This window comes from Sphingomonas sp. Leaf231 (assembly GCF_001421995.1).
GTDB lineage: Bacteria > Pseudomonadota > Alphaproteobacteria > Sphingomonadales > Sphingomonadaceae > Sphingomonas.
In genome coordinates this window covers 1022298-1077447 of sequence record NZ_LMLS01000002.1, presented here as the reverse complement: position 1 = coordinate 1077447, position 55150 = coordinate 1022298, and the positions used below count along the sequence as shown (strand labels likewise).

Sequence of the window (55150 nt, the reverse complement as noted above, 5' to 3'; positions counted from 1 at the left end):
GGTCGGCTACCACCAGCTACACCTTCATGGGCGCACATATACGCTGGCGGTCGCGCCGCGGCGCTGCGCCACGCCGGCGCGTGGATGGGGCGTTGCAGTGCAGGTGCCCGGCTTGCGCGGCAGCGTCGAAAGCGCGTTCGGCGATGCCGGGGCGCTGGCCGAGGCGGCGGCGGCATTCGGGCGGGTCGGCGCGCAGGCGCTGGCGATCAGTCCGACCCACGCATTGTTCCCCGCCGATCCGACGCGATTCAGCCCCTATTCGCCATCGACGCGGCTGTTCCACAATGTCCTGCTCGCCGATCCCGGGCTGATCGGCCTGCCTTCCTCCCCCGCGCACGGCGACGCGTTGATCGACTGGCCAGAGGCGGCGCGCGCGCGCATGGCGAAGCTGCGCGCCGCTTTCGACGCGGCCGACGACGGCGCGCTGGTGGCGGCCAACACCTATCGCCGGCAACGCGGGGCGGCGCTGGAGGCGCACGCCCGCTTCGATGCGCTGCATGCGGCGCTGGGCGAGCATGGCTGGCAGGATTGGCCCGCCGCCTATCGCGATCCCCACGGCGAGGCGGTGATCCGCTTCGCCGCGGAACACGAGCGGGAGGTGGCGTTCCATGCGTTCCTGCAATGGCTGACCGACCTTGGCCTCGCCACCGCGCAACGTGCCGCGAAGGAGCGGATGGCGACCGGGATCATCGCCGACCTGGCGGTGGGGATGGACGGCGGCGGCAGCCATGCGTGGAGTGCGCCGGGCGAGTTGCTGACGGGGTTGACGGTCGGTGCGCCGCCCGACCCGCTCGGCCCCGACGGGCAGAATTGGGGCATCACCGCGCTCGATCCGTTCGCGCTGCGGCGCAGCGGCTTCGGCGCGTTCATCGAGACGTTGCGGGTCGCGCTGGCGCATGCCGGCGGCATCCGCATCGATCATGCGCTGGGGCTGGAACGGCTGTGGGTGATCCCGGCGGGCGAAGGCGCCGGTCGCGGGGCGTACCTGCGGATGCCGGGCGATCACCTGCGCCGCATCGTCGCGATCGAGGCGCATCGTGCCGAGGCGCTGGTGATCGCCGAGGATCTGGGCACGGTGCCCGCCGGTTTCCGCGACACGCTGTCGCAGCGGTCGATGCTGGGCATGCGCGTGCTGCCGTTCGAGCGGGACAGGCAGGGCGGGTTCGTCGCGCCGGCCGAATGGGACGAGGCGGCGGTGGCGATGACCGGGACGCACGATACCCCGACGCTGGCCGGCTGGTGGAGCGGGCGCGATATCGACTGGGCGGAGCAACTGGGCCGCAGCGGCGCGGACCGCGTCAACCGCGCGCGGGAGCGCACCGCTTTGTGGCAGGCGATGACGGCGTCCGGGAACGGCGCGGGCGATCCGCCGGTCGCGCCGCCGGTCGACGCGATGATCGCGCACGTCGCGGGCGCGCCCTGCCCGCTGGCGATCGTGCCGTTCGAGGATCTGCTCGCGCTGGAGGAACAGCCCAACCTGCCCGGCACGATCGACGAACATCCCAATTGGCGGCGGCGCATGGATGCGCCCACCGCCACCCTGCTCGCACGCGGCGACGTCGCGCGCCGCACCGCCCTGCTCAACGCGGAGAGACACGCATGACGCCGCCCCGCGCCACCTATCGCTTCCAGTTCCACAAGGACTTCACCTTCGCCGATGCGGAGGCGCTGGTCCCGTATCTCGACGAACTCGGCATCAGCCACCTCTACGCCTCGCCCGTGACCACCGCCACGCCGGGTTCGACCCACGGCTATGACGTGACCGATCCCACGGCGATCAATCCGGAGCTGGGCGGCGAGGCCGGGTTCCGCGCACTGGTCGCCGCGCTGCGCGCACGGGGCATGGGGATCGTGATCGACATCGTGCCCAACCACATGGGCGTCGCGGGCGACGGCAACGCATGGTGGCGCGACGTGCTGACGCACGGACCGGACGGCGAACATGCCACGGTGTTCGACATCGACTGGCGCGTGCCGGTGGTGCTGCCGGTGCTCGGCGCGCCCCTGTCCAAAGCGCTGGCGGACGGCGACCTCGCGCTGGAGAAGCAGGACGACCGCTGGACGATCGTCGCGTATGGCGAGCATCGCTTTCCTGTGCGCGATGCGGACCAGACGAGCGCCGACACCCTGCCGCTGGCCGATCTGCTGGCGCGCCAGCACTACCGCCTCGCCTTCTGGCGGGTCGCCAACGACGAGCTGAACTGGCGACGCTTCTTCTCGATCAACGAACTGGCCGGCGTGCGGATCGAGGATCCCGCGGTGTTCGAGAAGACGCACGCGCTATATTTCCGGCTGCACGACGAAGGGCTGATCGACGGCGTGCGCATCGACCATGTCGACGGGCTGACCGATCCGATCGGCTATACCCGGCGGCTGCGCGAGCGGCTTGGCCCCGATGCGTGGATCGTGATCGAGAAGATCCTTGCCGCGGGCGAGCCGCAGCCGCTGGGCTGGGGCGTCGACGGGACCAGCGGGTACGATTTCATGGAGCAGGTCGCCGCATTGCTCCATGATCCCGCCGGGGCCGAGCCGCTGGGCGCGCTGTGGGAAGAGATCAGCGGACGCAGCGCGACGTTCGAGCCCGAGGAATTCCAGGCGCGACAGGACCTGCTGGCGTGGCAGTTTTCCGGACAGCTCGACGCCTGCGTGGCGGCGTTCGCGGCGGTCGCCCCGGATGGCGTCACCGACGCGATGCTGCGCCGCGCGATCAAGCGGCTGTTGTGGGTGTTCCCGGTCTACCGCACCTATGGCCCCGATGCGCCGGCCAGTGATGACGCGATCCGCGCGCTGGCCCGCACGCGGGTCGCCGAACTGATTCCGCCCGGCGAGGCGCATGTCGCCGATCTGATCCTGTCGTGGCTGGGGGGCGAAGGCGGGGCGACCACCGCCGACGCGGTACGGCGCTTCCAGCAATTGTCGGCGCCGATCGCGGCCAAGGCGGTGGAGGACACCGGCTTCTACCGCTATGGACGGTTGCTGTCGCGCAACGACGTCGGCTTCGACGCCGATCGCATGGCGACGACTCCGGCCGAGTTCCACGCGTTGATGATGGCGCGCGCGCGTGACGTGCCGCGCGCGATGCTGACCACCGCCACCCACGACCACAAGCGTGGCGAGGATACGCGCGCGCGACTCGCCGCGATCAGCGCGCAGACAGCGGCGTGGCGGGAGGCGGCGCTCAAGTGGCTGGACCGCGACGACAATGGGGTCGACGATGCCGACCGCTACATGCTGTTCCAGACGTTGATCGGCGCATGGTCGAACGACGGCGCGAACGCGGATTTCGTCGAGCGGATCAAGGCGTGGCAGCAGAAGGCGCTGCGCGAGGCCAAGCTGCGGTCGTCATGGGAGGCGCCCGACGAAACATATGAGCAGGCGGCGGCCGCGTTGGTGGAGGCGCTGCCCGGTGACCCGGCGGCGATCGCGTTGATCGAGGGCTTGGTCGCGACGCTGGATGCCGCCGCGCAGGCGAATACGCTGGCGCAGGTCGTGCTGCGTTATACCCTGCCCGGCGTTCCGGACCTGTACCAGGGCACCGAGTTCGCCGACCTCAGCCTGGTCGATCCCGACAATCGCCGTCCGGTGGACTATCCGGCGCGGCAGGCGGCGCTGGCCGCCGGCACATCGCCCAAGTTGCGGTTGATCGCGGACCTGCTGCGGCTGCGCCGTGAAGACCCGGGATTGTTCGCGGACGGCGATTATGTTCCGGCGACGGTCGACGGCGGCGGCGAAGGCGGCGACACGCACGTGATCGCGTTCGAGCGACGCCATGGCGATCGTGGGTTGCGCGTCGCGGTGGCGCTGCACGGACGCCGCCCGGCGAAGGGCACGCGCATCGCCTTCGCCTCCGGCGGAACGGTGGACGCCACGACGCTGTTCGACGCCGGTTCAATCTGGTACGAGCGAAGCTGAGCCGGTCGTGAACGCCGTCCCGCGATGGGACGGCGACGCGCGGCGCAGGAGACGGAAGGTGCCGTTCGGCACGCGAGTCACGCAAATGTCTTACATGACGTGCACGGGATCGTCTGACATGGCGGCCCGCCCTGGTTCAGGGCTGGCCAGCTTGTTCTCATAATTCGTTCGGGATGGAGTTCGATGTTCGCTTGGTTCCAGCGGCTGCTGCCGAAGACCGGAAATTTCTTCGAGCAGTTCGAAGGACATGCCGCCATCGGCCTGACCGCCGCACGCGCCACCGCCCGGTTGCTGGAAGGTGGCCCGGACCGTGCGGCGCTCTTCACCGAGATCAACGCGCGCGAGAGTGAGGCGGACGAGATCACGCGCGACGTGCTGAAAAGCGTGCGCGCCACGTTCCTGACGCCGTTCGATCGCGGATCGATCACCGCGCTGATCGGCGCGCTCGACGATACGATCGACGAGATGTACGCCGCCGCCTCCGCGATCGACCTGTACGGGGTGACCGATTTCGCACCGGAAATGCACGAGATGGCGAAGGTCGCGGTCGAGGCCGCCGGGCTGGCGGTGGAGGCGATGCCGCTGCTGCGCGACATCAACCGCAACGGCGCGCGGCTGCACGAACTGACCGAGGAACTGATCCGCATCGAGGGTGTCGCCGACGATTTCCACGCCGCCGGGCTACGCCGCTCGCTCCAGCAATACGGGCAGAGCGACACGCTGCGTTTTGTCGTCGATCGCGAGATCTACAAGCATCTCGAACGTATCCTGGACGCGTTCGAGGACGTCGCCGACGAGATCGACGGCATCGTCATCGACCACGCCTGACGCTGGTCCCGCATCCATGCATGAACTCGCTTTTCCGCTGCTGGTCGGCCTGATCGGCGTCGCGCTGGCGTTCGATTATCTGAACGGCCTGCATGACGCCGCCAATTCGATCGCCACCGTCGTCGCGACGCGGCTGCTGTCGCCGGTGCAGGCGGTGCTGTTCGCCGCCTTCTTCAACTTCGCCGCCTATTTCCTGACGCTGGCCGTGCCCAGCCTCCACGCCGTCGCCGAGACGATCGGCAAGGGGCTGATCGATCAGGACGTGGTGACGCCGGCGGTGATCTTCGGCGCGCTGGGCGGGGCGATGACGTGGAACGTCGTCACCTGGCTCAAGGGCATTCCTTCGTCGAGCAGCCACGCGCTGGTCGGCGGGCTGGTCGGCGCGGGCGTGGCGCATGCCGGGCTGACCGGTGTGAAATGGGCCGGGCTGAACAAGACGCTGCTGGCGATCGTGCTGTCGCCGATGATCGGCATGTTCCTGGCGATGGGCGTCATGCTGCTGTCCAGCTGGGCGCTGCGCCGCTCCACCGCGCCGCAGGCGGAACGCAGCTTCCGCACGCTGCATCTGGTATCGTCGGCCGCCTATTCGCTGAGCCACGGGCTGAACGATGCGCAGAAGACGATGGGCATCATCACGGTGCTGCTCTATTCGACCGGCTATCTGAGCGGGCCGTTCGAGGTGCCGCACTGGGTGGCGATCAGCTGCTATATCGCGATCGCGCTGGGCACGATGACCGGTGGCTGGCGGATCATCGAAACGATGGGATCGCGGATCACCCGCCTGTCGCAGCATCAGGGCTTCAGCGCGTCCGCCGCCGGATCGATCGTGGTGTTCACCGCATCGACGCTGGGCATTCCGGTATCGACCACCCACACCATCACCGGTTCGATCATCGGCGCGGGCGTGTCGCGCCGCGCGTCGGCGGTGCGGTGGGGCGTGGCCAAGAGCGTGGTGATCGCCTGGGTCATCACCATCCCGGCCTCGGCAGCGGTCGGGGCGCTGGTCTATTCGACCACATTGTTGTTCTGACGCCGCAGCGCCACGGATCGAAACCAGCCGTTACGGATTGGTAACATCACCGACGGGGTGATGGAGATCAAGTTGCGGCGCATGTTCCCGGTGATGGCGTTGCTGGCGGCGGGGTGTTCCCGCCATGATCCCGCCCCGGCACCACCGCGCGTCGAAAGCGCGATCGCGCCCTTCCCGGATCAGACGTCCACGATCGTCGTGCCGGTGACCGCGGAGTTGCGGATGCTGGAGCGCGGGCTCGACCGGCGCACCCCGCGCGTGCTGTGGACCATCGACGAGCGTCGCGAGAAATGCGTCGCGGGCAAGCGCGTCGATCTGGGCATCGGGCGCGTGAAGGTGACGCCCGATCTGGGATGCCGCATCGTCGGGCAAGTGACCCGCGGCACCATCAGCGTAGCGGGCGCGGGAGAAAAGCTGACGATTACCATGCCGGTTTCGGCGCTGATCCGGGTTCGCGACATCGGTGGCGTGCTGGGCGAAACCGTGACCGCGCGCGCGACTGTCCGCGCGACCGGTCGGCTGGGGATCGGCGGCGACTGGCAACCGCGCGCGACGCTTGATCTGGCCTACGACTGGCGCGAACCGCCGGGGATCGACATCGCCGGGCAGCGGGTCACCTTCGCCAGCCGCGCCGACGAGAAGCTGAAGCGCGTCGTCGCCAAGCTGGAGCGCGACCTGCCCACGGAGGTCGCGAAGCTCGACCTGCGCACACAGCTGGACGGCGCGTGGCGGCACGGCTTCACCGTGATCGAACTCAGCAGGCGCAATCCCCCCGCGTGGATGCGCATCGCACCGCGGACGCTGGGCTTTGGCGGTTACCGGATCGAGGGGCGGCAGCTGCGCATGACGCTGGCGGCCGAGGCGTTGACCCAGACGTTCGTCGGCCCGCGCCCCGCCGATCCCGCGCCCATCCCGCTGCCCCCGCCCTCGCGGGTCGCGGGGCAGCCGGGCTTGCGCTTCTTCATCCCGGTGCTCGCCGATTATGCGCAGCTGGAGCCGATCGTGCTGCGCACGCTGCGCAAACTGGCGGCGCGCGGAATTACGCTGACCGGCGTCGGCCCGGTCGACGTCGATTTCGGCAAGGTCACCGTCTACGCCACCACCGACAACCGGCTGGCGGTGGGCGTCACCGCAAAGGTGGCGCCGCGCGATCGTGACTTCCCGGCGACCACCGGACAGGCGTGGCTGACCGCGCAACCCTATAATGAGGAGGATTCGCAGCTGGTGCGCGCGCGCGACGTACAGCTGGCGGCGGACACCGATTCGGACGCGGTCGACCTGATCGTCAGCCTGCTCGACGCCGCCCAGGTCCAGCAAGCGGTAGCACTGGCGCTCCAGCACGATTTCGCGCCGGATTACCGTCGCATCCTGGGCAAGGCGCAGGCGGCGATCGGTGCGCGGCAGGAGGGCGACTTCTTCCTGTCGACCGACATGGCGCGGGTCGTCACCGGTCGCCTGCAAGTGACCGGTGCGGGGCTGTTCCTGCCGGTGCGGGCGGAGGGTCGTGCGCAGATCGCCTATCGTCCGCGCTGATCCGCTCCACCCGGCTTTACCGGCTTGAAAACGCCAGCCGATCGACAAGGTCGCGACCGGCCAGATCTTCACCTTGTCCACGTCGTCCTGCGCCGAGCGCCGCTCTCTTTCCAGCGCGGCCCGGAACTCGGCTGCGCTCCAAGCGGCCGGGCGGCGATCTGATCGAGCGCGTCGCGCCGATCGTCGCCGACGCACTGGCGCCGGGTCAGGTCATGATGACAATTCCGCACCCGCCGCGCGGGGTGGACAGCGCCGTCGCGCTGCTCGCTGCGGAAAGCGAGCTGACCGCGGCCGAGCGGGACGTTCGGGGCATGCTGGCCCATGGCGGCGACGCCCGCGCGATCACGACCGCGCGCGACACCACGCCGGATACCGCGCACGCAGATCAGGGCGGTGCTGTTGAAGAACGGCTGCCGGCACCAGGTGGACCTGTTGCTGAAACTGCGGGCTTATCGAGCGATCAGAAGCCCGCGTAATCGCTGAACCGCGTGATCGTGGGATCGAACTTCAGCACGACCTTGCCCGTGGCGCCGTGGCGCTGTTTGGCGACGATCAGTTCAGCGAGGCCATAGACGCGTTCCATGTCGGCGGCCCAGCGGGCGTGATCCTCGAACACGCGCGCCTCGTCGCCCTCCATCGGGCGCTTGGGTTCGCGCTGCGCGGTGTAGTAATCCTCGCGGAAGACGAACCACACCATGTCGGCGTCCTGCTCGATCGAGCCCGATTCGCGCAGATCCGACAGCATCGGGCGCTTGTCCTCGCGGCTTTCCACCGCACGGCTCAGCTGCGACAGCGCCAGCACCGGGACGTTCATGTCCTTGGCCAACGTCTTCAGCCCGCGCGAGATTTCGGAGATTTCCTGCACGCGATTGCCGTCGCCCTTGCCCGACCCGGTCAGCAGCTGGAGGTAATCGACCACCACCAGCCCGATCTCGTTGTTGTGGCGCCGTTGGAGCCGCCGGACACGGGTGTGGAGCGAGGCGATCGTCAGGCCGCCGGTATCGTCGATGAAGAACGGCAGGTTTTCCAGCTCGGCCGCCGCCGCCGCCAGCTGTTCGAACTCGGCCTTGCTGATCTTGCCCATGCGCAGCGCCTCGGAACTGATCCGCGACTGTTCGGCCAGGATACGGGTCGCCAGCTGGTCGGCGCTCATTTCCAGGCTGAAGAACGCGACCTTCGCGCCGACAGACTTGGCCGGCGGGATGCCGTCGCGCATGTCGCGCATCCAGCGCTGCGCGGCGTTGAACGCGATGTTGGTGGCCAGCGAGGTCTTGCCCATGCCGGGACGACCGGCGAGGATCATCAGATCCGAATGGTGCATGCCGCCGATCTTCGAGTTGATCGAATCGAGCCCGGTGGTGACGCCGCTGAGGTTCCCGCCCCAGTTCAGCGCCTTCTCCGCCATCTTCACGGCCGCGGTACTGGCCTGCGCGAAGCTCTTGACGCTGTTCTCGGCACCGCCGTCCGCGGCGACGCGGTACAGCTCCTCCTCGGCGGCCTCGATCTGGGCGCGCGGGTTCACTTCCTCGCTGGTGTCCATCGCGCGATCGACCATCGAGTGACCGACCGACACCAGCGTGCGCAGCATCGCAAGGTCGTAGATCTGCGTCGCGAATTGTCGCGCGCCGATCAGCCCCGCGCCCGAGCCGGTCAGGCTGGCGAGATAGGCGACCCCGCCCAGTTCCTTGATCCCCTCGTCGGCCTCGAACATCGGGCGCAGCGTCACCGGGGTGGCCAGCATGTCCTGTCCGCGCAACGTCTTGATCGCGGCGAACACGCGGCCGTGCACCGGTTCGTAGAAATGCATCGGTTCCAGCCGGTCGACGATGTCGTCGGCCAGCCGGTTGTCGATCATCATCGCGCCCAGCATCGCGGCCTCGGCCTCGACGTTGCGCGGCAGGTGGACGGGTTCGGCCGCGGCCGCATGAGGGAATGCCAGAGTCGCCATCCGCCAGCCTATAGCCGCCCCGCCCGCGCGCCGAAACGCGCTTGCGATGAAGCGGCCTGTGGAAATCGTGGTTGATCGGCCGTATCGGCAGCGGATGGCCGATCCGCGGATCATCGATATCGAACTGGACGAGCGCACGATCCTGTGGCGCTCGGCCGATATCGAGCAGGAACGGCGGATCGCCATCTTCGACCTGATCGAGGCGAATCATTTCGCCCCGCAGCGCGTGCACGACGATGGCTATGCCGGGCCGTACCGGGTGAGGCTGGGCGTCGAGGAAGGGCGGCTGGCCGTCGCGATCGCGCGCGAGGACGGGTCGCCGCTGGAGACGCTGGTGCTGGGGCTGGCGCGGTTCCGCCGGCCGATCCGTGACTATTTCGCGATCTGCGATAGTTATTTTCAGGCGATCCGCCAATCGACGCCCGCACAGATCGAGACGGTCGACATGGCGCGGCGCGGCATCCACAACGAAGCGGCCGAGTTGCTGCGTGAGCGACTGGACGGCAAGATTCACATCGATTTCGACACGGCGCGGCGGTTGTTCACACTGATCTGCGTCCTGCACATCAAGGCTTGAGTTTCGATTATGTGGGGTTTGGGACGGCTCGTGCTGGTTCTGGCCGCGTTCGCGCTGGCCGGTGTCGCGGGATGGCGGCTGGCGATGCGCTGGTCGCCGCCGCTGGAGCGCTATCCGGTGCAGGGGGTCGACGTGTCGGAGACGACGGGGACGATCGTGTGGCCGGTGCTGAAAGGCGCGGGCGCGCAATTCGGCTATGCGGTGGCGACGGTCGGCGCGACGACGCGTGACCGAAATTTCCAGGCGAACTGGGATGCGATGGCGCGCATCGGGATGAAGCGCGGCGCGATGCACGTCTTCTCCTTCTGCCAGTCGCCCCGCGTGCAGGGCGACGTGTTCAACACCGTCGTGCCGCGCGACCTGCGCGCGCTGCCCGCCGCGATCGCGTTCGACTATGACGCGCAATGCCCCGACCGGCCGCAACGCGCGGCGCTGGTCGCCGGCGTGCGGGCGATGATCGAGCGAATCGAGGCGCATACCGGCACGCCGGTGATCCTGCGCATCGCCGCGGACGTGGAGGACGATTATCGGCTGACCGAGGCGTTCGACCGGCGCTGGTGGGCGGCGGGGAAGTTCCTCAAGCCCGCTTACGGTTCGCGCCCCTGGGCGATATGGCGCGCCAGCGACATGCGTCACATCGACGGGGTGCAAGGACCGGTGAACTGGAACGTGGCCGTACAAGGAGCCTTTGCGCAATGAACGACGAAGCGACCCGGCTGATCGCCGCCGCCCGCGACGCGGCGCGCCACGCGCACGCGCCTTATTCCCGATTCGCGGTCGGCGCGGCGGTATTGCTGACCGACGGCAGCTTGGTGACCGGCGCGAATTTCGAGAACGCCAGCTACGGCCTGTCGCTGTGCGCGGAGACGGTGGCGATCGCGACGGTGGCGTCGCAGGGGCGGCTGCGCGAGGTCGTGGCGGTCGGGGTGATCGGCGGCGCGATGGATGCCGCCGGCCAAGCCACCGGCGATACGCCGGTGCGGCCGTGCGGACGGTGCCGGCAGGTGCTGAACGAGGCCGCGCAACTGGGCGGTCGCGATCTGACGGTGCATTGCGCCGGGGCGGAGGGAAGTGCCGTCGCCAGTTATCGACTGAGCGAGTTGTTGCCCGATGCGTTCGGGCCGGCGGACCTGGGAATCGCCTGACGGGCGGACCGTACCGGCGGCCGACGCGACGCTCGGGATAACGACATTCGACCCGCACGGGGGTGGGTGGTGCGGGCGGTCGGACTCGAACCGACATGTATCGCTACGGCAGATTTTGAGTCTGCTGCGTCTACCATTTCGCCACGCCCGCACAGGCACCGCGGGGCGCCTATACGGCAGAGATATGCCGATGGCTAGGGTGTCCGCCGACCTGGAACGCTCACCGACTTGACCCGCCGCCCGCTTCCGCGTCATCGCGTGCCCGCATAGGAGATACGCATGAGCGATACCGTGTACCCCGCCCGCGACGGCACCGGCGACAGCATCGATCGCGCGACGGCCGATGCCGCATGGCAGCGGTCGGTCGACGACCCCGAAGGTTTCTGGCGGGATGAAGCGGCGCGAATCGACTGGATCACGCCGTTCACTCAGGTAAAGGACACATCATTCGACGAGGCGGATTTCCGCATCCGCTGGTTCGCGGACGGCGAACTGAACGTGTCGGTCAATTGCGTCGACCGGCACCTCGACAGTCGCGGCGATCAGCCGGCGATCGTGTGGGAGGGCGACGAACCCGGCGAGACGCGGACGCTGACCTATCGCGAACTGCACCTCGACATGTGCCGGTTCGCGAACGTCCTGAAAAAGCTGGGCGTGAAGAAGGGCGACCGCGTCACCCTGTACCTGCCGATGATCGCGGAGGCGGCGGCGGCGATGCTGGCGTGCACGCGGATCGGCGCGATCCACTCGATCGTGTTCGGCGGCTTTTCTCCCGACAGCCTCGCCAACCGTATCCGGGATTGCGATTCGACCGTGGTCATCTGCGCCGACGAAGGCTGCCGCGGGGGCAAGCGCATCCCGCTGAAGGCCAATGTCGACAAGGCGCTGGCGCATTGCCCGGGCGTGGAAAACGTGTTGGTGATCCGTCGCACCGGCGGTGACGTCGCGATGACCGGAGGACGCGACCTGTGGCTGCACGACGCGTTGGCCGACGTCGACGACGAGTGCGCGCCCGAGCCGATGAACGCGGAGGACCCGCTGTTCATCCTCTACACCTCCGGTTCGACCGGGCAGCCCAAGGGTGTGCTGCACACCACCGGCGGTTACCTGTTGTGGGTGACCAAGACGTTCCGGGACGTGTTCGATTACCGCGACGGCGAATTGTTCTGGTGCACCGCCGATATCGGCTGGGTCACCGGGCACAGCTATGTCGTCTATGGCCCGCTGGCCAATGGCGCGACGACGGTGATGTTTGACGGCGTCCCCCATTATCCCGATCATGGGCGATTGTGGGAGACGATCGACCGGCTGGGCGTCAACATCCTCTACACCGCGCCCACCGCGATCCGCGCGCTGATGCGCGAGGGCGACGATTGGGTGACGAAGCACGATCGCGGTTCGCTGCGCCTGCTCGGCACGGTCGGGGAACCGATCAACCCGGAGGCGTGGAACTGGTACCACCGCGTCGTCGGCGGCGGTCGCTGCCCGGTGGTCGACACATGGTGGCAGACCGAGACCGGTGGCATCCTGATCTCGCCCCTGCCCTATGCCACCGACCTGAAGCCGGGATCGGCGACGAAGCCGCTACCCGGCGTGCAACCGCAGCTCGTCGATGCCGACGGCAAGGTGCTGGACGGCGCGACGCAGGGCAATCTGTGCCTGACCGACAGCTGGCCGGGGCAGATGCGCACGGTGTGGGGCGATCACGACCGGTTCTTCCAGACGTATTTCAGCACCTACCCCGGCAAGTATTTCACCGGAGACGGGTGTCGCCGCGATGACGACGGCTATTACTGGATCACCGGTCGCGTCGACGATGTCATCAACGTGTCCGGACATCGCATGGGCACTGCCGAGGTCGAGTCGGCGCTCGTCTCCCACACCAAGGTCGCGGAGGCCGCGGTGGTGGGCATGCCGCATGACGTGAAGGGACAAGGCATCTACGCCTTTGTCACGCTGAACGCCGGGGTCGAGCCGTCCGACGCGCTGCGCGACGAATTGCGCCAGTGGGTGCGCGGCGAGATCGGGCCGATCGCCAGCCCTGACGCGCTGCAATTCGCGCCCGGCCTGCCCAAAACCCGATCGGGCAAGATCATGCGCCGCATCCTGCGCAAGATCGCCGAGAACGACACCGCCAACCTGGGCGATACCTCGACGCTCGCCGATCCATCGGTGGTCGAGACGCTGGTCGCCGAACGCGTGACGTAACATGCGGCACGCCCGTCATCCCGGACCCGATCCGGCATGACGGGCGCGTCACGCTCACCCGGCGGGATCGTCGCCGTAGAACATCTCGCCGATGCGAATCTCCTCCCGCCCCTGCGACACGCGATGCGCGTTGGTATCGCGCAGCGAATAGACGCAGCCGCAATATTCCTGCTGGTAGAAATGCTCGCGCTTGGAGATCTCGATCATCCGCGCCGCGCCACCACCCTTGCGCCAGTTGAACGTCCAGTAACCGACGCCCGGATAGTGCGCCGCCGCACGTTCGCCGCAATCGTTGATCTGCGCCATGTTCTTCCAGCGCGAGATGCCCAGCGAAGAGGTGATGACCGGGAAACCATGCTCGTGCGCGTACAGCGCCGTCCGCTCGAACCGCATGTCGAAGCACATCGTGCACCGTGCGCCGCGTTCCGGCTCCATCTCCATACCGCGCGCGCGCCTGAACCAGTTGACGGTGTCGTAATCGGCATCGACGAACGGCACGTCGTGCTGCTCGGCGAAGCGGATATTCTCCTCCTTGCGCAGGATATATTCCTCCTTGGGGTGGATGTTCGGATTGTAGAAGAAGATGGTATAGTCGATCCCGCTGGCGGTCATCGCCTCCATCACCTCACCCGAACACGGCGCGCAGCACGAATGCAGCAGCACCTTCTTGTGGCCGTCGGGCGGGGTCAGCAGCGGGCGGTCGTATTCGGTCGTCATGCGCGCGCCCCTAGCGGAAAAGACGCGCAAAGTCACCGCCGCCTCGCCGCGATCGCGACGAGGAGGGCGGCCACGGCGGCCTCAGCGTCGCATCAGGCCGCCCAGCACCCCGCGCATCACCTGCCCCAGCAATCCGCCGCTGCGCGCGCCACGGCGCGACGACCCGAATACCGCGCGCGTCACCTCGTTGGCGACGGCACGCCCGACCGCCGACGATGCCGATCGCGTCGCCGAGGTCATCGCCCTGCCCCACGGGTCGCTCGCCGCCTCGCGCTCGGCGGCGCGGCGGGTCCGCTCGGCTTCGCGCGCAATGCGGGCGTCTTCCCTGGCCTGCATGACCGCCGCCTTTTCCGCGTCGCCCGACGCGCGCGTCGCAGCGGCGGCCGCGGCAGATTCCTGCGTCTTCGCGGCGAGCATCTCCTCGGCCGATTCGCGATCGACCCGCACGTCGTACTTCGCGCCGATCGCGTCGGTATCGATCAGCACGCGGCGCTCCTCCGGCGTGACCGGGCCGACGCGACTGGCCGGCGGACGGATCAGCGTTCGCTGCACCGGCGAGGGCGCACCGTCGATCTGGAGCAGCGAGACCAGCGCCTCACCGGTCCGCAATTCGGTGATCGCGGTCACCACATCGACGCCGGGGCTGGCGCGGAACGTGTCGGCGGCAGCCTGCACCGCCTTGCGATCGCGCGGGGTGAAGGCGTTCAGCTTGTGCTGGATGCGGTTGCCGAGTTGCCCGCCGACCCCTTCAGGCACGTCGATCGGGTTTTGGGTGATGAAGTAAACGCCGACGCCTTTGGAGCGGATCAGCCGCACGACCTGCTCGACCCGGTCCAGCAGCGCCGCCGGCGCTTCGTCGAACAGCAGATGCGCCTCGTCGAAGAAAAAGCACAGCTTGGGTTTGTCGATGTCGCCGACCTCCGGCAAATGCTCGAACAACTCGCCGAGCAGCCACAGCAGGAACGTCGCATATAGCTGCGGCGAGGCCATCAACTTGTCGGCGGCGAGGATGTTGACCAGCCCACGCCCTCGATCATCGGTGCCGAACAGATCGTCCAGCTCCAGCGCCGGTTCGCCGAAGAAATGCTCCGCCCCCTGCGCACGTAATTGCAGCAGCGCGCGTTGAATCGCCCCCACCGACTGTTTGGAGACGTTCCCGTAGCGGGTCGTCAATTCCTCGGCGCGTCCGGCGCAATGCGCGAGCATCGCCTGCAGGTCGTCGAGGTCGAGCAACAGCAGCCCCTCCTCGTCCGCAAGGTGGAAGGCGATCGTCAGCACGCCCTCCTGCACCGCGTTCAGCCCCAACAGCCGTGCGAGCAGCAATGGCCCCATTTCGGTGATCGTGGTGCGGACCGGATGACCCTGCTCACCGAACAGGTCCCAGAATTGCACGGGCATATCCCCGTAATGCCAGTCGCTCGCGCCGATCTCCGCCGCGCGCGCGGCGAAGGCGGCATGGCTTTTGGCGGTCGCCGATCCCGGCATCGCCAATCCCGACAGATCGCCCTTCACGTCGGCGAGGAAACAGGAGACGCCCGCGTTCGAGAACCCCTCGACGATACCCTGGAGGGTGACCGTCTTGCCGGTGCCGGTCGCGCCCGCGATCAGGCCGTGCCGATTGGCGCGCGCCAGTTCGAGCCGCTGCGGCGCAACGCCGCCCGCCCCGGCACCGATCAGAATGCCTCCGTCCGCCATGCACATTCCTCCGCGGCCAACAAAAAGGCCGCCGCATCATGCGATGCGGCGGCCCATTTGGCCAGCGGCAGGAAGCCTGCGCTTACTTGATCTTCACCGCGATCAGCGCGCCGGACACGCGCCCACGGGTCATGCTGAGCAAGACCGACGGACGCCCCGCCGCCTTCGCCGCGGCGACGATGCGCGCGACATCGGCACCGGTGCGCACCGGCTGCGAATTGACCGAGGAGATCACGTCGCCGCGCTTCAGCTTCTGCCCGGCGTCGGTGGCCGGATCGACCGCCGCCACCACGACGCCCTGCACGGTCGAGTCGACCCCGATCGACCGCGCGATCTGCGGGGTCAGCGGCTGGACCGCGACGCCGAGCGAGCTCGACCCCGGCGTCGCCTGCGTGGCGCCGTCCTCTTCCGGCAAACCGTCCTCGCCCTCGGCCCCGCCGTTCAGCGCGGCGAGTTGATCGTCGCTCGGCCGGGTCGCCACGGTGGCGTTCAGCGTCTGGCGCTTGCCGGCGCGGACGACTTCGAGCCGGATCGTCGAACCCGGCGCGGCATTGGCAACCAGCGACGACAGCGTGCGCTCCGGCGTCACCGCCTCGCCGTTGATCGCGACCACCACGTCGCCGGCACGCAGACCGGCCTTCTCCCCCGGGCCGCCCGGCTCGGCACGGGCGATGATCTCGCCCTGATCCTTGGGCAGCCCCAGTGCGGCGGCCATGTCGTCGGTCATCCGCTGGATGCTGACGCCCAGGTAACCGCGCTGGACCGACTGGCCCTTCATCAACGTGGCCAGGATCGGCTTGGCCTCGGTCGCGGGGATCGCGAAGCCGATGCCGATGTTGCCGCCCGACTGGGAGTAGATCTGGCTGTTGATACCGATCACTTCGCCATTCAGGTTGAACATCGGTCCCCCCGAATTGCCCTGATTGATCGCGGCATCGGTCTGGATGAACGTGTCGAACGGACCCGGCTGACCGGTCGAACGATGCACCGCGGAGACGATGCCCGCGGTCACCGTGCCGCCCAGGCCGAACGGCTGACCGATCGCGACCACCCAGTCGCCGACGCGGGCACGGGTCGAATCGCCCAGCTTCACGAACGGCAGCGGCGTCGGCGAGACGATCTTGAGCACCGCCAGATCCGAGGTCGGATCGCGGCCGATTAGCTTGGCCTTGTATTCCTTGCGATCCTGCAAGGTGACCGTGATCGATTCGACCGTCGCGCCCTTCGCAGCCGGCGCGATGACGTGGTTGTTGGTCACGACATAGCCGTCGGCGGAGATCAGGAAGCCCGAGCCGAGCGACTGACCTTCCCGCGTGACGGGAGCGCCGCCACCACCGCCACCGCCGAACTGGCCGAACAACTCGCCGAACGGTGTGCCGGCAAAGGGGTTCGCCTGTTGCTGAACGGTCACTTTCTGCGTGGTGGAGATGTTGACCACCGCCGGCTGAAGCTTGGCGACCATATCGGCGAAGCTCATCGGCGCGCCGGCGCGCGGCGACGCGGCGTTGATCGCGCCGGGTTCGTTCTGCGCGATCTGCGCCGTTGCCGGATTCTGAAGCGCCAGCGACGCCGCAGTGCCGCCGAGCAGGAGTGCGCCGGTCAGGGCGTAAGCATAACGCACGGTTTTCATGTCCTCTTGGTCACCCGATCCGAAAGTGATGAATACGCAACATCTATTGCCACAGTGGCGATGAACGGCGTTTGAATGTGAACGACGCCGTCAGAACGAATTAACGGCCGCCTCCCTGAAACGCACGAAGATAGCCATTGTTCGGACTCATGATGATATTGGTCGAACCTTCGGGCGGCGGATTGCCGTCGGCGCCGAATGTATGACGATAGCTCTGCATCGCACGATAGAAATCGTAGAAGTCGGCATCCTTGCTGAACGCGTCGGCATAGACGCGCGCGGCCTGCGCATCGGCCTCCGCGCGCACGATCTGCGCCTGCTTCTGCCCCTGCGCGCGGATGGTATTCGCCTCCTGCTGGCGCGCCGTGCGCATCCGCTGCAACGCGCTTTCCAGCGGGCTGCCCTCCGGAAGGTCGGCGTGCTTGATCCGCACGTCGACCACCTCGGCACCATATTGGCGGGCGGAAGTTTGCAGCGAGTTCTGGATCGCGTCCATCACCGCGCCACGCTCCGGGCTGAGCAACGTCGCGAACGGCACCTTGCCGAGTTCGTTGCGCAGCGCCGTGCCCAGCAACGGGCGCAACTGGTCCGCGACGCGCTCCTCGGTGTTCGACGTGCTGCCGGTCGAGGTTACCGCCTTCAGCGGATCGACGATCCGGAAGCGTGCATAGGCATCGACGTTCAGCCGCAATTGGTCGGTCGACAGCACGAGCGTGTTGTCGAGATCGGCGTCAAGCACGCGCTTGTCGACCCACACGATCTTGTCGATGAACGGCACGCGCGCGATCAGCCCGGCGCCGTCGTTGCCGATCGTCTGGCCCGGCTGCCACTGGTTCACCAGCCGCACCGGGTTGTTCAGCCGCAGAACCACCGCCTGCTGCGTTTCGGGTACGATCGCGAACGTCGCCGCCGCGACGATCGCCAGCACCAGCGCCAGCATTCCGGCGGCGATCGGATTGCGCATCAACTGCGACATCAGCGCTGCCCCTCCTGCGCGGGGGCGGCAGCCGCGGCGGGCGGCGATGCAGCCGGCTGCGTCGGTTCCACCAGCCGTCGCGCGCGATCGAGCGGCAGGTACGGCGTGACGCCCGGCGTCTCGACGATCGTCTTGTCGGTCTTGGCCAGCACGGCCTCCATCGTCTCGTAATACATGCGGCGGCGGGTCACCTCGGGGGCGAGGCGATATTGCGCATAGACCTGGTCGAAGGCCGATGCCTCGCCCTGCGCGCGCGCGATCACCTGCTGCGAATAGCTGCGCGCGTTGTTGAGCGCGCCGACCGCCTCCTGCTGCGCGGCGGTGACGGCGTTGAAATCGTCCACCAGCGCCGCCGGGGGCGACGCCTGCTTGATCGACACACCCTGCACGCGCACGCCGGCCTGATAGCTGTCGAGGATCTGCTGCATCACCTGCGTCACCCGCGCCTCTACGGTGCCGCGTCCCGCACCGATCGCATCGTTCATGCGCGTGGTGGCCAGCACCGCGCGCATCGCGCTTTCCGCCGTGGCGCGCACAGTCTCCTGCGGGTCCTTGATCTCGAACACGAAATTGCGTGGATCGGACACGCGCCAGCGCACGGTATAGGCCAGATCGATGATGTTCTGGTCACCGGTCAGCACCGTCTCGCCGCCGTCCTGCGGAAATTCGTCGGTGCGCACCTGCTCGACGTCGACCTTGGTCACGTTGACGATCGGGGCAGGCAGGGTGACGCGAATGCCCGGCTCCAGCATCCCCGAATATTTGCCGAAATAGGTGACGACCCCGCGCTGCTGCGGCCCGATCTGATGGAAGGAGGTGAGCAGCAACCACACCGCGATCAACAACGTGACGCCGATCAGCCACAGCGTCCGCGCCGACGCGCCGAGCGGCAGTTGCGGGCGGCCACCGCCGCCACCCCCACCGCCGCCGCCCACGCGCGCCTTCTTCAGGAATTCGTCCAGCGCGGTCGGCTTGCTGCCCGTGGCGCGCCGTCCGCCGGGCGGCACCGACCATGGATTGCGTGGGCCGGCGCTGTCGTCGCCACCGTCGCCTCCCCAGGGTCCGTTATTGTCGGCGGCAAGAATGTTCGGGCGCCGGAGCCAGCGTCGCAGGATGGTCATGTTGGTCTTTATAGGTAGGCGCGTCGCGAAAAACAGTGGCAAGCCGCGCCAACGGGCCTACGGATCGCCTCCATGAGCGAGAAAGACGTGATCGAGGCGGTCCGTGCGGTCGCCGGCACCCGCGCGACGGTGCGAATCGAGGCGCAGCGGATCGGCGTGGTGATCGATGCCAGCGGACTGGATGCGCCGGCGCGCGACGCGCTGGAGGCGAGCGTGCGGATGGCTGCCGCCTTGCCCGGATATGACGTGCGCACCGTCGTCACCGCCGAACGGACGCAGCGCCGCATCATCGCTGTCGCCAGCGGCAAGGGCGGAGTCGGCAAATCGACGCTGTCGGCGAATCTGGCGATCGCGCTTGCCCGCGCCGGGCGGCGTACCGGGCTGGTCGATGCCGATATCTACGGTCCGTCGCAGCCGCGGTTGATGGCGGTGGAGGGCACACGGCCGCAAGCGCGCGACAAGGTGCTGTTGCCGGTCGCGACGCCGTATGGCGTGCCGTTGCTGTCGATGGGTCAGCTGGTGGAGCCGGGCCGTGCGATCGCGTGGCGGGGACCGATGACGGCGGGCGCGCTGGGCCAGTTGATCGATGCCGACTGGGGCGCCACCGACACGCTGGTGGTCGACCTGCCGCCCGGCACCGGGGACGTGCAGCTGACGATGGTGCAGAAGCATCGACCGGCTGGCGCGGTGATCGTCTCCACCCCGCAGGATCTTGCGCTGATCGACGCGCGTCGGGCGATCGACCTGTTCGTGAAGGCCGGGGTGCCGATCATCGGGCTGGTCGAGAATATGGCCGGTTACGCCTGCCCGCATTGCGGCGAGGTATCCGACCCGTTCGGTCACGGCGGGGCGGAGGCAGCCGCGCGGGAAGCAGGCATCCCGTTCCTGGGCCGTGTGCCCCTGGATATCGCGATTCGCACCGCGTCGGACGCTGGACAGCCGCCGGCCGCATCAGACGACGATCGCGTGTTCGCGCCGATCGCGGCGCACGTGGCGGCGTGGCTGGAAGGCAGTTGATGCGACGGCGGGCGTAGCGCGGCGATCCGCACCGGATCGCTACGCCACGCCCCCGATGACATCGCGCTGGACTTAGGGCTTGGCGGGCGGAACCGCGCCGAGCGCCTTGTCCTCGCTGGCGGCGGGATCGACCGACGGCGCGCCCGATGCCGGGGTGCCGGTGTTCGCCAGATCGGCGGTGTCGCCCTTCGTCGCTTCGGTAACGTTCGCCACCGCCGGATCGGTCGGCGCGCCGGCCGCCGGGGCGGCGGGCAGCGGCAGATTCGAGCCCTGCTGATTCAGATAGACGATCAGATTGGCGCGATCCTCGGCATTGCCGAGCCCGGCGAAGGTCATCTTCGTGCCGTTGGCGAACTTGCGCGGGCTGGTCAGCCACGCGTTCATCTTCTCGAAGTCCCACACTCCGCCCACGCTTTTCAGCGCGTCGGAAAAGGCGAAGCCGCCCTTGCCCTGGCCGACGCCCTCACCCATCGTGTGGTACAGGTTCGGACCGATGCCGTTGGCGCCACCCTGGTTGATCGTGTGGCAGGCAGCGCACTTCTTGAACACTTCCGCACCCTTGGCAGGGTCCGCCGCGCCCAGCAGCGAGGCGATCGGCACCTCGGCCGCGCCGCCGCCGCCGGTCTCCTCGACGCCCTCGATCGCGTAGCCCATCTTTTCCGGGCGTTCGCCATGGAACAGCATGCCGCCCGCGATCGACAGGCCCAATGCCGTCCCCGCCGCCGCCAGCGCCCAGCCGAAAATCGTATTGGTCCGGTCGTCCATGTCGCCGCTTCGCCCCTCTCACTTCACCGTTCCATAGAAAGGGCCATCCCGCATCGCAAGCGCTTGAGCAGCGACACATGCTCTTCTAGGCCGGCAAGCCATGCAAAGTTACGCCGCCCCCGCCCGCCCGATCGTCGCCGCCATGACCCAGGCAGCCGCCGCCGCGCCCGATCGCGCGGTCGCCTTTCAGGGCGCGCCGGGCGCGAACAGCCACGTCGCCGCGAACGAGGCATTCCCATCGGCGTTGCCGCTGCCATGCTTCAGTTTCGAGGATGCACTGGATGCGGTGAAGACCGGCGCGGCGGATTGCGCGATCATCCCGATCGAGAATTCGCTGCATGGCCGGGTCGCCGACATCCATTTCCTGCTGCCCGAATCCGGGCTCGTCATCACCGGGGAGCATTTCCTCGGCATCCGCCACGCCTTGATCGGCTGGGGAACGCGCGACGCGGTGCGGCAAGCGATGAGCCACCCGCAGGCGCTGGGCCAATGCCGCCACTGGTTGAGGGCACATGGCATCGCACCGGTCAATTATCCCGACACGGCGGGCGCGGCGGCAATGGTCGCCGAGCTGCGCGATCCCGCGATCGCGGCGCTGGCCCCGCCGGGCGCGGCGGCGATCTACGGGCTGGAACTGCTGGCGACCGACATCGCGGACGCCGACCACAACACCACCCGCTTCGTCACGCTGGCGCGCGGCGCGCGGCCGCTGGTCGGCGACGGTCCGTGGATGACGACCTTCATCTTCGAGGTGAGGAACACCCCCGCCGCGCTCTACAAGGCGATGGGCGGGTTCGCGACCAACGGCGTCAACATGACGAAGCTGGAAAGCTATCAGCGCGGCGGCAGCTTCGCGGCGACCGAATTCTTCACCGATGTCGAGGGGCGGCCCGGCGATCCCGCCTTCGACCGCGCGATGGAGGAACTGGGCTTCCACTCGAAATGGGTGCGCGTGCTCGGCACCTATGCGCAGGCGCGCAAGCGCGGCTGACCCTGCGGGCGGCGAATCAGATCGCCGCGCCGCTCGCCACCCCCCAGGCGGCGTACGTGCCGGCCATCACCGCCACCGAACAGGTGATCCCGAACAGCACATAGCCGACGTACATCAGCACCGGCGGGTTCGCGCGCGACAGCTTGCGATTGCGCGACGCGCCGCTCAGCACGAAACTCAGCAACATCCCATAGGTCAGTGCAACGGCTTCGATCATTATCCGCCCCTCGGCTCCATGAAAGTCCACGCCGACACCCCCCGGCGCCGGCTTGCGATTAACCATATCGGCGGTCCGTCACGAAGTCGTTAACGCGGCGTCTTGCCGCTTGCCTCTCACGGCTCGCCGACTAATCGAGGGCCATGCCCATCCGACTCGCCGTCTTCGATTGCGACGGCACGCTCGTCGACAGTCAGGCCAACATCTGCCGGGCGATGGAACGCGCGTTCGACGGTGCCGGCCTGACGCCGCCGCCGCGCCCGGCGATTCGCGCCATCGTCGGCCTGAGCCTGGTCGAGGCGATGGCGGTGCTGGCCCCCGCCGCCGAGCCCCATCGCCACGTCGCGCTGGCCGACGCCTACAAGGTGACGTTCCGGGCGATGCGCGACACTGGCGAACTGGACGAGGAACCGTTGTACGACGGGCTGGTCCCGGCGCTGGACGCGCTGGCCACCGACGGCTGGGCACTGGGCGTCGCCACCGGCAAGTCCGACCGCGGGCTGGCGCACGTGCTGGCGCATCACAGGCTGACGCCCCGGTTCGTGACGTTGCAGACCGCCGACCGCCATCCGTCGAAGCCGCATCCCGCGATGCTGCACGCCGCCATGGCGGAGGCGGGCGCGTTGCCCCATATGACCGCGATGATCGGCGACACCAGTTTCGACATGGCGATGGCGCGTGCCGCAGGGGTGCGGGCGGTGGGCGTCACCTGGGGCTATCACCGCGAGGATGCGCTGTGGAGCGCCGGGGCGCAGACGATGGCGCGGCGCTGCGCCGACCTGCCCGCGTGTCTGGCGGCATGAACGACCCGGCGCGCCCACGCTGGGCGGCGATGGTCGCGGTGCGGCTGGCGGCGACGGCGGGCGCGCTGCTCGGCATCGTGTTGCTGGGCCGGGCGCAGACGCTCGCCCCCAGGCTGCTGGGGATCGCGATCGTCGTCAGCGCCCTGTGGATGCTGGCGATCGTGCCCCGCGCGCTGGCGCGACGTTGGAGAAGCCCGAAGTGAAGCGTTTCTGGACCGAGGTGGCGATCGATGCCGACGGCGCGATCCGACTCGACGATCGCCCCGTGCGCACCCCCGGTCGCGCGCCGCTCGCCCCGCCGACCCACGCGCTGGCCGCGGCGGTCGCGGACGAATGGCGCGCGGTGGGTGAGACGATCGACCCGCGTGCGATGCCGCTGACCGGGCTGGCCAATGCCGCGATCGACCGGGTGGCGGCGTCGCCGGCGACCTTCGCGGACGGGCTGGCGATCTATGCCGAAAGCGATTTGCTATGTTACCGCGCGGATGGTCCGGCGGAGCTGATCGCGCGACAGTCGGCGGCATGGGACCCGCTGCTCGACTGGGCGCGTGATCGCTACGACGTGCATTTCACGATCGTGACCGGCATCATGCACCAGCCACAGCCCCCCGCCACGATCGTACGCCTTGCCGAGGCGGTGGCCAGCCGCGACCCCTTCCACCTCGCCGCCTTGTCACCGCTGGTGACGCTGACCGGCACGCTGGTCGGCGCGCTGGCGCTGGCCGAGCGCGCCATCGACGCGGACACGCTATGGGCAGCGGCGATGGTCGATGACGACTGGCAAACCGAACGCTGGGGCGAGGACACGCTCGCCACGCAGGCGCGCGCGGGCAAGCGCCACGATTTCGACGGCGCGGCGCGCTTCCTGACGCTGCTGGACGCGGGATAAGGCGAAGCCGCGGCGCTGTCGCCCCCGGAAAGGACCATGACGTGACCGACTCCACGATTTCCGGATATGTTGCCGGCTGGTCTACATCGCCCTTCGCGGGCATCGATCTGGCGCCATGGATCGCCGTTCGCGAAGTCGAGCGGATCGTTCGCGATGCCGTGCGACAGCTCGGGGGCGACTATGATCGACACGGTGAGTTCGCGATCCACCGGACCGCGACCGTCGAGCCCGGCGTCGTGCTGAAAGGACCGGGCATCATCGGCGCGCGCAGCTTCGTCGCGGCCGGATCTTACCTGCGCGGCGGCACCTTCCTGGATGAGGATTGCATCATCGGCCCGAATTCGGAACTGAAGAGCAGCTTCATGTTCGCGGGGTCGAAGATCGCGCATCTGAACTTCGTGGGCGATTCGATCATCGGGTCGCGCGTGAACATCGAGGCCGGGGCGATCGTCGCCAATTACCGCAACGAATTGGATCGCAAGGAAATCCGCATCAGGCTGGCGAGCGGCATCATCGATACCGGCGTGGACAAGTTCGGCGCATTGATCGGGGACAACGTGCGGATCGGGGCGAATGCGGTCATCGCCCCCGGCGCGATGATCGCGCCGGGGTCCAAAGTCGCCCGGCTGCAACTATTCGATCAATATCCCTATTGATCCGGGGTTCACCGGTGCCGGACCGATCGCCGAGAACGACTATCCACACCCTTCAGTGCATGCAGCCCGGAAGAGCCCGGACGTTCAGGACTTCTGGCGGGTCACGCCGATCAACAAGCCAAACGCCGGGAGTAGCGGCAGGATCTGGCAGGCCGTTTTCGACAAGGGCGATCCGGTCGCGCCGTGCCAGAAGGACGTCGCGGCAATCAGGGCGGCCATCACCAGAAGAGCGAAGAATATGCGCATGTGCCCCCGTCACGTCCCATCAGCCGATTTCTGGCGCGACGCCGATCCATGCGCAATCCACAATCGCCGTGGCGACCCGGCGGGTCGACGGCCGCCACACCCGGCTAACCCGCGGGCGTGCGCAATTTGCGGATGAAGCCGATCAGGCCGGTCTGGCGCGAACGCTTCAGGCGTTCGGCGGCGAGGATCGTCTTCACCTTGGCGAAGCACGATTCCACGTCGTCGTTGACCAGGACATAGTCGTAGCCGTCCCAATGGCTGATCTCGGCATCGGCGCGGCTCATGCGGCGGTCGATGATCTCCTGCGCGTCGGTGGCGCGCCCTTCGAGCCGGCGGCGCAATTCCTCCATCGACGGGGGCAGGATGAACACGCGGACCACGTCACCCCCGGCGATCTGGTGCAATTGCTGCGCGCCCTGCCAGTCGATGTCGAACAGCACGTCCTTGCCCGCGGTCAGCATCGCATCCACCGGCGCGCGCGGCGTGCCGTATCGCTGATCGAAGACGTGGGCCCATTCGAGGAATTCGTGGTTCGACGCCATCTCACGGAACTGGTCCAGCGAGACGAAGTGATAGTCGCGCCCATCCTCCTCCCCACGGCGGATCGCGCGGGTGGTGGCGGAGACGGACAGCGACAGTTCCGGCTCGCTGGCCAGCAGCATCCGCGCGATCGTCGACTTGCCCGCGCCGGATGGCGAGGACAGCACGAACAGCAATCCGCGGCGCTTCATATGGTGCGGGTCGGCGGGTCCGGGAATGTCCATGCCGGCTGATGGCCCGTCATGCCATATGGCGTCAAGCGCGCAGCCGCGCCGCATGCCATGCGAGATGATCGGCCATGAAGGTCGAGATGAAATGATAACTATGGTCGTAGCCCGGCTGCATTCGCAGCGTCAGGTCGATCCCAGCCTCCGCACAGGCACGCGCCAGCAGCTCCGGCCGCAATTGTTCGGTCAGGAAGGCGTCGGCCTCGCCCTGATCGACCAGCAGGTCGGCGACGCGCGCGCCATCCTCGATCAGCGCGACCGCATCGTGTCGCCGCTGCGCCGCGACGTCCGCACCCAGATATCGGTCGAGCGCGCTGCCCCATGGCACCTGCGTGGGCGCGACGATCGGCGCGAAGGCGGAAACGGCACGGAACCGGTCCGGGTGGCGCAACGCGATCGTCAGCGCACCATGGCCACCCATCGAATGCCCCATGATCGACTGGCGCGCCATGTCGGCGGGAAACTCCTCTCCCAGCACCGCGGGCAGCTCCGCGGTGACGTAGGACCACATGCGGAAGTTCGCGGACCATGGTTCCTGCGTGGCGTCGACATAGAAGCCGGCACCCTTGCCGAAATCCCATGTGTCCCGATCCGGCACGTCATCGCCGCGCGGCGACGTGTCCGGCGCAACGAAGATCAGCCCGTGTTCGGCGCAGGCGCGGCGATACTCGCCCTTGTCGGTTACGTTGGCGTGAGTGCAGGTGAGGCCGGACAGATACCAGACCACCGGCAACGCCACGCCGGGCGCGTGATCGGGGACGTAGACCGAAAAGGTCATGTCGGTGCCGGTCGCGGTGGAGGCGTGGCGATACACACCCTGCGTCCCGCCGTGCGCGCGGGCGGTGGAGACGGTCTGCATCGGTGTCGCTTCCTCCTGATGTGACGAATGCGGGGCGGCGTGAGGCGGTGCCGGGCGCTGTGAGCGGCGGCGACCGGCCCACGCCGCCCGCGTCAGTCGCGGCGCGTCACGCGGACGGTGACGGTGGTCACTCGGCCGGCATCCGATAGGCGGCGCACAGCTTGTTGCCGTCCGGATCGCGGAGATAGGCCAGGTACAGCGGGCCGAACGGCAGCGCACGCACGCCGGGCGCATCCTCGATCGCGGTGCCGCCATGTTCCACGCCCGCCCTGTGCCAGGCGTCGGCCTGCTCCGGACCGGTCATCGCAAAGCCGATCGTCGCGCCATTGGCGTGGCACGCCGGCGCGCCGTCGATTGGGGCGGTGACCATGAACAACGCGCCATTGTGCGCGTAGATCAGCCGGCCCTTGTCATCCTCGGCCGCCGGCCTGGCGCCAAGCGCGCCGAACACCGCGTCGTAGAAGATCCGCGAGCGGCCAAGATCGTTCGAACCGACCATCATATGCGAAAACATGGCTATTCCCCCTTGTTGTCATTCATCCGCCGCGCCGTGCGCGGTTCAATACACCACGACGCTGCGGATGCTCTCTCCGGCGTGCATCAGGTCGAAGCCCTTGTTGATCTCCTCCAGCGTCAGCCGGTGGGTAATCATCGGGTCGATCTCGATCATGCCGTTCATATACCAGTCGACGATCTTCGGCACGTCGGTGCGACCCCGCGCCCCGCCGAACGCCGTGCCCTTCCACACGCGGCCAGTCACCAGCTGGAACGGACGCGTGGCGATTTCCTTGCCGGCCTCCGCCACGCCGATCACGATCGATTCGCCCCAGCCGCGATGCGCCGCCTCCAGCGCTTGCCGCATGACGGCCGTATTGCCGGTGCAGTCGAACGTATAGTCGCCGCCGCCATCGGTCATTGCGATCAGATGCTGCACGACGTCGCCGACATCCTTCGGGTTGACGAAATCGGTCATGCCGAAGCGGCGACCCCATTCCTCCCGCGCCGGGTTGAGGTCGACGCCGACGATCCGCGCCGCGCCGGCCAGCTTCGCGCCCTGGATCACGTTCAGCCCGATGCCGCCAAGCCCGAACACGATCACCGTCGCGCCCGGCTCCACCTTGGCGGTGTTCACCACCGCGCCGACCCCGGTCGTGACGCCGCATCCGATGTAGCAGCTGGTGTCGAACGGCGCGTCGGGGCGGATCTTCGCCACCGCGATCTCGGGCAGCACGGTGAAGTTCGAGAAGGTCGAACAGCCCATGTAATGGTAGATCGGCTGCCCCTTATACGAAAAGCGCGTCGTACCGTCGGGCATCAGCCCCTTGCCCTGTGTCGCGCGGATCGCGGTGCACAGGTTCGTCTTGCCGGACAGGCACGACTTACACTGGCGGCATTCCGGCGTGTACAGCGGGATGACGTGATCGCCGACCGCGACGCTGGTCACGCCCGCACCCACCTCGCGCACCACGCCGCAACCTTCGTGCCCGAGGACGCTGGGGAACAGCCCCTCGCTGTCCAGACCGTCGAGGGTATAGGCATCGGTGTGGCAAATGCCGCTCGCCATGATCTCGACCAGCACCTCGCCCGCCTTCGGACCTTCGAGATCGAGCTCGACGATCTCCAGCGGCTTCTTCGCCTCGAATGCGACGGCGGCGCGGGTCTTCATGAAATTGCCTTTTCGTCTGTGGTGGCGACGCGTCTTAGGCGGCGTCGACCGGGAACTTCAAGCCGGGCGGCGGCGCGAACGCAGCGCGTCGCGGCGAGGCGAGGCGAGGCGAGGCGGGGCGAGGCGATCGCGCCAACGCGAAACGCCGCGCCTTGCCTTGCGGCGAACGCGGCGCTCGACATCGATCAGGCGATGGCAGCGCCGCCGACTGCGGCGGGCAAGCCACCCGCCGTCCTTCACACCGCCGGCGGCACGCGCGTCGACTGGCCGACCTTGCCGGCCTTATGCCGATCATACGCCTTCTTCGCGACATAGGCACCGCCCAGCGCCCAGCCCAGCGGACCCATGCGGGTCACCGCGCGTGCGGCGAACGCGCCCATCAACGCGCCGCCGGCACCGCCCTGACGCCCGCGCTTGTCCATCTCACGCCCGACCAGAGCGCCCAAAATGCTGCGAATCATGCCTTCGTCCTTTCCGAAACCGTTTCACCCAACACCGACAAACCCTTCAGCACGCCCCAGCCGATCGCGTAGGTCGCGACCACCGGCAACACGAGCTTCAGGACGTTGGCGGTGATCGCGCCGTACAGCGCGCCATCCGCCGCGCCGTCGTCGCCCGACATCGAGTCGATCGCGCCGCCGATCAGCGCACCGATCGTGGTTGCACCCATGTTGGAAACCCCTGTTTGTTACGGATCAACAATGCCGCGCCGCGGCGTCGGTTCCGGTCACCGCCCCAGCATCGCTTCGGGCCGCACGACCCGGTCGAAGGTTTCGGCATCGACCAGCCCCAGCGCGAGGCCGGCTTCCTTCAGCGTCAGCCCCGCCTCATGCGCGTGCTTGGCGATCTTCGCGGCATGATCGTAGCCGATCTCGGGCGCGAGCGCGGTCACCAGCATCAACGAGCGATCGAGCAGTTCGCCGATCCGCGCCTCGTTGGCGCGCAGCCCGTCGACGCAGCGCGCGGCGAAGCTGTCGCAGCCGGTCGCCAGCAAGTCGATCGACCGCAGCACGCCCGCGCCGATCACCGGCTTGAACACGTTGAGTTCCAGATGACCCTGCGCGCCGCCGACGGTGATCGCGACATGATTGCCGATCACCTGTGCCGCAACCATCGTCAGCATCTCGCACTGCGTCGGATTCACCTTGCCGGGCATGATCGAGCTGCCGGGTTCGTTGGCGGGCAGATCCAGTTCGCCCAGCCCGCAACGCGGGCCGGAGCCAAGCAGGCGGATGTCGTTGGCGATCTTCGTGCACGCCACAGCCAGCGTGTTGAGCGTCCCGGACAGGTGGACCAGCGGGTCGTTCGACGCCAACGCCTCGAAGAGATTGTCCGCCGGGCTGAACGCGATGCCGGTGATCCCGCGCAGTTCGGCACAGAAATCGCGCGCGAACCCGGCCGGCGCGTTCAGCCCGGTGCCAACCGCGGTGCCGCCCTGCGCCAGCCGGTCGGTGCCCTGCTCCACCGCCGGCTCGATCCGGCGCAGACAACGGTCCAGCTGGTGCGCATACCCTGAAAATTCGTCACCCAGCGTCAGCGGCGTCGCGTCCTGCAGGTGGGTGCGTCCGATCTTCACCAGATCTTGCCACTCCCGCGCGCGCGCCGCCAACACATCGTGCAGCCGCTCGACCGCGGGGATCAACCGCTGCCGCACAGCGATCGAACAGGCGATGTGCAGCGCGGTCGGGAAGCTGTCGTTGGAGGATTGCCCGCGATTGACGTCGTCGTTCGGGTGAACCGGGGACTTGCCGCCGCGCGTGCCGGTCAGGATCTCGTTGGCGCGTCCCGCGATCACCTCGTTGACGTTCATGTTGCTTTGCGTGCCGCTGCCCGTCTGCCAGATCACCAGCGGAAACTGGTCGTCGAGCTTGCCCGCGACGATGTCCTGCGCGGCCTGTTCGATCGCCTCCGCCTTGTCCGCGGCGAGCCCGTGGCGGCGGTTCACCCGTGCGGCGGCCTGCTTCACCAGCGCAAGCGCGCGGACGATCTCGATCGGCATCCGCTCCCGCGCCCCGAACGGGAAGTTCTCGATGCTGCGCTCGGTCTGCGCGCCCCAATAGGCGTCGGCGGGAACCTCGATCGGGCCGATCGAGTCGGTTTCGGTGCGGGTGGCGTGGGTCATGGAGCGAAAACCGGCGTCGATGCCGGATTGTTGCATCCCGAGCCCCGATAACCGCGGAGGCTGCGCACGAAGCCCGGGGTCAGCCGATCCGTTTCGACAAGAAGAACCGCGCCTCGCCCGGCGGGAAATCGTCGATCCGACCGAACACCCCGTAACCCAGCTTTTCGTAGAAGCCGCGCGCCTGGAAGCTGAACGTGTCCAGCCACACGCCGATGCAGCCCAGCCGCAATGCTTCCTCTTCCGCCCCCCGCATCAGCGCCCGGCCCAGCCCCCGACCCCGCGCTTCCGGCGGCAAGGCGAGATATTTGACGAACAGCCAGCGATAGCCGACCTCCGCCCACAGCCCGCCCGCGATCGCACCGGCATGGTCGCGGATCACGAGCGCGAGCTTGTGCCGTTCGGTCGCCCCGGTCGCGGCATCGTTGTGCGCAGCGAGCGGCGCGAGGATCGCGGCGAGTTCCTCCTCGCCGGGGGCGGAGATGGTCTCGATCATCGTCCTGCGCCGACAGGCGTCGCGCGGGTAGCGAAATGGTGACGGGGCGGAAAGCACGTCATGGGCGCAAATCCGATAACGTCGGCGCGCCGCCGGCGCGACGGCCGTGCACGTGCATCGCTGTGCGATTGCGGCACAGGCGCTGTACCGCTCGCATCGTCACTTCTTCCGCTTAAAATCCACCGCGACGACGTTCGAGCCATCCTCGACCGGCGTCACGCTGGGGCCGTCGTTCTCCGCCGGATCGTGCCCGCCGGGGCCGTCGCCCGGCCCCTCCTGCGCCTGGAAGCGCAGCTCGAAATTGACCGTCGGGTCGTGGAAACCGGTGATCGACGAATAGGGAATGACCAGCTTCGACGGCACCTGGTTGAAGCTGAGCCCGACCGAGAACCGTTCCTGATCGACCGTCAGGTCCCAGTATCGGTTCTGGAGCACGATCGTCATCTCGTCGGGGAAACGCTCCATCAGCCGCTGCGGGATGTCGACCCCCGGCGCCTGCGTCTTGAAGGTGATGTAGAAATGGTGCTCGCCCGGCAACCCGCCCGACTCGGCCACGGTTCCCAGTACACGCCCCACGACCGCACGCAGGGCTTCCTGCACGATTTCGTCATAAGGTATCAGACTGTCAGGCAGCATATCGCTCATGCCGCCATGGGTAGCGCGCCGGGCGGTGCGGTCAAGGCGCTTGGCACGGTTGCCTGGACGGCACCGCGCGTTATGGACGGCGCATGCGCACCGCCACCATCCGCCGCGACACGACCGAAACCAGGATCGCCGTCACCGTCAATCTCGACGGCAGCGGCGCTTACGACGTGAAGACCGGCGTCGGCTTTTTCGATCACATGCTCGAACAGCTTGCGCGTCATGGGCTGATCGATCTGCATATCCGCTGCGACGGGGACCTGCACATCGACGAGCATCATACCGTCGAGGACACCGCGCTCGCGCTCGGCAGCGCGGTGGCGCAGGCGCTGGGCGACAAGCGCGGCATCCGCCGCTACGGCGATGCGCTCAGCCCGATGGACGAGACGCTGACGCGCGTCGCGCTCGACATTTCCGGGCGGCCGTGGCTGGTGTGGCGGTCTCGCTTCTCGCAAGCGCGGCTGGGCGGCATGGATACCGAGATGTTCCAGCATTTTTTCCACAGCTTCGCGCAGAACGCCGGCATCACGCTGCATGTCGAGACGCTGTACGGCGACAACAATCATCACATCGCCGAAAGCATGTTCAAGGGGCTGGCGCGCGCGCTGCGCACCGCGGTCGAGATCGACCCGCGCAAGGGCGACGCGATCCCGTCGACCAAGGGAACGCTGGGAGGTACCGCCGCATGATCGTGATCGTCCTCCACTATGTGGTGCCGATCGAACAGATCGATGCGCACCGCGCCGCGCATCTGGCATGGCTGCGCGACGCGGCGGACGACGGTCGCCTGCTGTTCGCCGGACGACAGGTGCCGCTGACCGGCGGGATGATCGCCGCGCGCGGCACCCGCGCGGAAGTGGAGGCATGGGCCGCGACCGATCCGTTCGCGCTGAACGGGCTGGCCGAATACAGTTTCATCGAGGTCGCACCCTCGATCGTCGCGCCGGGGCTGGAGGCGCTGGCGCAATGACGCTGGCGTTGATCGACTATCAGGCGGGCAATCTTCATTCGGTCGAGAATGCGTTGCGCGCGGCGGGGTGCGTCGACCTGACCGTCACCGCCGATCCGGACGTGGTGGCGCGCGCCGACCGCGTCGTGCTGCCCGGCGTCGGCGCGTTCGGCGCGTGCGCCGCGGCGCTGCGCGCGGTGCCCGGCATGGTCGAGGCGATGGAGGAACGCGTGCTGACGCAGGGTGCGCCGTTCCTCGGGATTTGTGTCGGCATGCAGTTGCTGGCGGATGCCGGGGAGGAGCTCGGGACGCACCGCGGTCTGGGCTGGCTGCCCGGCACAGTCCGCCGCATCGACCCCGCGGGCAGCGATGCCAAGGTGCCGCACATGGGCTGGAACGACGTGGTGCCGACCGCCGGCCATCCGCTGATCGTGCCGGGCGAGGCCTATTTCCTTCACAGCTACGCCTTCGTCGGCCCCGGTGTCGTCGCGACGACCGACCATGCCGGACCGGTCACCGCCGCGATCGCGCGCGGCACGGTGCTGGGCGTGCAGTTCCACCCCGAAAAGAGCCAGCGTTACGGTCTGGCGTTGCTCGAAAGATTCCTTGCATGGTGCCCCTGATCGTCTTCCCCGCCATCGATCTGAAGCGCGGGCAGGTCGTCCGCCTGGCCGAGGGCGACATGGACCGCGCCACGATCTACGGCGACGATCCCGCGGCGCAGGCACGCGCCTTCGCCACGGCGGGCGCGACCCACCTGCACGTCGTCGACCTGGACGGTGCCTTCGCCGGCGAAAGCGTCAACGGCGACGCGGTGCGCGGCATCGTCGCCGCCTTTCCGGGCCGGGTACAGCTGGGCGGCGGCATCCGCACCCCGGACGCGGTGGAAGCGTGGCTGGCGCTGGGCGTCGCGCGGGTCGTGATCGGCACCGCAGCGCTGGAGCAGCCGCAATTCGTCCGCGATATGGCCGCCGCTTATCCCGGACAGATCGTCGTCGCGGTGGACGCGCGCGACGGCATGGTCGCGACCAAGGGGTGGGCGGAAGTCTCCACCACCCCGGTCGCCGATCTCGCCCGCCGGTTTGAGGATGCGGGCGTCGCCGCGCTGCTGTTCACCGACGTCGGTCGCGACGGGCTGCTCAAGGGGTGCAATGTCGCGGCCACCGTCGCGCTGGCCGCGGCGGTGCGCATTCCGGTGATCGCCAGCGGCGGCGTGGCCGGGATCGACGACATCCATGCGCTTGGCGGTCATGTGGCCGACGGCGTGGAGGGCGTCATCACCGGGCGGGCGCTGTACGACGGACGGCTCGACCTGGCCGAAGCGTTGCGGGTGGCAGGCTGACCGGCGCGCCTGCCGCCGGACGGCTGCGCCGGCTGCTCGCCCGCGCCGACCGTTTCCTGCTGCTGTTGATCGGCACCGTCGCGCTCGCGGCGGTCCTGCCGGCGCGCGGAGCCGCGGCGACATGGGTGGACCATGGCACCACCATCGCGGTCGCCTTGCTGTTCCTGCTTTACGGCGCGCGGCTGGCCCCGCAGGCGATCTGGGCCGGGCTGGCCAACTGGCGATTGCAACTGCTGGTGTTCGCCAGCACGTTCGCCCTGTTTCCGCTGATCGGCATCGGGGTGGCCGCGGGGACCCGCGCGTGGTTGCCGGCGGAGGTCGTCACCGGGCTGCTCTACCTCTGCCTACTGCCGTCCACGGTGCAATCGTCGATCGCCTTCACCTCGATCGCGCGCGGCAACGTGCCGGCGGCATTGTGCAGCGCGTCGCTCTCCAACCTCGTCGGGGTGGTGCTGACGCCGTTGCTGGTCGCGCATCTGCTGACCAGCGCCGGTGGCGGGCTGTCGCTGGATGCGGTCCGCGACATTGCGGTGCAGATCCTGCTGCCGTTCGTCGTCGGCCAGGCGATCCGGCCGTGGGCACAAGGCTGGCTGCTCGCGCATCCGACGCTGACCAGCGTCGTCGATCGCGGATCGGTGCTGGTCGTCGTCTATGCCGCGTTCGGCGCCGGCGTGGTCGCCGGGCTCTGGACGCAGCTGTCGCCGCTGACGCTGCTTGCGATCCTGCTGCTGTCGCTGGTCATCCTCGCCATCGTGCTCGCCGCCACCACGCTGGCGGCGCGCGCGCTGCGCTTCCCGCTGGCGGACGAGATCGCGACGGTGTTCTGCGGATCGAAAAAGAGCATGGCGAGCGGCATACCCATGGCCGCGATCCTGTTTCCCGCCCACAGCGTCGGGTTGATCGTCCTGCCGCTGATGATCTTCCACCAGGTGCAGCTGTTCGTGTGCGCGGCGCTGGCGCGGCGCTATGCCGTCGATCCTCGCCACGCCCCCGCGTCGTCGACACCGGCGTAGCGAAGGTTGCCCTTGCGCGCGCCCGCGGGCATGGCAGCCGCATGACCGTCCGAGCCCGCGTGATCCCCTGCCTCGACGTTGCCGGCGGGCGCGTCGTCAAAGGCGTCAATTTCGTCGACCTGATCGATGCGGGCGACCCCGTCGAACAGGCACGCGCCTACGATGCGGCCGGCGCGGACGAGCTTTGCTTCCTCGACATCACCGCCAGCCACGAGGCACGCGGCACGATCCTGGACGTGGTGCGCCGCACCGCGGCCGTCTGCTTCATGCCGCTGACGGTCGGCGGCGGGGTGCGCGGTGCCGACGATGCGCGCGCGCTGCTGCTGGCCGGGGCGGACAAGGTGGCGGTCAACTCCGCCGCAGTCGCGCGGCCGGAGATCGTCGCCGACATCGCCGAGCGATTCGGCAGCCAGTGCTGCGTCGCCAGCATCGACGCGCGGCGCAGCGGCGCGGGCTGGGAAGTATTCACCCATGGCGGCCGGCGGGCGACGGGCATCGACGCGGTGGCGCATGCGCTGCACCTCGCCGAACTGGGCGCGGGCGAATTGCTGGTCACCTCGATGGACCGCGACGGGACGCGCGGCGGCTACGACCTGGACCTGATCCGGGCGATCGCCGATCGCACCGCGGTGCCGGTGGTGGCCAGCGGCGGGGTCGGGTCGCTGGACGATCTGGTCGCGGGCGTGACGCAGGGCCATGCCTCGGCCGTGCTGGCGGCTTCGATCTTCCATTTCGGCCAGGCGACGATCGCCGACGCCCATGCCGCACTGGCCGCGGCCGGGGTGGCGGTACGCGCGCCGCTCGGCTGATCGTCATTGACCCCGGGCGCGCGACTTGGCACCCCGGCACGCATGACCTCCACCGACACGCTCGACCGGTTGTTCGCGACGATTGCCTCGCGCAAGGGAGCGGATGCCGACGGCTCCTATACCGCCTCGCTGTTCGCGCGCGGGCGCGGGCGGATCGCGCAGAAACTGGGCGAGGAAGCGACCGAGACGGTCATCGCCGCCATGGGGCAGAACGCGCGCGCGATCGTGCCGGAGGCGGCCGACCTGCTGTATCACCTGTTCGTGCTGCTGGCCGATGCCGGGCTGACGCTGGACGACGTGCGCGCCGAACTGGCGCAGCGCGAGGGCACCAGCGGCCATGACGAGAAAGCGGCGCGCGGGCCGATCCCCCTGTCCTTCCGTGCCGAATGAGGATGCGCGCATGAGCGTGGACGCCACCCTGCCCTATGACGACGGCAACATCTTCGCCAAGTTGCTGCGCGGAGAGATCCCGTCGAAGCGCGTGTTCGAGGATGCGCACACGATCGTCTTCCACGACATCGCGCCATGGGCACCGACGCACCTGCTGGCGGTGCCGCGCGGCAGCTACGTCAGCTGGGACGATTTCTCGGCGAACGCGACCGGGGCGGAGATCGTCAGCTTCACCCGCGCGATCGGCCATGCCGCGCGCGAGGCGGGGCTGGTCGCCGGCGGCTATCGCCTGATCGCGAACACCGGGCTCGATTCGCATCAGGAAGTGCCGCACCTGCACGTCCATATCATGGGCGGTCGCGCGCTTGGCCCGATGCTGGCCCACAACGATAGTCGCGTTTGATACCGTCATCACGACGCAATACTATTGCGCGTCCGCGATCCGTCGCTAGGCTCCGCCCCAAGCAGTTTTTTCGGGGGCTTCGACCTACATGATTTTCGGGCGCGTCAAACCTCTCGACGCCATTCTCGCCACGGCGGAGAAGAAGTCGCTTCACCGCACGCTCGGCTGGTTCCAGCTGACCCTGTTCGGTATCGGTTGCGTCATCGGCACCGGCATCTTCGTGCTGACGGCGGCGGGCGCGCAAAAGGCCGGTCCCGGCCTGATGCTGGCATTCGCGATCGCGGGCGCGATCTGCATCGTCGCCGCGCTCTGCTATGCGGAGATCGCGGCGATGATCCCGGTGGCAGGATCCGCCTACACCTATACCTACGCCTCGATGGGCGAGTTGCTCGCCTGGACGGTCGGCTGGGCGCTGATCCTCGAATATGCGGTGGCGGCCAGCGCGGTCGCGGTCGGCTGGTCCGGGTATTTTACCGGCACGATCCTGAACCAGTTCATGGGCGTGCACTTGCCGGCATGGCTGTCCGCCGCGCCGCTGGCGCTGGGCGGCGCACCGGGCGGGTTCATCAACCTGCCCGCGATCGTCATCGCGCTGCTCATCACGTGGCTGCTGATGGTCGGCACCACCGAAAGCGCGCGCGTCAACGCCGTGCTGGTCGCGATCAAGGTGACGGCGCTGACCGCGTTCGTCGCGTTGACGCTGCCCAGCGATTATTTCAGCGCCGATCGCTTCAACCCGTTCCTGCCCGCCGGCGTGTTCGGCGGGTTCGGCACCGGGGTGGGCGCCGTCGGCGCGGCGGCGACGATCTTCTTCGCCTATGTCGGCTTCGATGCGGTGTCGACCGCGGCGGAGGAGACCAAGAACCCGCAGCGCAACGTGCCGATCGGGCTGATCGGGTCGCTGCTGTTCTGCACCGTCTTCTACATCCTGGTCGCGGCCGGCGCGATCGGCACGATCGGCGGACAGCCGATCATCGGGCCGAACGGCATCCCCTTCCCCGCCGGGTCCGAGGAACTGGCGCGCCAGTGCGCGTTGCCGCAGCACAAGGATGCGCTGGTCTGCTCGGGTGAGGCGCTGGCCCATGTGCTGCGCGTGATCGGCTGGTCGGGGGTGGGCAACCTGCTCGGTATCGCCGCCTTCGTCGCGCTGCCGTCGGTCATCCTGATCCTGATGTTCGGCCAGACGCGCATCTTCTTCGTCATGAGCCGCGACGGCTTGCTGCCCGAACGGCTTTCGACGGTGCACCCGAAGTGGAAGACCCCGCACATCGTCACCGCAATGACCGGCGTGGGCGTGGCGTTCGCCGCCGCGTTCCTGCCGGTCGGCCAGCTGGCCGACATCGCCAATGCGGGCACGCTCTACGCCTTCGCGATGGTCGCGGTCGCGGTGATGATCCTGCGCCGCACCGCGCCGGATCACGCGCGCAGTTTCCGCACCCCCGCCTTGTGGCTGGTCGGGCCGCTGACGATCGCGGGCTGCGTGTTCCTGTTCTTCAACCTGCCCTCGGCGGCGATGCTGGTGTTGCCGGTCTGGGGCGCGGTGGGGATGGTGATCTATTTCGGCTACAGCCGTCGGCATAGCCATCTGGGTCAGGGCATCGTCGAGGTGCCCGAAGTCCCTTGATCCGCAGCGCGGGCAGGGAAAAGGGCCGGGAGGAGCGATCCTCTACGGCCCTTTTTTCTTGTCGGGCGGCCTCCCGCCGGGTGACGGCGCTAGGCTTGCGGCGGCATCGGTCCGCGCGTCGTCAACGCGTCGCGAATCTCGCGCAGCAGCACCACCTCCGCCGGGTCGGCTGCCGGCTCCGCACTGCCCGCCGCCTTTTCACGCTCGACGGTCGCGATCAGGCGGTTGACGCTGCGCATCAGCAGGAAGACGATGAACGCCAGGATGACGAAGTTGATGACGACGGTCACGAATTCGCCATACCCCAACAGCGGCACCCCCGCCGCCTTCAGCTGCGCGTAACTGGCCAGCGATCCCTTGAAGTCCGACGGGACCGGCCCCAGCCGGATGAAGAAGCTGGAAAAGTCGAAGCCGCCGAAAATGGCGCCGACCACCGGCATGATGATATCGTCGGTCAACGACTTGGTGATCGTGGCGAACGCGCCGCCGATGATGACGCCGACCGCGAGGTCCAGCACGTTGCCACGGGCGATGAACGCCCGGAAATCCTTGAGCATGAACGTTCGCCCTTCCCTGTTGCGATGATACGATCGAGGTTAACCACGGTTTTTCGCTTCGCCAAGCGCCATCGCCCGGATAGACAACGCGCCATGACCCATCCGCACCGCGACGCCGCCTTCCCGCCCGAAACCGCCTGGGAGGGTCGCTATATCAAGGTCGTGACCCAGGGCGGCTGGGAGTTCGTCTCCCGCCAGCGCGGCATCCAGGCCGCGGTGATCGTCGCGATCGACGATGCCGACCGCGTCGTGCTGGTCGAGCAATATCGCGTGCCGCTGGGTTGCCGCTGCCTCGAACTGCCCGCCGGGCTGATCGGCGATGAAACCGAGGGCGAGCCGGTGTCGGCCGGCGCAGCGCGCGAACTGGAGGAGGAAACCGGCTACCGCGCCGGACGTATCGAGGATCTGGGGTTCTTCTATTCGTCGCCCGGCATGAACAGCGAGGGTTTCACGCTGGTGCGTGCGCACGATCTGGTGAAGGTCGGCGACGGCGGCGGCGAGGCCGATGAGGACATCGAAGTGCATTTGGTGCCGCGCAGCGAATTGGCCGCCTTCGTCGCGAACAAGCGCGCGGCCGGCGTGGCGATGGACGTCAAGATGCTGGTGCTGCTCGCCGATGTGCTGATCGCCTGAGAAAAGTTCGGCTTCGCGACCGGAGGTGACATCCGCCCCGACGTGAACGGGATCTCGTGACTTGCCGTTCGCAAGCGACAGCGCTGCCCCGGATCACATCCGGGCAAACCGCACAGTCGTCGTTTCTATCGAAGCAAGGAATCTCACGCCGGGGAGTCGGGCGTCGATCCGCTCCGGCGGACGGCGTACCGCCCCGCCACCTTACCGGAAATTGTCGGCGTAGCTTTGCAGCTTCAACGTCTTGGTCGGCGTCGGGATCACGACATAGGCCAGACCCTCCGCCTCGGCATAGGCGACCGCCGCTTCGCAGGTCGGGAACGCCAGCCGGATCTGGTCGCGCGTGTCGCCGCTGCCGGCCCAGCCGGTGAGCGGATCGGCACGCTTCGCTTCGCCCGGCTCGAACTCCAATTGCCAGCTGTCGGTGCGAGCCTTGCCGGACTGCATGGCGTTCTTCGGGCGCTGATAGATGCGGGCGGTCTGCATGATGGACTCCTCTACGTTCCACGCAGGCGACGCGCAATGGTTCCCGCCGCAATCTTGCGGGGCGCGGGACGCCACCTATATCGCTTTTCGTCAAACGCGGTTGCGCTGCCGTAACGGAGCGTTTCGGCGATGAAGTCACAAATATGCAGGGGCTAGGTAAAGCACTCATGGCAAAAGTAATCGGTATCGACCTCGGCACCACCAACTCGTGCGTCGCCGTGATGGAAGGCGGCAAGGCGAAGGTCATCGAGAACGCGGAGGGCGCGCGCACCACGCCGTCGATCGTCGCGTTCGCCAAGGATGGCGAGCGGTTGATCGGGCAGCCGGCCAAGCGGCAGGCGGTGACCAACGGTGACAACACGATCTTCGCGGTGAAGCGCCTGATCGGCCGCCGCTTCGACGATCCGATCACCAAGAAGGATACCGAACTGGTCCCCTATCACATCGTGAAGGGTGCCAACGGCGACGCATGGGTGCAGGCCGGCGGCAAGGATTACAGCCCGTCCCAGATCAGCGCCTTCACGCTGCAGAAGATGAAGGAAACCGCCGAATCCTATCTGGGTGAGACGGTGACGCAGGCGGTCATCACCGTGCCGGCGTACTTCAACGACGCCCAGCGTCAGGCGACCAAGGATGCCGGCCAGATCGCCGGCCTCGAGGTGCTGCGCATCATCAACGAGCCGACCGCGGCGGCGCTGGCCTATGGCCTCGACAAGCAGGACGGCAAGACGATCGCGGTGTACGATCTGGGCGGCGGCACGTTCGACGTCTCGATCCTGGAGATCGGCGACGGCGTGTTCGAGGTGAAGGCCACCAACGGCGACACCTTCCTGGGCGGTGAGGATTTCGACAACAAGATCGTCGAATATCTGGCCGAGGGCTTCAAGAAGGACGAGGGCATCGACCTCGCCAAGGACAAGCTGGCGCTCCAGCGGTTGAAGGAAGCCGCCGAGAAGGCGAAGATCGAACTGTCTTCGGCCGCCTCGACCGAGGTCAACCTGCCTTTCATCACCGCGGACCAGAACGGCCCGAAGCATCTGGTGAAGACGATCACCCGCGCCGATCTGGAGCGGCTGGTCGAGGACCTGATCAAGCGGACGCTGGACCCGTGCAAGAAGGCGCTGGCCGACGCGGGCGTCAGCGCGTCCGAGATCTCGGAAGTGGTGCTGGTCGGCGGCATGACCCGCATGCCGCGCGTGCGTGAAGTCGTGAAGTCGTTCTTCGGCAAGGACCCGCACACCGGCGTCAACCCGGACGAGGTCGTCGCAATGGGCGCCGCCATTCAGGCGGGCGTGTTGCAGGGCGACGTCAAGGACGTGCTGCTGCTGGACGTCACCCCGCTGTCGCTGGGCATCGAGACGCTGGGCGGCGTGTTCACGCGCATGATCGATCGCAACACCACGATCCCGACCAAGAAGTCGCAGACCTATTCGACTGCCGATGACAATCAGCAGGCGGTGACGATCCGCGTCTTCCAGGGCGAGCGCGAGATGGCGGCGGACAACAAGATCCTCGGCCAGTTCGACCTGCTCGGCATCCCGCCCGCCCCGCGCGGCGTGCCGCAGATCGAGGTGACGTTCGACATCGACGCCAACGGCATCGTGAACGTGTCCGCCAAGGACAAGGGCACCGGCAAGGAGCAGCAGATCCGCATCCAGGCATCGGGCGGCCTGTCGGACGCCGATATCGACAAGATGGTGCGCGATGCGGAGAGCTTCGCGGAGGACGACAAGAAGCGTCGTGCCGCCGCCGAGGCGAAGAACAACGCCGAATCGCTGATCCATACGACGGAGCGTCAGCTGGCGGACAATGGCGACAAGATCGACGAGGCGCTGAAGTCCGAGATCCAGTCCGGCATCGATGCGGCGAAGGCTGCGGTCGAGAGCGGCGACCCCGAGCAGATGAACGAGAAGAGCCAGGCGCTGGCGCAGGTCGCGATGAAGCTCGGTCAGGCGATCTACGAGAAGCAGCAGCAGGCCGACGCCGCACCGACGGGCGACGCCGAGCAGGCCGATGCCAAGAAGGACGACGTCGTCGACGCCGAATTCTCGGAAGTCGACGAGCAGAAGTAAGGACGCATCCACCCTCTCCCCGCCGGGGAGAGGGCAAGGGTGAGGTGTTGCGAGGAAGCGGGATCATGCGACAAGCGACAGCGTTCGTGCCCGCCCCCACTTCCTCGCCCACCGATACGAAACACGCCAGCCCGTCATCCGCGCGCCGGCCGGGCACCGCACGGGCCATCGCGAACGATCGCCGCGATGCCGGAGGCTCCGGATCGCCGCCCGCGTGGGGACGACGGCATCGATACCGGGTCGTCCGCGCACTTTCGCCTGACCGCCGATCCGACCTAGAGGCCGCATGACCGAAATCGACTATTACGAGCTGCTCGAATGCGAGCGTACCGCGGATGCCGGGACGATCAAATCGTCCTATCGCAAGCTCGCGATGAAGTATCATCCGGACAAGAACGCCGGTTGCAAGGAATCCGAGGCGAAGTTCAAGGCGGTCAGCGAGGCCTATGACTGCCTGAAGGACCCGCAGAAGCGCGCCGCCTACGACCGGTTCGGCCATGCCGCGTTCCGTAACGGCGGCGGTGGCGGTCACCAGTCGCAGGATTTCGGCGGCTTCTCCGACATCTTCGAAAGCGTATTCGGCGAGTTCATGGGCGGGCAGCAGCGCGGCGGCGGGCGGCAGCAGGTCCGCCGCGGGGCCGACCTGCGCTACGACATGGAGATCTCGCTCGAGGAGGCGTTCCACGGCAAGGAGACGGAGATCACCGTCGACGTCTCCGCTGCCTGCGACACGTGTCACGGCACCGGATCGAAGCCGGGCACCCACGCGCACACCTGCCAGCATTGTCAGGGCCATGGGAAGGTGCGCGCGCAACAGGGCTTCTTCGTGGTCGAGCGCGCCTGCCCGCTGTGCCACGGCTCGGGGCAGGTCATCACCGATCCGTGCGGCGACTGCCGCGGCGAAGGCCGGGTCGAAAAGACCAAGACGCTCAGCGTCAACGTGCCTCCCGGCGTGGACGAGGGCACGCGCGTGCGGCTGACCGGAGAGGGCGAAGCGGGCGCGCGCGGCGCACCGGCGGGCGACCTGTACATCTTCCTGCACGTGAAGCGTCACTCTATCTTCGAGCGCGAGGGCACCACGCTGTTCGCCCGCGCGCCGATCAGCTTCACCACCGCGGCGCTGGGCGGCACGATGTCGATCCCCGGCCTCGACGGTCGCCGTCATGAGGTGAAGATTCCGGCCGGCATCCAGTCGGGCAAGCAATTGCGTCAGCGCGGCGCGGGGATGCCGGTGTTGCAGGGCCGCGGCCACGGCGATCTGGTGATCCAGATCGAGGTGGAGACGCCGTCCAAGCTGTCGACGCGGCAACGTGCGCTGCTGGAGGAATTCCGCGAAACCGAGACCGGTGACGAATGTCCGCAGAGCCAGGGCTTCTTCTCGCGGCTGAAGAATGCGATTGCGGGCGAATGACCGTTCCGAACGAAACCCCGCCAGCGTCTCAACATTCGCAACATTCGCCTGACCAACCGGTGACGCAGCATTGCGGCCTGGTGGCGGTGGTCGGCGCGCCCAACGCGGGGAAATCGACACTCGTCAATGCGTTGGTCGGGCAGAAGGTCGCGATCGTCAGCCCGAAGGCGCAAACGACGCGCACCCGGTTGATGGGCGTGGCGATCGAGGGCGACACGCAATTGTTGCTGGTCGATACCCCCGGCATCTTCGAGCCGCACCGCCGCTTCGACCGTGCGATGGTCGCCGCCGCCTGGGGCGGGACCGAGGGCGCGGACGTGATCGCACTGGTCGTCGACGGCAAGGGCGGCCTCGGCCCCAAGGTGACTGAGATCGTCGAGGCGCTGAAGGGGCGCAGCGAGCCGATCTACCTCGTGCTCAACAAGGTCGATCTGGCCGACAAGCCCAAACTGCTGCTTCATGCCGAACGGCTGAACGGCCTGCTGCCGTTTGCCGAGACCTTCTTCATCTCCGCGCAGACCGGCGACGGCCTGCCCGAATTCAAGCGCGCGCTGGCCAGGGCGCTGCCGCCCGGGCCGTGGCATTATCCCGCGGATCAGGTGTCCGACGCGACCGAACGCGCGACCGCAGCGGAGGTGACGCGCGAGCAATTGTACCTGCAGCTTCACGCCGAACTGCCCTATGCCAGCGTCGTCGAAACCGAGAAGTTCACCGACCGTGAGGACGGATCGACCGAGATCCACCAGCAGATCCTGGTCGAGCGCCCGTCGCAGCGCGCGATCGTGCTGGGCAAGGGCGGCACGCGGATCAGGGAGATCGGCGCGCGGGCGCGGGCGGAATTGACCGTGCTGCTCGACCGTCAGGTGCATCTGTACCTGCACGTCAAGGTGAAGCCCAATTGGGACGAGGATCGCAGCGTGTATCGCGATCTCGGCCTCGACTGGGTGGAGTGACTGCCGCCATCCCCGTCAGCGCGAGCGTAGCCCCGCTACGCCTGCACTGACGACAGGGTACAACCAGCCGTGTCGTTGTTCACCCGCCTCCGCGACGTCCTGAGCGAAGAACGCTGGGATTATGCGCCTCACGAGCGGCCGGTCATGCCGGGGTCGCCGGGTTCGCCCGCGCATCCGCTGCGCCGGCAAATCGCCTATGCGCTGGTCGCGGTGCTGATCGGGCTGACCAGCGGCTTCGGCAATGCACTGGTGGCCGCCAACACCGTGACGCTGGCGGGCGCGCTGGGGCTGGACCCGGCGGAGATCGCGTGGCTGCCGACGGTCTATGTGATGACCAACGTCAGCATCAACCTGTTGCTCATCAAGTTCCGCCAGCAATATGGCCTGCGCTCGTTCGCGCTGCTGTTCCTGACGCTGTACATGCTGCTGACGCTGGCGCACCTGTTCGTCCACGGTTTCTGGTCCGCGATCCTGGTGCGCGGGGCGAGCGGAATGGCCGGCGCGGCGCTCAACACGTTCGCGCTTTATTACTTCATGCAGGCGTTCCCGGCGAAGTGGCGGCTGCGCGCGATCGTGCTGGGGATCGGCATCCCGCAATGCGCCACCCCGCTCGCGCGGCTGTTCTCGCCCGAATTGTTGTCGATGAGCCAGTGGCGCACGCTGTACCTGTTCGAACTGGGGCTGGCCGCGCTCAGCCTGGCGGCGGTGCTCGCCTTCCGGCTGCCGCCGACCACCCGGCAAAAGGCGTTCGAGCGGCTGGATTTCATCACCTTCACGCTGTTCGCGGGGTCGATGGCGCTGTTCGCCGCGGTGCTCGGGCTGGGGCGGTACGTGTGGTGGACGCAAGCGGCGTGGATCGGCTGGGCGTTGCTGGCCGCGATCCCGATGCTCGCCGCCGCGTTGGTGATCGAGCATCATCGCGCGAACCCGCTGCTCAACACCCGCTGGCTGGGCAGCGCCGACATCGTGCGCTTCACGATCGTGACGATCATGGCGCGGATCGTGCTGTCCGAACAAACCTATGGCGCGGTCGGGCTGCTGACGGTGCTGGGGCAGAACAACGACCAGCTGGTGCCGTTCTTCACGATCATCTTCCTGGCGACCGTCGCCGGCTTCGTCACCAGCGCGATCACGCTGAACCCCGCCAGGCTGACGCATCCGGTGATGCTGGCGATCGGGCTGGTCGCGGTGGCGGCGTGGGCGGACAGCTACGCGACCAGCCTGACGCGCGCGCCGCAATTGTATCTGAGCCAGGCGACCATCGCCTTCGCCGGCGCGTTCTTCCTCGGCCCATCGCTGCTGTTCGGCATGACCCGCGCGTTGCAGCAAGGGACCGGCCACATCATCAGCTTTCTGGCGCTGTTCGGGATGATCAACTCGCTTGGCGGACTGGCCGGCACCGCCCTGCTCGGCACGTATCAGGTGGTGCGAGAGAAGGCGAACAGCGCCGCACTGGTGCAGGCCGTCGACCCGACCGACCCGATTGTGCAGGCGCGGTTGCAGGCGGGCGCCAGCGGCGTCGCACGCGTCGTGGGCGACCCCGCGCTACGCACCGCAGAGGGCGGCGCGCTGCTGTCGCAGGCGGCGACGCGCGAAGCCAACGTACTGGCCTTCGCCGATACCTTCCGCCTGATCGCGATCCTGGCCGCGCTGACCTTCTGTTATCTTCTCTTCCTTCTGGTGCGTCGCCATTGGCGCGCGCGCGTTCAGGCTTCCGCATGACCGACACCCGCCCACCCGTTTCCGCCGAACCCGCCACCGAAGAGCGCGTGGCCGAAACCGCCGCGCCGGCCGGTTCGGGTTGGCGTCCGCCGATCCTGTCGCGCACCGCCGTGGCGCTGATCGTCGTGCTCGCGGCGGCGGGGATGGTCGCGGTGCTGGCGGCGTGGCGGATCTGGCCGTTCACCAGTGGCTATGAATCGACCGACAACGCCTATGTCCGCGGGCGCACCACCGTCATCGCGCCGCAGGTGTCGGGTTATGTCACGCAGGTGCTGGTCCGCGATTTCGAGAATGTGCGCGCGGGCCAGCCGCTGGTCGCCATCGATCGCCGCATCTACCAGCAGCGCGTCGAACAGGCGCAGGCGCAGGTGGAGAACGCGCAGGCGACGCTCGCCAACTCGCGCCAGACCGCCGCCAGCCGCGCCGCCAGCCTGGGTGCGCAGGAAGCCGCCGTCGGCAACGCCCGCGCGCAGTTGATGCGCGCGCAGGCCGACATGAACCGCGTCAACGATCTGGTCACCGACGGTTCGGTGTCGCTGCGCGAACGCGACCAGACGCTGGCAGCGCTGCGGCAGGCGCAGGCGCAACTGGATCAGGCACAGGCCGCGCAGGAGATCGCGCGGCAGGATATTCGTACCGTGGAGGTCGGGCGCGGCGGGCAGCAGGCCGGCGTGTCCGGCGCGCGTGCCGCGCTGCGGCTGGCGGCGATCGACCTGTCGAACACCGTCATCCGCGCGCCGGAGAGCGGCCGGTTGAGCGAGGTCGGCGTGCGCGTCGGCCAATATGTGACTGCCGGATCGCAGCTGATGTTCCTGGTGCCGCCGGAAACATGGGTGATCGCCAATTTCAAGGAAGCGCAAACCGCACGCATCGTCGTCGGACAGCGCGCAAGCTTCACCGTCGACGGACTGGCCGACGCGCGGCTGACCGGGCGGGTCGAGCGGATCTCCCCCGCGGCGGGCAGCGAATTCGCGGTGCTGAAATCCGACAACGCCACCGGCAATTTCACCAAGGTGCCGCAACGCATCGCGGTGCGCATCCGCGTCGACCCTGGTCAGCGCCTCGCCGCGCGGCTGCGCCCGGGGATGTCGGTACAGGCGCGCGTCGATACCACCGGCGCACCCGCCCCGCGATGAGGCGCGTCGCCGTCCTCGCGCCGGTATTGCTCGCCGCCTGCGCGCTGCCCGGCCCGCGCCGCGCCGCGCCCGACAGCGCGGCGGTGATGCCGCCGCCGGCATGGCGGAACGCCTTGCCCGCCGGCGACGTGGTGCGCAGCGGATGGTGGCAGGCATTCGGCGATCCGGTGCTGACCGCGCTGGTCGAGCGCGCGCTGGCCAACAACGTCGACATCCTGACCGCGGCGGCACGCATAGAGGAGGCACGCGCGGCCGAGGCGCTGGCGCGCGCGCAGCTGCTGCCGCAACTGGGTGGCACCGCGGCCGAAACGCAGGGGCAGACGATCAGCGCGCTGGGCACCACCGCGCGATCGGCGGCGGTGCAGCCGGGCCTTACGCTCAGTTACGACCTCGACCTGTTCGGACGCCTGCGGCAGGCGACGCGCGCCGCGCGTGCGCAATTGCTGGCCACGCAGGCGGCGGCGGACACGGTGCGGCTGGCGACCGCGGCGACCACCGCGCAAGGCTATATCACGCTGCGTGCGCTCGACCACCGGCTGGCCATCGCACGGGCGACGCTGGCGGCGCGCGCGGATGCGCTGCGCATCGCGCGGCGGCGGTTCGAGACCGGCTACAGCTCGCGGCTGGAATATCGTCAGGCGCAGGCGGAATATGCCGCCACCGCCCAGCTGGTGCCCGCCGCCGAACTGGCGATCACGCGTGCCGAGAACGCGCTGGCATTGCTGACCGGGGACGTGCCGCGCGACATCGCACGCGGCGTCACGCTGGAGCAACTGGCCGCACCGACGATCCCGGCCGGGTTGCCCGCCGACCTCCTGCGCCGACGCCCGGACCTGTACCAGGCCGAACAGTCGCTGGTCGCCGCCGACCGCACGCTCGACAGCCAGCGCGCGGCGATGCTGCCCAACCTGTCGCTGACCGGATCGGGCAACCTCGTCCTGTCGACCGCGCTGGCGCAGCCGGAGGTGATCTTCTCGCTGGGGGCCAGCATCCTCGGTCCAATCTTCGACGGCGGGCGGCTGCGCGCGCAGGAACGCGCCGCCACCGCGCGCCGCGATCAGGCCGCGTTCGCCTATCGCCGCACCGCGCTGACCGCGTTTCGGGAGGTCGAGGATGCGCTGGCCGGGGTGCGCCGCACCGGGGAGCAGGCGCGCGCGCTGGCCGAGCAGGAGGCCGCGTCGCGCGGCGCGTTGCAGAACGCCGGCAACCGCTATCGCGCGGGCTATTCCGGCTATATCGAGCAACTGGATGCGCAACGCACGTTGCTCAACGCCGAACTGTCGCTGGCGCAGGCGCGGGCCGACCGGCTCAACAGCTATGTCGCGCTATATCAGGCGATGGGTGGCGGCTGGGCACCGCCCGATGTCGCGGAGGTGGCGCGCTAGGGTTTTCGCGTGCCGCCGGCGTTACGGCACGCCGGCGATCCGGTCGCCGTCGTCATCCTCCGGCACCTCGACCCCTTCGACACTCTCCACCACGTCGGCGGGCGGCTGTTTCCACAACGAGGTAATCAGGTAGAACGCCAGATTGCTGCCCTGCGTCAGCGCCCCGCCCGCCAGCAGCAATCCGGCCATCGCCTCGCGCGGGCCATCGATCGTGTTGCTCATCTGCAGCGCGGCGCTGAGGAACAGCAGGTCGCGGTTCGGCACGATCGGCAGGCGGGAGATGACCATCTGCGCGGTCAGGAACACCAGCCACACGCTCCACGGTTCCTGCGGCAGCACCACCGCCCATTGCGTCGCCTGCAGCAGCACGACGGCGACGATCCGCGCGACATGCACGCCCAGCACCCTGCCCGCCTGTGCCGCCGGCATCGCGATCAATTGCCGGCGCAGCCTGAACAGCAACGGCGCAAGGAACACCGCGCCGACCAGCGCGGCGATCAGCAACGCCGGGCCGGGGTCCAGCCACGCCGCGATCCGCCGTCCGTTGCCCGCCGCCGCGAACCCGATCAGCAACAGCGCGGTGACCACGCCTGATGCGATTGCGGAGAGGATCGCGTTGTCCTTCAGGCCGACCGCGATCACACGTTTCGACAGGCCGATCGTTCGCCGCAGCCAGACGAACAGGTACAGTTCACCGGAATAGCCGACGAGCGCGCTGTTGTAGACGCGCTTGCGGATCAGCACCGGAAAGGCACCGGGCAGCCGCCGGGCGAAGATCGTGCGGAACACGATCGTCTCCGACGCCGGCAGCACGAGGAAGGTGACGATGAACAACAGGTAGAACAGCGGATTGGTCGGCAGCGACCGCCCCACTTGCGCCCAGCCGATCGCGCGGACCTTCAGGATCATCCACCCGATCATACCGGCGAAGAACGCCCAGCGCAGCACCAGCCCCGCGACGCGGACCCCCGGCCGCGCAGCCCATTCCTGCCAGCGTGCCGTTGCGCTCAAAACAGCGCCAGCGCACGCGATTGCGTGACATAGGCGTCGAACGCGGCGCGTTGCGCCGGCGACAGGCGGAAGGCCGAGTAGCGCGCGGTGGTGCCGGTCAGCTGCCGCACCTTCCACTCGACGATCTGCGCCGGACGCAGCGCCAGCCGCCGTTCGAAATGGCCGCGATCCCAGGTGTTGTGGCCGTGGAAGCAGCGGATCAGCAGATGCGCCTCGCTTCTGGGGATCAGCGCGGTGCCGAGCCGCAGCCACGCGTCGCGGAACGTGCTGTCCTCGCCCTTGCGTTCGGCGGGGTACCGGATGTCGTCGCGACGCCGATGGACGATCGTGCTCGGCGCGCCGCCCTTGAACCAGCTGAGATACGGGCGATCCAGCCACGCGGGATCGTCGAGGTGCATCAACGTCGCCTCGCCCCATACCGCCGCCTTGTCGCCCAGTGTCTCGACCGAGCGCGACAGGCGGCGCGGCGCGAACCAGTCGTCGTCGTCCCAATGAGCCATCAACGCGCCGCGCGCGAGGTCGAGTGACAGGTTGCGCAACTCACCCAGCGTCGTGGCCGGATTCCTGGGCAAGCGGTGATGGATCACGCGGTTCGCCGGCACGCGTGCTAGGATCGGGGCATAATCCTCCTCCCCGTCGTCCACGATCACCAGTTCGCGGTTCGGATAATCCTGCGCCAGGAAACAGTCGACCGACCGTTCGGCCAGCTTGCGCCGGTTGGCGGTGACCATCAGACAGGAGACGCGCGGCCCCTCGTCGGCGAAAGGCGCAATGGGCGTGTTCACGGTCGTTGGCTCACCTAGGCAGCGCGTGCCGGCGCTGGTACGGCGTGGGAGATACCCATGGCACGCATCGTTTTCGTCCTCACCTATCCGGCCTATCACAGCGTCGTCGATCCGGCGGAGTGGCTACGCTGGGACAATCGCGACCGGCGGATGCCCGCGCTCCTAGCTTCGCTCGGGGTGGATGTCGAGTTGTGGGGCGTGGCAGCGCAGGCCGCCGAGCATCTCTCCGCCCCCGCGTTCGGGGCGCCCTATCGCATCCGGCTGTTCGCCCGCAGCGGCGGCGGGACGAAATCGCGCGATCACCACAGCGATGCGATGGTCGCCGCCGCCCGCGCCGACCCGGCGGACCTGTTCGTGCTGATCGGCACGAACGGTGGCGCGGGTTACCGACTGTTCGACCGCGCGCTGCGCCCGGATCGTCGTCCATTCGCGCTGATCGTCGGCGGCGATTACTGGAGCCGGCTGGTCCCGCATGCACGGCTGCTGTTCACCGAAAGCGCGGTGCAGGAAGCGGCGCTGGCGGCGGGCGGCTGGTTCCGCCCACGCATCGCGCGCGCGCGCATGGAGCGGCTGCCCAAGACGATCGACACCGGGCTGTTCCAGCCGATCGACACCGGGCGACGGTGGGACGTGCTGTCGGTCAGCCGTGTCACGCGCTGGAAGAGTTTTACCGAGGTCGGTGCGTTGTCCCGCGCGCATCGCGTGGCGGTGGCGGGCGGCGGGCCGCAGGCGGCACGGATGGCGCGGCGTTATCCCGCGATCGACTGGCTGGGTCATGTGCCGCATGCCGACGTGCCCGGATTGCTCGCGCAGGCCGGCCTGTATTTCCACGCCGGCCGACGCGATTATTTCCCGCGCGCCATTCCGGAGGCGATGGCGTGCGGCCGGCCGGTCGTCGGCTTCGCCGACCGGCTGGGGGCCGACGTGATCCCGCCCGAATGCGGGCTGCGCATCACCGATCGCGATTATCGCCCGCTGGTCGCCGCATTGCTGCGCGATCCGGCGCGCATGGCGCAGATGGGGGCGGCGGCGCGGGCGCATGTCGTCGCCACCCACGGGTTGCGATCGAGCGAGGCGGCATGCCGCACGCTCCTGCGGCTCGTGGAGGCGAGCGCATGAGGTGGACGTTCGTCATCGCTTATTACAACGAGGCGGATTATCTCGCCGCGACGCTCGCCAGCCTCGCCGCGCAGACGCTGAAGCCGTTCCGGCTGCTGCTGGTCGACAATGGCTCGACGGACGGGTCGGCGGCGATCGCGCGCGCGGCGGTGCTGCCCGACGTAGAGGTGGTCCACCTGGCCGAGGCGCGCCCCGGCAAGATCTTCGCACTGGAGGAGGCGATGCCGTCGCTGTCGACCGAATTCGTCGCGTTCGGCGATGCCGACACCTTCTACCCGCCGCACTATCTCGCCACCGCGCAGGCCGCCTATACAGCCAGCGATATCGTCGCCGCGATGGCGACCGACGTGCCGCCAGATGCCGCCCGCGCGCTGCGCAAGCGGCGGCATAATCAGATCGTCAGCCGGCTGTGGCCGAAGCAGACCCATACCGGCGGTTTCGGGCAGACCTTCCGCACCGCCGCGCTGGTCGCCGCAGGCGGCTATGCCGAACGCTTCTGGCCGTACGTGCTGATGGACCACGAGATCATGCAGCGGGTCGTGAAGCAGGGCCGCATCGTCTATCCCTACGGCCTGTGGTGCGTGCCGTCGGACCGGCGCTCAGATCGGACGCGGGTGCGCTGGACGCTGGCCGAGCGGCTGCTCTACCATTTCACGCCCGCCGCGGCCAAGGACTGGTATTTCTACCGCTTCCTCGGGCCACGGCTGCGCGCACGCAAGCTGGGGCATCTCAATCTGCGCGAGAAGACGTGGGTGGCGTAAGCGGCCGCGATCAATCCGGCTCGACCCCGCGCGCCAGCCGCGACCGCGCATAATCCAGCGCGCGGCGGATGCCGTCGTCGAGCGGGATCGTCTGCCGCCAGCCGAGTTCCTCGCGAATCCGCGTCGCGTCGGAATAACGTTCGGCGACGCCGACCGGCTTGCCCTCGGTTCCCAGCACCGGCGCGGCATAGCCTTCCAGCTCGACCATCCGCGCCGCCAGCGTCAGGAAAGACGTCGCCACGCCCGATCCGATGTTGAACGCGCGCGCGTCGCTCACCCCCCGGCACACCGCAAGGCAGGCGTCGCAGGCATCGTCGATGTGGACGAAGTCGCGGGTTTGATGCCCCGACCCCCATACCCGCACCGGATCGCGACGTGCGGCCACCCGCAGCGCGATCGCCGGGAACGGATAGACCACGTCCTGATCCTCGCCATAGCCGGAGAACGGCCGCACCACGCCCACGTTCAGCCCGTATTTGGCGTGCGCGATCCGGCTGAGATACTCGCCGGTCAGCTTGCTCCAGCCATAGGTATAATCCGGCAGGCCCAGCCGTTTTTCGAACGAAATGTCGTCTTCGTGCAGCGCGCGGCTTTCGCCCGCCTCCTGCAAGTCGACCGGATAGGCGGCACTGGACGAGGCGTAGAGGATACGTGCGGGCCGCGACACCTTGGCCGCCCACAGGAAGAAGGTGCTGTCGATCGCCAGATCGATGCCCACCGCCAGCGGATCGTTGTCGATCACGTTGCGTCCGCCGACCACGCTGGCGAGGTGATAGACCTCGTCGAACGCAGGCAGCCTTTCCAGCCCCAGCGACGGGGTCATGCCCAGTTCGGCCTGCGCCACCGCGACGAAATCGGCGCGGATGAACCGCACCACCGCGTCATGGCCGACGACCTCATGGAAGCCGATGCCGCCCTGCTCGCCCACCGCACGCAACCGTGGCACCTCCCAATCGGCCGGCGCCTTGCCGGTCGACAGGTCGTCGATGATCCACACCTCGTTGCCGCCTTCGCCAGCCAGCTTCGCGACCAGATGCCGCCCGACGAAGCCGCAGCCCCCGGTCACCAGAATACGACGCGCCACTTTTGCCTCCACGGTTGCGCGTGCAGCGGTGCCAGCCTAGCTCTGCGGCTGCAAGCGGGCTGTACGTCGCCCCTTGTGTTGCCGAATAGCAACACCATCTGACACCCAAGAACGACAGGGCTTCCAGATGAACCTCGAAAAATTCACCGATCGCGCCAAGGGCTTTCTTCAGTCGGCGCAAACCGTCGCCATCCGTATGAACCATCAGCAGATTGCGCCCGAGCATCTGCTCAAGGCGCTGCTGGAGGATGACCAGGGCATGGCCACCGGCCTCATCACCGCGGCGGGAGGCGACGCACGCCGCGCTGCCGCCGAGACCGATGCCGCACTGGCGAAGATTCCGGCGGTCAGCGGCTCCGGCGCACAGAACACGCCCGGCCTTGCCGCCGATGCGGTGCGCGTGCTGGATCAGGCCGAGCAGATCGCGCAGAAATCGGGCGACAGCTACGTCACCGTCGAGCGGCTGCTGGTCGCGCTCGCGCTTAGCCTCACCACCGCTGCCGGGCGCGCGCTGAAGGCGGCGAACGCTTCGCCCGAGGCGCTGAACGCCGCGATCACGCAGCTGCGCGGCGGGCGCACCGCCGACACCGCCGGCGCGGAAGACCGCTATGACGCGCTCAGGAAGTTCGCGCGCGACCTGACGCAGGCGGCGCGCGACGGCAAGCTGGACCCGGTGATCGGCCGCGACGAGGAGATTCGCCGCACCATCCAGATCCTGGCCCGCCGCACGAAGAACAATCCGGCGCTGATCGGCGAACCCGGCGTGGGCAAGACCGCGATCGCGGAGGGGCTGGCGCTGCGCATCGCCAATGGCGACGTGCCCGACACGCTGAAGGATCGCCGCCTGATGTCGCTCGACATGGGAGCGCTGATCGCGGGCGCGAAGTATCGCGGCGAGTTCGAGGAGCGGCTGAAGGGCGTGCTGGACGAGGTGAAGCAGGCGGATGGCGACATCATCCTGTTCATCGACGAAATGCACCAGTTGATCGGCGCGGGCAAATCCGAAGGCGCGATGGACGCGGGCAACCTGTTGAAGCCTGCATTGGCGCGTGGCGAACTGCACTGCGTCGGGGCGACCACGCTGGACGAATATCGCAAGTACGTCGAGAAGGACCCCGCGCTGCAACGGCGCTTCCAGCCGGTGTTCGTGGGCGAGCCGACCGTCGAGGATACGATCAGCATCCTGCGCGGGCTGAAGGAAAAGTACGAACTGCACCATGGCGTGCGGATCACCGACGGCGCGCTGGTCGCGGCGGCGACGCTATCGAACCGCTACATCACCGACCGTTTCCTGCCCGACAAGGCGATCGACCTGATGGACGAGGCCGCCAGCCGCATCCGCATGGAAGTGGAAAGCAAGCCCGAGGAGATCGAGACGCTCGACCGTCGCATCCTGCGCCTCAAGATCGAGCGCGAGGGGCTGAAGCGCGAAACCGATGCGGCATCGGTCGATCGGCTGGAAACGCTGGAGGGCGAACTCGCCCATCTGGAGGAACAATCCACCGCGCTGACGCAACGCTGGCAGGCGGAAAAGGACAAGATCGCGGGCGAGGCCAGGCTGAAGGAACGGCTCGACGCCGCGCGGCTGGAACTGGAGCAGGCGCAGCGGCAGGGCGATCTGGCGAAAGCGGGCGAGCTGTCCTACGGGCGCATCCCCGCGCTGGAGAAGCAGTTGGCCGAGGCTGCGGCGACATCGCAGGGCGCGATGCTGCGCGAGGAAGTGACCGCCGACGACATCGCGGGTGTCGTCAGCCGCTGGACCGGCGTACCCGTGGAACGGATGCTGGCAGGCGAGCGCGACAAGTTGCTGCGCATGGAGGAAGTGATCGGCCAGCGGGTGATCGGCCAGTCCGACGCCGTCCGCGCCGTCTCCACCGCGGTGCGCCGCGCGCGCGCCGGCTTGCAGGACCCGAACCGTCCGCTGGGCAGCTTCCTGTTCCTCGGCCCGACCGGCGTCGGCAAGACCGAATTGACCAAGGCGCTGGCCGAGTTCCTGTTCGACGATCCCAACGCCATGGTACGGATCGACATGAGCGAGTTCATGGAGAAGCACGC

General features: G+C 68.3%; 58 protein-coding genes and 1 tRNA gene (2 of these 59 only partly in view). 35 read left to right on the top strand and 24 right to left on the bottom strand.

Features of this window, described 5'->3' with window-relative positions; all coding sequences use genetic code 11:
- The 6 genes from malQ to ASE95_RS11265 form a co-directional block, all read left to right on the top strand.
- Positions 1-1603 carry the 3' portion of a 4-alpha-glucanotransferase gene (gene malQ / locus ASE95_RS11290; protein ID WP_056636279.1) on the top strand. The gene continues 287 nt to the left of window position 1, outside the view, so 1603 of the gene's 1890 nt are visible here — the last part of the coding sequence; its start codon lies off the left edge, out of view; it ends in the stop codon at positions 1601-1603.
- On the top strand, positions 1600-3912 hold the full coding sequence (treY, locus tag ASE95_RS11285) for a malto-oligosyltrehalose synthase (RefSeq protein WP_056635732.1): 2313 nt from the start codon (positions 1600-1602) through the stop codon (positions 3910-3912). Before malQ ends, treY begins: the two co-directional genes overlap by 4 nt.
- Positions 3913-4095: 183 nt before the next feature.
- The gene (locus ASE95_RS11280; RefSeq protein ID WP_056635729.1) at positions 4096-4740 is read left to right on the top strand and encodes a DUF47 domain-containing protein; all 645 of its coding nucleotides are present in this window, start codon (positions 4096-4098) and stop codon (positions 4738-4740) included.
- A 16-nt stretch (positions 4741-4756) separates the two neighbouring features.
- Positions 4757-5770: an inorganic phosphate transporter gene (locus ASE95_RS11275; protein WP_056635726.1), complete on the top strand. Its 1014-nt coding sequence runs from the start codon at positions 4757-4759 to the stop codon at positions 5768-5770.
- A 60-nt stretch (positions 5771-5830) separates the two neighbouring features.
- On the top strand, positions 5831-7303 hold the full coding sequence (locus ASE95_RS11270; RefSeq protein ID WP_156347985.1) for a DUF4403 family protein: 1473 nt from the start codon (positions 5831-5833) through the stop codon (positions 7301-7303).
- Between the two features lie 242 nt (positions 7304-7545).
- Positions 7546-7779, top strand: coding sequence for a hypothetical protein (locus tag ASE95_RS11265; RefSeq protein ID WP_156347984.1), 234 nt, complete (start codon positions 7546-7548; stop codon positions 7777-7779).
- Here ASE95_RS11265 and ASE95_RS11260 read toward each other — a convergent pair.
- Entirely contained in the window at positions 7764-9251 is a 1488-nt protein-coding gene (locus ASE95_RS11260) for a replicative DNA helicase (protein WP_056635720.1), read from the bottom strand. The two genes, ASE95_RS11265 and ASE95_RS11260, sit on opposite strands and share 16 nt — an antisense overlap.
- Before the next feature lie 94 nt (positions 9252-9345).
- On the opposite strand from ASE95_RS11260, the gene ASE95_RS11255 reads away from it, so the two are divergent.
- From ASE95_RS11255 to ASE95_RS11245, 3 genes are read left to right on the top strand one after another with little or no spacing between them, the layout of a single operon-like run.
- Complete coding sequence (locus tag ASE95_RS11255) at positions 9346-9828, top strand: UPF0262 family protein (protein ID WP_056635717.1); 483 nt, start codon at positions 9346-9348, stop codon at positions 9826-9828.
- Positions 9829-9858: 30 nt separating this feature from the next.
- The gene (locus ASE95_RS11250; protein ID WP_162234679.1) at positions 9859-10527 is read left to right on the top strand and encodes a GH25 family lysozyme; all 669 of its coding nucleotides are present in this window, start codon (positions 9859-9861) and stop codon (positions 10525-10527) included.
- Positions 10524-10973 carry a cytidine deaminase gene (locus tag ASE95_RS11245; RefSeq protein ID WP_056635708.1) on the top strand — a complete coding sequence of 150 codons (450 nt, stop codon included), beginning with the start codon at positions 10524-10526 and terminating at the stop codon, positions 10971-10973. Before ASE95_RS11250 ends, ASE95_RS11245 begins: the two co-directional genes overlap by 4 nt.
- A gap of 67 nt (positions 10974-11040) precedes the next feature.
- Here ASE95_RS11245 and ASE95_RS11240 read toward each other — a convergent pair.
- A tRNA-Leu gene (locus ASE95_RS11240) sits at positions 11041-11124 on the bottom strand.
- A 128-nt stretch (positions 11125-11252) separates the two neighbouring features.
- Between ASE95_RS11240 and acs the strand changes: the two genes are divergently transcribed.
- On the top strand, positions 11253-13181 hold the full coding sequence (gene acs, locus ASE95_RS11235; RefSeq protein WP_056635705.1) for an acetate--CoA ligase: 1929 nt from the start codon (positions 11253-11255) through the stop codon (positions 13179-13181).
- A 54-nt stretch (positions 13182-13235) separates the two neighbouring features.
- Here acs and ASE95_RS11230 read toward each other — a convergent pair whose 3' ends face one another.
- The 5 genes from ASE95_RS11230 to hflK form a co-directional block, all read right to left on the bottom strand.
- Positions 13236-13898: an epoxyqueuosine reductase QueH gene (locus ASE95_RS11230; RefSeq protein WP_056635702.1), complete on the bottom strand. Its 663-nt coding sequence runs from the start codon at positions 13896-13898 to the stop codon at positions 13236-13238.
- A gap of 81 nt (positions 13899-13979) precedes the next feature.
- Positions 13980-15593 (bottom strand): helicase HerA-like domain-containing protein, encoded by a 1614-nt coding sequence (locus tag ASE95_RS11225; RefSeq protein WP_056636274.1) that lies wholly within the window; start codon positions 15591-15593, stop codon positions 13980-13982.
- A gap of 82 nt (positions 15594-15675) precedes the next feature.
- The gene (locus ASE95_RS11220) at positions 15676-17214 is read right to left on the bottom strand and encodes a Do family serine endopeptidase (RefSeq protein ID WP_056636273.1); all 1539 of its coding nucleotides are present in this window, start codon (positions 17212-17214) and stop codon (positions 15676-15678) included.
- 109 nt (positions 17215-17323) lie between these two features.
- Positions 17324-18199 carry a protease modulator HflC gene (hflC, locus tag ASE95_RS11215; protein ID WP_056635699.1) on the bottom strand — a complete coding sequence of 292 codons (876 nt, stop codon included), beginning with the start codon at positions 18197-18199 and terminating at the stop codon, positions 17324-17326.
- Entirely contained in the window at positions 18199-19320 is a 1122-nt protein-coding gene (gene hflK / locus ASE95_RS11210) for a protease modulator HflK (protein ID WP_056635696.1), read from the bottom strand. Before hflK ends, hflC begins: the two co-directional genes overlap by 1 nt.
- A gap of 72 nt (positions 19321-19392) precedes the next feature.
- Here hflK and ASE95_RS11205 point away from each other — a divergent pair, with 72 nt between their 5' ends.
- Positions 19393-20337: an Mrp/NBP35 family ATP-binding protein gene (locus tag ASE95_RS11205; RefSeq protein ID WP_056635693.1), complete on the top strand. Its 945-nt coding sequence runs from the start codon at positions 19393-19395 to the stop codon at positions 20335-20337.
- A 72-nt stretch (positions 20338-20409) separates the two neighbouring features.
- Here ASE95_RS11205 and ASE95_RS11200 read toward each other — a convergent pair whose 3' ends face one another.
- On the bottom strand, positions 20410-21102 hold the full coding sequence (locus ASE95_RS11200; protein ID WP_056635690.1) for a c-type cytochrome: 693 nt from the start codon (positions 21100-21102) through the stop codon (positions 20410-20412).
- 100 nt (positions 21103-21202) lie between these two features.
- Here ASE95_RS11200 and ASE95_RS11195 point away from each other — a divergent pair, with 100 nt between their 5' ends.
- Positions 21203-22093 carry a prephenate dehydratase gene (locus ASE95_RS11195; RefSeq protein WP_056635685.1) on the top strand — a complete coding sequence of 297 codons (891 nt, stop codon included), beginning with the start codon at positions 21203-21205 and terminating at the stop codon, positions 22091-22093.
- 16 nt (positions 22094-22109) lie between these two features.
- Here ASE95_RS11195 and ASE95_RS11190 read toward each other — a convergent pair whose 3' ends face one another.
- Positions 22110-22310 carry a hypothetical protein gene (locus tag ASE95_RS11190; RefSeq protein ID WP_056635682.1) on the bottom strand — a complete coding sequence of 67 codons (201 nt, stop codon included), beginning with the start codon at positions 22308-22310 and terminating at the stop codon, positions 22110-22112.
- Positions 22311-22453: 143 nt separating this feature from the next.
- On the opposite strand from ASE95_RS11190, the gene ASE95_RS11185 reads away from it, so the two are divergent.
- Genes ASE95_RS11185 through ASE95_RS11170 form a run of 4 tightly spaced genes read left to right on the top strand, consistent with a single transcriptional unit; the run spans position 22454 to position 24658 of the window.
- Positions 22454-23113, top strand: coding sequence for an HAD-IA family hydrolase (locus tag ASE95_RS11185; RefSeq protein ID WP_056635678.1), 660 nt, complete (start codon positions 22454-22456; stop codon positions 23111-23113).
- Positions 23110-23316, top strand: coding sequence for a hypothetical protein (locus ASE95_RS11180; protein WP_056635675.1), 207 nt, complete (start codon positions 23110-23112; stop codon positions 23314-23316). The genes ASE95_RS11185 and ASE95_RS11180 overlap by 4 nt, the downstream gene beginning before the upstream one ends.
- Positions 23313-24002 carry an ATP12 family chaperone protein gene (locus ASE95_RS11175; RefSeq protein ID WP_056636271.1) on the top strand — a complete coding sequence of 230 codons (690 nt, stop codon included), beginning with the start codon at positions 23313-23315 and terminating at the stop codon, positions 24000-24002. The genes ASE95_RS11180 and ASE95_RS11175 overlap by 4 nt, the downstream gene beginning before the upstream one ends.
- 41 nt (positions 24003-24043) lie before the next feature.
- The gene (locus ASE95_RS11170; RefSeq protein WP_056635672.1) at positions 24044-24658 is read left to right on the top strand and encodes a hypothetical protein; all 615 of its coding nucleotides are present in this window, start codon (positions 24044-24046) and stop codon (positions 24656-24658) included.
- Between the two features lie 84 nt (positions 24659-24742).
- On the opposite strand, the gene ASE95_RS17685 is transcribed toward ASE95_RS11170, so the two are convergent.
- From ASE95_RS17685 to ASE95_RS11125, 10 genes are all read right to left on the bottom strand, one after another.
- Positions 24743-24904: a hypothetical protein gene (locus ASE95_RS17685; RefSeq protein WP_156347983.1), complete on the bottom strand. Its 162-nt coding sequence runs from the start codon at positions 24902-24904 to the stop codon at positions 24743-24745.
- A 104-nt stretch (positions 24905-25008) separates the two neighbouring features.
- Entirely contained in the window at positions 25009-25668 is a 660-nt protein-coding gene (gmk, locus tag ASE95_RS11165; RefSeq protein ID WP_056636265.1) for a guanylate kinase, read from the bottom strand.
- A gap of 31 nt (positions 25669-25699) precedes the next feature.
- Positions 25700-26530, bottom strand: coding sequence for an S-formylglutathione hydrolase (fghA, locus tag ASE95_RS11160; protein WP_056635670.1), 831 nt, complete (start codon positions 26528-26530; stop codon positions 25700-25702).
- Between the two features lie 127 nt (positions 26531-26657).
- Complete coding sequence (locus ASE95_RS11155) at positions 26658-27044, bottom strand: VOC family protein (protein WP_056635668.1); 387 nt, start codon at positions 27042-27044, stop codon at positions 26658-26660.
- Between the two features lie 45 nt (positions 27045-27089).
- A complete protein-coding gene (locus ASE95_RS11150; protein ID WP_056635664.1) occupies positions 27090-28196 on the bottom strand; it encodes an S-(hydroxymethyl)glutathione dehydrogenase/class III alcohol dehydrogenase in 1107 nt (368 codons plus the stop codon).
- A gap of 236 nt (positions 28197-28432) precedes the next feature.
- Complete coding sequence (locus ASE95_RS11145; protein WP_056635661.1) at positions 28433-28657, bottom strand: hypothetical protein; 225 nt, start codon at positions 28655-28657, stop codon at positions 28433-28435.
- Complete coding sequence (locus ASE95_RS11140) at positions 28654-28866, bottom strand: hypothetical protein (protein ID WP_056635658.1); 213 nt, start codon at positions 28864-28866, stop codon at positions 28654-28656. Before ASE95_RS11140 ends, ASE95_RS11145 begins: the two co-directional genes overlap by 4 nt.
- Positions 28867-28923: 57 nt before the next feature.
- Complete coding sequence (gene fumC, locus ASE95_RS11135; RefSeq protein WP_443025453.1) at positions 28924-30354, bottom strand: class II fumarate hydratase; 1431 nt, start codon at positions 30352-30354, stop codon at positions 28924-28926.
- A gap of 43 nt (positions 30355-30397) precedes the next feature.
- A complete protein-coding gene (locus ASE95_RS11130) occupies positions 30398-30811 on the bottom strand; it encodes a GNAT family N-acetyltransferase (protein ID WP_056635655.1) in 414 nt (137 codons plus the stop codon).
- 159 nt (positions 30812-30970) lie between these two features.
- Positions 30971-31456 carry an SspB family protein gene (locus tag ASE95_RS11125; RefSeq protein WP_056635652.1) on the bottom strand — a complete coding sequence of 162 codons (486 nt, stop codon included), beginning with the start codon at positions 31454-31456 and terminating at the stop codon, positions 30971-30973.
- 83 nt (positions 31457-31539) lie between these two features.
- On the opposite strand from ASE95_RS11125, the gene hisB reads away from it, so the two are divergent.
- The 9 genes from hisB (at position 31540) to ASE95_RS11080 (ending at position 37983) form a co-directional block, all read left to right on the top strand.
- A complete protein-coding gene (hisB, locus tag ASE95_RS11120; RefSeq protein ID WP_056635649.1) occupies positions 31540-32142 on the top strand; it encodes an imidazoleglycerol-phosphate dehydratase HisB in 603 nt (200 codons plus the stop codon).
- Positions 32139-32423, top strand: a complete 285-nt coding sequence (locus tag ASE95_RS11115; protein ID WP_056635646.1) for a YciI family protein — start codon at positions 32139-32141, stop codon at positions 32421-32423. Before hisB ends, ASE95_RS11115 begins: the two co-directional genes overlap by 4 nt.
- A complete protein-coding gene (gene hisH, locus ASE95_RS11110) occupies positions 32420-33025 on the top strand; it encodes an imidazole glycerol phosphate synthase subunit HisH (RefSeq protein ID WP_056635643.1) in 606 nt (201 codons plus the stop codon). The genes ASE95_RS11115 and hisH overlap by 4 nt, the downstream gene beginning before the upstream one ends.
- On the top strand, positions 33013-33744 hold the full coding sequence (gene hisA, locus ASE95_RS11105) for a 1-(5-phosphoribosyl)-5-[(5-phosphoribosylamino)methylideneamino]imidazole-4-carboxamide isomerase (RefSeq protein WP_200918790.1): 732 nt from the start codon (positions 33013-33015) through the stop codon (positions 33742-33744). The genes hisH and hisA overlap by 13 nt, the downstream gene beginning before the upstream one ends.
- 23 nt (positions 33745-33767) lie before the next feature.
- Complete coding sequence (locus ASE95_RS11100) at positions 33768-34757, top strand: bile acid:sodium symporter family protein (protein WP_056636258.1); 990 nt, start codon at positions 33768-33770, stop codon at positions 34755-34757.
- Positions 34758-34798: 41 nt separating this feature from the next.
- Positions 34799-35566, top strand: a complete 768-nt coding sequence (hisF, locus tag ASE95_RS11095) for an imidazole glycerol phosphate synthase subunit HisF (RefSeq protein WP_056635640.1) — start codon at positions 34799-34801, stop codon at positions 35564-35566.
- A gap of 42 nt (positions 35567-35608) precedes the next feature.
- Complete coding sequence (locus ASE95_RS11090) at positions 35609-35956, top strand: phosphoribosyl-ATP diphosphatase (RefSeq protein ID WP_022685821.1); 348 nt, start codon at positions 35609-35611, stop codon at positions 35954-35956.
- A gap of 10 nt (positions 35957-35966) precedes the next feature.
- Positions 35967-36359: an HIT domain-containing protein gene (locus tag ASE95_RS11085; protein WP_056636256.1), complete on the top strand. Its 393-nt coding sequence runs from the start codon at positions 35967-35969 to the stop codon at positions 36357-36359.
- Between the two features lie 88 nt (positions 36360-36447).
- Positions 36448-37983, top strand: coding sequence for an amino acid permease (locus ASE95_RS11080; protein WP_056635637.1), 1536 nt, complete (start codon positions 36448-36450; stop codon positions 37981-37983).
- A gap of 89 nt (positions 37984-38072) precedes the next feature.
- Here ASE95_RS11080 and mscL read toward each other — a convergent pair whose 3' ends face one another.
- Entirely contained in the window at positions 38073-38540 is a 468-nt protein-coding gene (gene mscL, locus ASE95_RS11075) for a large conductance mechanosensitive channel protein MscL (protein ID WP_056635634.1), read from the bottom strand.
- A gap of 93 nt (positions 38541-38633) precedes the next feature.
- Here mscL and ASE95_RS11070 point away from each other — a divergent pair, with 93 nt between their 5' ends.
- Positions 38634-39173 (top strand): NUDIX hydrolase, encoded by a 540-nt coding sequence (locus ASE95_RS11070; protein ID WP_056635631.1) that lies wholly within the window; start codon positions 38634-38636, stop codon positions 39171-39173.
- 201 nt (positions 39174-39374) lie between these two features.
- Here the strand turns inward: ASE95_RS11070 and ASE95_RS11065 are convergent, their stop codons facing one another.
- Positions 39375-39656, bottom strand: a complete 282-nt coding sequence (locus ASE95_RS11065; protein ID WP_056635628.1) for an NADH dehydrogenase ubiquinone Fe-S protein 4 — start codon at positions 39654-39656, stop codon at positions 39375-39377.
- 167 nt (positions 39657-39823) lie between these two features.
- Between ASE95_RS11065 and dnaK the strand changes: the two genes are divergently transcribed.
- From dnaK to ASE95_RS11035, 6 genes are all read left to right on the top strand, one after another.
- Positions 39824-41728, top strand: coding sequence for a molecular chaperone DnaK (dnaK, locus tag ASE95_RS11060; RefSeq protein ID WP_056635626.1), 1905 nt, complete (start codon positions 39824-39826; stop codon positions 41726-41728).
- Between the two features lie 286 nt (positions 41729-42014).
- The gene (dnaJ, locus tag ASE95_RS11055; RefSeq protein ID WP_056635623.1) at positions 42015-43139 is read left to right on the top strand and encodes a molecular chaperone DnaJ; all 1125 of its coding nucleotides are present in this window, start codon (positions 42015-42017) and stop codon (positions 43137-43139) included.
- Positions 43136-44092, top strand: a complete 957-nt coding sequence (gene era, locus ASE95_RS11050) for a GTPase Era (protein ID WP_082450060.1) — start codon at positions 43136-43138, stop codon at positions 44090-44092. The genes dnaJ and era overlap by 4 nt, the downstream gene beginning before the upstream one ends.
- A 75-nt stretch (positions 44093-44167) precedes the next feature.
- The gene (locus ASE95_RS11045) at positions 44168-45814 is read left to right on the top strand and encodes an MFS transporter (RefSeq protein ID WP_056636254.1); all 1647 of its coding nucleotides are present in this window, start codon (positions 44168-44170) and stop codon (positions 45812-45814) included.
- Positions 45811-46950 carry an HlyD family secretion protein gene (locus tag ASE95_RS11040; protein WP_056635617.1) on the top strand — a complete coding sequence of 380 codons (1140 nt, stop codon included), beginning with the start codon at positions 45811-45813 and terminating at the stop codon, positions 46948-46950. The genes ASE95_RS11045 and ASE95_RS11040 overlap by 4 nt, the downstream gene beginning before the upstream one ends.
- The gene (locus tag ASE95_RS11035; RefSeq protein WP_056635614.1) at positions 46947-48335 is read left to right on the top strand and encodes an efflux transporter outer membrane subunit; all 1389 of its coding nucleotides are present in this window, start codon (positions 46947-46949) and stop codon (positions 48333-48335) included. The genes ASE95_RS11040 and ASE95_RS11035 overlap by 4 nt, the downstream gene beginning before the upstream one ends.
- 21 nt (positions 48336-48356) lie before the next feature.
- On the opposite strand, the gene ASE95_RS11030 is transcribed toward ASE95_RS11035, so the two are convergent.
- Both ASE95_RS11030 and ASE95_RS11025 read right to left on the bottom strand, forming a co-directional pair.
- Positions 48357-49346: a hypothetical protein gene (locus tag ASE95_RS11030; protein WP_056635609.1), complete on the bottom strand. Its 990-nt coding sequence runs from the start codon at positions 49344-49346 to the stop codon at positions 48357-48359.
- The gene (locus ASE95_RS11025) at positions 49343-50131 is read right to left on the bottom strand and encodes a glycosyltransferase family A protein (protein WP_156347982.1); all 789 of its coding nucleotides are present in this window, start codon (positions 50129-50131) and stop codon (positions 49343-49345) included. The genes ASE95_RS11030 and ASE95_RS11025 overlap by 4 nt, the downstream gene beginning before the upstream one ends.
- 57 nt (positions 50132-50188) lie before the next feature.
- On the opposite strand from ASE95_RS11025, the gene ASE95_RS11020 reads away from it, so the two are divergent.
- Together ASE95_RS11020 and ASE95_RS11015 are read left to right on the top strand one after the other, a co-directional pair.
- Positions 50189-51250 carry a glycosyltransferase gene (locus ASE95_RS11020; protein ID WP_056635604.1) on the top strand — a complete coding sequence of 354 codons (1062 nt, stop codon included), beginning with the start codon at positions 50189-50191 and terminating at the stop codon, positions 51248-51250.
- On the top strand, positions 51247-52011 hold the full coding sequence (locus tag ASE95_RS11015; RefSeq protein WP_056635601.1) for a glycosyltransferase family 2 protein: 765 nt from the start codon (positions 51247-51249) through the stop codon (positions 52009-52011). Before ASE95_RS11020 ends, ASE95_RS11015 begins: the two co-directional genes overlap by 4 nt.
- Before the next feature lie 10 nt (positions 52012-52021).
- Here the strand turns inward: ASE95_RS11015 and ASE95_RS11010 are convergent, their stop codons facing one another.
- Entirely contained in the window at positions 52022-53095 is a 1074-nt protein-coding gene (locus tag ASE95_RS11010; RefSeq protein WP_056635598.1) for an NAD-dependent epimerase/dehydratase family protein, read from the bottom strand.
- A gap of 127 nt (positions 53096-53222) precedes the next feature.
- Here ASE95_RS11010 and clpB point away from each other — a divergent pair, with 127 nt between their 5' ends.
- Positions 53223-55150: the 5' portion of an ATP-dependent chaperone ClpB gene (clpB, locus tag ASE95_RS11005; protein ID WP_056635595.1), read on the top strand. It continues 652 nt past the right edge of the window; 1928 of the gene's 2580 nt are visible here — the first part of the coding sequence; its start codon is at positions 53223-53225; its stop codon lies beyond the right edge, outside the window.

What these genes read in the sequence shown, in the direction of transcription:
- treY (WP_056635732.1), top strand. Translation starts at nt 1,600, where the DNA reads ATGACGCCGCCCCGCGCCACCTATCGCTTCCAGTTCCACAAGGACTTC.
- ASE95_RS11280 (WP_056635729.1), top strand. Translation starts at nt 4,096, where the DNA reads ATGTTCGCTTGGTTCCAGCGGCTGCTGCCGAAGACCGGAAATTTCTTC.
- ASE95_RS11275 (WP_056635726.1), top strand. Translation starts at nt 4,757, where the DNA reads ATGCATGAACTCGCTTTTCCGCTGCTGGTCGGCCTGATCGGCGTCGCG.
- ASE95_RS11270 (WP_156347985.1), top strand. Translation starts at nt 5,831, where the DNA reads ATGGAGATCAAGTTGCGGCGCATGTTCCCGGTGATGGCGTTGCTGGCG.
- ASE95_RS11260 (WP_056635720.1), bottom strand. Translation starts at nt 9,251, where the DNA reads ATGGCGACTCTGGCATTCCCTCATGCGGCCGCGGCCGAACCCGTCCAC.
- ASE95_RS11255 (WP_056635717.1), top strand. Translation starts at nt 9,346, where the DNA reads ATGGCCGATCCGCGGATCATCGATATCGAACTGGACGAGCGCACGATC.
- ASE95_RS11245 (WP_056635708.1), top strand. Translation starts at nt 10,524, where the DNA reads ATGAACGACGAAGCGACCCGGCTGATCGCCGCCGCCCGCGACGCGGCG.
- acs (WP_056635705.1), top strand. Translation starts at nt 11,253, where the DNA reads ATGAGCGATACCGTGTACCCCGCCCGCGACGGCACCGGCGACAGCATC.
- ASE95_RS11230 (WP_056635702.1), bottom strand. Translation starts at nt 13,898, where the DNA reads ATGACGACCGAATACGACCGCCCGCTGCTGACCCCGCCCGACGGCCAC.
- ASE95_RS11225 (WP_056636274.1), bottom strand. Translation starts at nt 15,593, where the DNA reads ATGGCGGACGGAGGCATTCTGATCGGTGCCGGGGCGGGCGGCGTTGCG.
- hflC (WP_056635699.1), bottom strand. Translation starts at nt 18,199, where the DNA reads ATGTCGCAGTTGATGCGCAATCCGATCGCCGCCGGAATGCTGGCGCTG.
- hflK (WP_056635696.1), bottom strand. Translation starts at nt 19,320, where the DNA reads ATGACCATCCTGCGACGCTGGCTCCGGCGCCCGAACATTCTTGCCGCC.
- ASE95_RS11205 (WP_056635693.1), top strand. Translation starts at nt 19,393, where the DNA reads ATGAGCGAGAAAGACGTGATCGAGGCGGTCCGTGCGGTCGCCGGCACC.
- ASE95_RS11200 (WP_056635690.1), bottom strand. Translation starts at nt 21,102, where the DNA reads ATGGACGACCGGACCAATACGATTTTCGGCTGGGCGCTGGCGGCGGCG.
- ASE95_RS11195 (WP_056635685.1), top strand. Translation starts at nt 21,203, where the DNA reads ATGCAAAGTTACGCCGCCCCCGCCCGCCCGATCGTCGCCGCCATGACC.
- ASE95_RS11190 (WP_056635682.1), bottom strand. Translation starts at nt 22,310, where the DNA reads ATGATCGAAGCCGTTGCACTGACCTATGGGATGTTGCTGAGTTTCGTG.
- ASE95_RS11185 (WP_056635678.1), top strand. Translation starts at nt 22,454, where the DNA reads ATGCCCATCCGACTCGCCGTCTTCGATTGCGACGGCACGCTCGTCGAC.
- ASE95_RS11180 (WP_056635675.1), top strand. Translation starts at nt 23,110, where the DNA reads ATGAACGACCCGGCGCGCCCACGCTGGGCGGCGATGGTCGCGGTGCGG.
- ASE95_RS17685 (WP_156347983.1), bottom strand. Translation starts at nt 24,904, where the DNA reads ATGCGCATATTCTTCGCTCTTCTGGTGATGGCCGCCCTGATTGCCGCG.
- gmk (WP_056636265.1), bottom strand. Translation starts at nt 25,668, where the DNA reads ATGGACATTCCCGGACCCGCCGACCCGCACCATATGAAGCGCCGCGGA.
- fghA (WP_056635670.1), bottom strand. Translation starts at nt 26,530, where the DNA reads ATGCAGACCGTCTCCACCGCCCGCGCGCACGGCGGGACGCAGGGTGTG.
- ASE95_RS11155 (WP_056635668.1), bottom strand. Translation starts at nt 27,044, where the DNA reads ATGTTTTCGCATATGATGGTCGGTTCGAACGATCTTGGCCGCTCGCGG.
- ASE95_RS11150 (WP_056635664.1), bottom strand. Translation starts at nt 28,196, where the DNA reads ATGAAGACCCGCGCCGCCGTCGCATTCGAGGCGAAGAAGCCGCTGGAG.
- ASE95_RS11145 (WP_056635661.1), bottom strand. Translation starts at nt 28,657, where the DNA reads ATGATTCGCAGCATTTTGGGCGCTCTGGTCGGGCGTGAGATGGACAAG.
- ASE95_RS11140 (WP_056635658.1), bottom strand. Translation starts at nt 28,866, where the DNA reads ATGGGTGCAACCACGATCGGTGCGCTGATCGGCGGCGCGATCGACTCG.
- fumC (WP_443025453.1), bottom strand. Translation starts at nt 30,354, where the DNA reads ATGCAACAATCCGGCATCGACGCCGGTTTTCGCTCCATGACCCACGCC.
- ASE95_RS11130 (WP_056635655.1), bottom strand. Translation starts at nt 30,811, where the DNA reads ATGATCGAGACCATCTCCGCCCCCGGCGAGGAGGAACTCGCCGCGATC.
- ASE95_RS11125 (WP_056635652.1), bottom strand. Translation starts at nt 31,456, where the DNA reads ATGAGCGATATGCTGCCTGACAGTCTGATACCTTATGACGAAATCGTG.
- hisB (WP_056635649.1), top strand. Translation starts at nt 31,540, where the DNA reads ATGCGCACCGCCACCATCCGCCGCGACACGACCGAAACCAGGATCGCC.
- ASE95_RS11115 (WP_056635646.1), top strand. Translation starts at nt 32,139, where the DNA reads ATGATCGTGATCGTCCTCCACTATGTGGTGCCGATCGAACAGATCGAT.
- hisH (WP_056635643.1), top strand. Translation starts at nt 32,420, where the DNA reads ATGACGCTGGCGTTGATCGACTATCAGGCGGGCAATCTTCATTCGGTC.
- hisA (WP_200918790.1), top strand. Translation starts at nt 33,013, where the DNA reads ATGGTGCCCCTGATCGTCTTCCCCGCCATCGATCTGAAGCGCGGGCAG.
- hisF (WP_056635640.1), top strand. Translation starts at nt 34,799, where the DNA reads ATGACCGTCCGAGCCCGCGTGATCCCCTGCCTCGACGTTGCCGGCGGG.
- ASE95_RS11090 (WP_022685821.1), top strand. Translation starts at nt 35,609, where the DNA reads ATGACCTCCACCGACACGCTCGACCGGTTGTTCGCGACGATTGCCTCG.
- ASE95_RS11085 (WP_056636256.1), top strand. Translation starts at nt 35,967, where the DNA reads ATGAGCGTGGACGCCACCCTGCCCTATGACGACGGCAACATCTTCGCC.
- ASE95_RS11080 (WP_056635637.1), top strand. Translation starts at nt 36,448, where the DNA reads ATGATTTTCGGGCGCGTCAAACCTCTCGACGCCATTCTCGCCACGGCG.
- mscL (WP_056635634.1), bottom strand. Translation starts at nt 38,540, where the DNA reads ATGCTCAAGGATTTCCGGGCGTTCATCGCCCGTGGCAACGTGCTGGAC.
- ASE95_RS11070 (WP_056635631.1), top strand. Translation starts at nt 38,634, where the DNA reads ATGACCCATCCGCACCGCGACGCCGCCTTCCCGCCCGAAACCGCCTGG.
- ASE95_RS11065 (WP_056635628.1), bottom strand. Translation starts at nt 39,656, where the DNA reads ATGCAGACCGCCCGCATCTATCAGCGCCCGAAGAACGCCATGCAGTCC.
- dnaK (WP_056635626.1), top strand. Translation starts at nt 39,824, where the DNA reads ATGGCAAAAGTAATCGGTATCGACCTCGGCACCACCAACTCGTGCGTC.
- dnaJ (WP_056635623.1), top strand. Translation starts at nt 42,015, where the DNA reads ATGACCGAAATCGACTATTACGAGCTGCTCGAATGCGAGCGTACCGCG.
- era (WP_082450060.1), top strand. Translation starts at nt 43,136, where the DNA reads ATGACCGTTCCGAACGAAACCCCGCCAGCGTCTCAACATTCGCAACAT.
- ASE95_RS11040 (WP_056635617.1), top strand. Translation starts at nt 45,811, where the DNA reads ATGACCGACACCCGCCCACCCGTTTCCGCCGAACCCGCCACCGAAGAG.
- ASE95_RS11035 (WP_056635614.1), top strand. Translation starts at nt 46,947, where the DNA reads ATGAGGCGCGTCGCCGTCCTCGCGCCGGTATTGCTCGCCGCCTGCGCG.
- ASE95_RS11020 (WP_056635604.1), top strand. Translation starts at nt 50,189, where the DNA reads ATGGCACGCATCGTTTTCGTCCTCACCTATCCGGCCTATCACAGCGTC.
- ASE95_RS11015 (WP_056635601.1), top strand. Translation starts at nt 51,247, where the DNA reads ATGAGGTGGACGTTCGTCATCGCTTATTACAACGAGGCGGATTATCTC.